Annotated in this window: 52 protein-coding genes and 3 pseudogenes (1 of these 55 running past the window's edge); 19 read left to right on the top strand and 36 right to left on the bottom strand. The window is 52.8% G+C overall.

All coding sequences use genetic code 11. From position 1 onward, the window contains the following. The 8 genes in view from traC to HX773_RS20150 are tightly spaced (at most 17 nt apart) and all read right to left on the bottom strand, a layout consistent with a single transcriptional unit that may run on beyond the window. Window positions 1-18: the 5' end (the start) of a type IV secretion system protein TraC gene (gene traC, locus HX773_RS20185; protein WP_176973013.1), read on the bottom strand. Its footprint begins 2,589 nt before the window's first position; 18 of the gene's 2,607 nt are visible here — the first part of the coding sequence; its start codon is at window positions 16-18; its stop codon lies off the left edge, out of view. Between the two features lie 7 nt (window positions 19-25). Then, window positions 26-580: a TraV family lipoprotein gene (locus HX773_RS20180; RefSeq protein WP_176973012.1), complete on the bottom strand. Its 555-nt coding sequence runs from the start codon at window positions 578-580 to the stop codon at window positions 26-28. After that, window positions 573-914, bottom strand: coding sequence for a hypothetical protein (locus HX773_RS20175; protein WP_176973011.1), 342 nt, complete (start codon window positions 912-914; stop codon window positions 573-575). The genes HX773_RS20180 and HX773_RS20175 overlap by 8 nt, the downstream gene beginning before the upstream one ends. Then, window positions 911-2,266 (bottom strand): TrbI/VirB10 family protein, encoded by a 1,356-nt coding sequence (locus HX773_RS20170; protein WP_176973010.1) that lies wholly within the window; start codon window positions 2,264-2,266, stop codon window positions 911-913. Before HX773_RS20170 ends, HX773_RS20175 begins: the two co-directional genes overlap by 4 nt. Continuing rightward, the gene (locus HX773_RS20165) at window positions 2,256-2,981 is read right to left on the bottom strand and encodes a type-F conjugative transfer system secretin TraK (protein WP_176973009.1); all 726 of its coding nucleotides are present in this window, start codon (window positions 2,979-2,981) and stop codon (window positions 2,256-2,258) included. Before HX773_RS20165 ends, HX773_RS20170 begins: the two co-directional genes overlap by 11 nt. Continuing rightward, window positions 2,974-3,546 (bottom strand): TraE/TraK family type IV conjugative transfer system protein, encoded by a 573-nt coding sequence (locus HX773_RS20160; protein ID WP_176973008.1) that lies wholly within the window; start codon window positions 3,544-3,546, stop codon window positions 2,974-2,976. The genes HX773_RS20165 and HX773_RS20160 overlap by 8 nt, the downstream gene beginning before the upstream one ends. 17 nt (window positions 3,547-3,563) lie before the next feature. Next, complete coding sequence (traL, locus tag HX773_RS20155; protein WP_176973007.1) at window positions 3,564-3,860, bottom strand: type IV conjugative transfer system protein TraL; 297 nt, start codon at window positions 3,858-3,860, stop codon at window positions 3,564-3,566. Between the two features lie 9 nt (window positions 3,861-3,869). Next, complete coding sequence (locus HX773_RS20150; protein WP_176973006.1) at window positions 3,870-4,199, bottom strand: type IV conjugative transfer system pilin TraA; 330 nt, start codon at window positions 4,197-4,199, stop codon at window positions 3,870-3,872. Between the two features lie 283 nt (window positions 4,200-4,482). On the opposite strand from HX773_RS20150, the gene HX773_RS20145 reads away from it, so the two are divergent. After that, window positions 4,483-5,814, top strand: coding sequence for a hypothetical protein (locus HX773_RS20145; RefSeq protein ID WP_176973005.1), 1,332 nt, complete (start codon window positions 4,483-4,485; stop codon window positions 5,812-5,814). Window positions 5,815-5,860: 46 nt separating this feature from the next. On the opposite strand, the gene HX773_RS20140 is transcribed toward HX773_RS20145, so the two are convergent. Beyond that, the gene (locus tag HX773_RS20140; protein ID WP_176973004.1) at window positions 5,861-6,262 is read right to left on the bottom strand and encodes a hypothetical protein; all 402 of its coding nucleotides are present in this window, start codon (window positions 6,260-6,262) and stop codon (window positions 5,861-5,863) included. Between the two features lie 396 nt (window positions 6,263-6,658). Between HX773_RS20140 and HX773_RS20135 the strand changes: the two genes are divergently transcribed. Further along, window positions 6,659-7,156, top strand: a complete 498-nt coding sequence (locus tag HX773_RS20135; RefSeq protein ID WP_176973003.1) for a lytic transglycosylase domain-containing protein — start codon at window positions 6,659-6,661, stop codon at window positions 7,154-7,156. Window positions 7,157-7,416: 260 nt separating this feature from the next. On the opposite strand, the gene HX773_RS20130 is transcribed toward HX773_RS20135, so the two are convergent. From HX773_RS20130 to HX773_RS20120, 3 genes are all read right to left on the bottom strand, one after another. Further along, entirely contained in the window at window positions 7,417-8,271 is an 855-nt protein-coding gene (locus HX773_RS20130) for an LPD29 domain-containing protein (RefSeq protein ID WP_176973002.1), read from the bottom strand. A gap of 64 nt (window positions 8,272-8,335) precedes the next feature. After that, window positions 8,336-8,926: a hypothetical protein gene (locus tag HX773_RS20125; protein WP_039390129.1), complete on the bottom strand. Its 591-nt coding sequence runs from the start codon at window positions 8,924-8,926 to the stop codon at window positions 8,336-8,338. Window positions 8,927-9,625: 699 nt separating this feature from the next. Next, window positions 9,626-10,903: a hypothetical protein gene (locus HX773_RS20120; RefSeq protein ID WP_052259259.1), complete on the bottom strand. Its 1,278-nt coding sequence runs from the start codon at window positions 10,901-10,903 to the stop codon at window positions 9,626-9,628. Between the two features lie 592 nt (window positions 10,904-11,495). Here HX773_RS20120 and HX773_RS26000 point away from each other — a divergent pair. After that, window positions 11,496-11,618 carry a hypothetical protein gene (locus tag HX773_RS26000; RefSeq protein WP_255433277.1) on the top strand — a complete coding sequence of 41 codons (123 nt, stop codon included), beginning with the start codon at window positions 11,496-11,498 and terminating at the stop codon, window positions 11,616-11,618. Window positions 11,619-11,767: 149 nt separating this feature from the next. Here HX773_RS26000 and HX773_RS20115 read toward each other — a convergent pair whose 3' ends face one another. From HX773_RS20115 to HX773_RS20080, 8 genes are all read right to left on the bottom strand, one after another. After that, on the bottom strand, window positions 11,768-11,998 hold the full coding sequence (locus HX773_RS20115) for a hypothetical protein (RefSeq protein WP_176973001.1): 231 nt from the start codon (window positions 11,996-11,998) through the stop codon (window positions 11,768-11,770). A 45-nt stretch (window positions 11,999-12,043) separates the two neighbouring features. Then, window positions 12,044-12,604 carry a hypothetical protein gene (locus HX773_RS20110; protein WP_176973000.1) on the bottom strand — a complete coding sequence of 187 codons (561 nt, stop codon included), beginning with the start codon at window positions 12,602-12,604 and terminating at the stop codon, window positions 12,044-12,046. 42 nt (window positions 12,605-12,646) lie between these two features. Continuing rightward, window positions 12,647-12,970 carry a hypothetical protein gene (locus HX773_RS20105; protein ID WP_031378066.1) on the bottom strand — a complete coding sequence of 108 codons (324 nt, stop codon included), beginning with the start codon at window positions 12,968-12,970 and terminating at the stop codon, window positions 12,647-12,649. 84 nt (window positions 12,971-13,054) lie between these two features. Next, window positions 13,055-13,558, bottom strand: coding sequence for a hypothetical protein (locus HX773_RS20100; protein WP_052259260.1), 504 nt, complete (start codon window positions 13,556-13,558; stop codon window positions 13,055-13,057). 962 nt (window positions 13,559-14,520) lie between these two features. Further along, entirely contained in the window at window positions 14,521-14,961 is a 441-nt protein-coding gene (locus HX773_RS20095) for a DUF1173 family protein (protein ID WP_176972999.1), read from the bottom strand. Next, the gene (locus tag HX773_RS20090) at window positions 14,910-15,851 is read right to left on the bottom strand and encodes a DUF1173 family protein (protein ID WP_176972998.1); all 942 of its coding nucleotides are present in this window, start codon (window positions 15,849-15,851) and stop codon (window positions 14,910-14,912) included. Before HX773_RS20090 ends, HX773_RS20095 begins: the two co-directional genes overlap by 52 nt. 536 nt (window positions 15,852-16,387) lie before the next feature. Beyond that, window positions 16,388-16,759 carry a hypothetical protein gene (locus tag HX773_RS20085; protein WP_052259261.1) on the bottom strand — a complete coding sequence of 124 codons (372 nt, stop codon included), beginning with the start codon at window positions 16,757-16,759 and terminating at the stop codon, window positions 16,388-16,390. A gap of 104 nt (window positions 16,760-16,863) precedes the next feature. Continuing rightward, window positions 16,864-18,564, bottom strand: a complete 1,701-nt coding sequence (locus HX773_RS20080) for a DUF4942 domain-containing protein (RefSeq protein WP_176972997.1) — start codon at window positions 18,562-18,564, stop codon at window positions 16,864-16,866. A gap of 642 nt (window positions 18,565-19,206) precedes the next feature. Here HX773_RS20080 and HX773_RS20075 point away from each other — a divergent pair. The 3 genes from HX773_RS20075 (at window position 19,207) to HX773_RS20065 (ending at window position 22,479) form a co-directional block, all read left to right on the top strand. Beyond that, window positions 19,207-20,097, top strand: a complete 891-nt coding sequence (locus HX773_RS20075) for a LysR family transcriptional regulator (protein WP_176972996.1) — start codon at window positions 19,207-19,209, stop codon at window positions 20,095-20,097. Window positions 20,098-20,289: 192 nt separating this feature from the next. Then, window positions 20,290-21,348 (top strand): alpha/beta hydrolase, encoded by a 1,059-nt coding sequence (locus HX773_RS20070; RefSeq protein ID WP_255433276.1) that lies wholly within the window; start codon window positions 20,290-20,292, stop codon window positions 21,346-21,348. Between the two features lie 12 nt (window positions 21,349-21,360). Continuing rightward, on the top strand, window positions 21,361-22,479 hold the full coding sequence (locus HX773_RS20065) for an NADH-dependent flavin oxidoreductase (protein WP_176972995.1): 1,119 nt from the start codon (window positions 21,361-21,363) through the stop codon (window positions 22,477-22,479). 495 nt (window positions 22,480-22,974) lie between these two features. On the opposite strand, the gene HX773_RS20060 is transcribed toward HX773_RS20065, so the two are convergent. Then, window positions 22,975-24,122 (bottom strand): IS3 family transposase gene (locus tag HX773_RS20060; RefSeq protein WP_176972994.1). Its coding sequence is split into 2 segments (ribosomal slippage): window positions 22,975-23,885 and window positions 23,885-24,122, totalling 1,149 coding nucleotides; the frame shifts between segments, so codons are not numbered across the junction. 74 nt (window positions 24,123-24,196) lie between these two features. On the opposite strand from HX773_RS20060, the gene HX773_RS20055 reads away from it, so the two are divergent. The 3 genes from HX773_RS20055 to HX773_RS20045 all read left to right on the top strand — a co-directional run bounded on the left by HX773_RS20055 (window position 24,197) and on the right by HX773_RS20045 (window position 27,148). Beyond that, the gene (locus HX773_RS20055) at window positions 24,197-25,543 is read left to right on the top strand and encodes an ISNCY family transposase (protein WP_176972993.1); all 1,347 of its coding nucleotides are present in this window, start codon (window positions 24,197-24,199) and stop codon (window positions 25,541-25,543) included. Window positions 25,544-25,592: 49 nt separating this feature from the next. Then, the gene (locus tag HX773_RS20050) at window positions 25,593-25,988 is read left to right on the top strand and encodes a helix-turn-helix domain-containing protein (RefSeq protein WP_176972992.1); all 396 of its coding nucleotides are present in this window, start codon (window positions 25,593-25,595) and stop codon (window positions 25,986-25,988) included. Between the two features lie 455 nt (window positions 25,989-26,443). Continuing rightward, a complete protein-coding gene (locus tag HX773_RS20045; protein WP_255433275.1) occupies window positions 26,444-27,148 on the top strand; it encodes a flavodoxin/nitric oxide synthase in 705 nt (234 codons plus the stop codon). A 60-nt stretch (window positions 27,149-27,208) separates the two neighbouring features. Here HX773_RS20045 and HX773_RS20040 read toward each other — a convergent pair whose 3' ends face one another. Continuing rightward, complete coding sequence (locus HX773_RS20040) at window positions 27,209-28,261, bottom strand: aldo/keto reductase (RefSeq protein ID WP_176972991.1); 1,053 nt, start codon at window positions 28,259-28,261, stop codon at window positions 27,209-27,211. A 157-nt stretch (window positions 28,262-28,418) separates the two neighbouring features. On the opposite strand from HX773_RS20040, the pseudogene HX773_RS20035 reads away from it, so the two are divergent. Then, window positions 28,419-29,792, top strand: a pseudogene (locus HX773_RS20035) (IS4 family transposase). A gap of 320 nt (window positions 29,793-30,112) precedes the next feature. Here the strand turns inward: HX773_RS20035 and HX773_RS20030 are convergent. Beyond that, a complete protein-coding gene (locus HX773_RS20030) occupies window positions 30,113-30,856 on the bottom strand; it encodes an NADPH-dependent F420 reductase (RefSeq protein WP_176972990.1) in 744 nt (247 codons plus the stop codon). 16 nt (window positions 30,857-30,872) lie between these two features. After that, a complete protein-coding gene (locus HX773_RS20025; RefSeq protein ID WP_370463624.1) occupies window positions 30,873-32,156 on the bottom strand; it encodes an NTP/NDP exchange transporter in 1,284 nt (427 codons plus the stop codon). 375 nt (window positions 32,157-32,531) lie between these two features. On the opposite strand from HX773_RS20025, the gene HX773_RS20020 reads away from it, so the two are divergent. Further along, window positions 32,532-33,368: an SDR family oxidoreductase gene (locus tag HX773_RS20020; RefSeq protein WP_176972989.1), complete on the top strand. Its 837-nt coding sequence runs from the start codon at window positions 32,532-32,534 to the stop codon at window positions 33,366-33,368. A 171-nt stretch (window positions 33,369-33,539) separates the two neighbouring features. On the opposite strand, the gene HX773_RS20015 is transcribed toward HX773_RS20020, so the two are convergent. After that, window positions 33,540-34,445 carry an alpha/beta hydrolase gene (locus tag HX773_RS20015; RefSeq protein ID WP_218168313.1) on the bottom strand — a complete coding sequence of 302 codons (906 nt, stop codon included), beginning with the start codon at window positions 34,443-34,445 and terminating at the stop codon, window positions 33,540-33,542. 673 nt (window positions 34,446-35,118) lie between these two features. Here HX773_RS20015 and tatA point away from each other — a divergent pair. From tatA to HX773_RS20000, 3 genes are all read left to right on the top strand, one after another. Continuing rightward, on the top strand, window positions 35,119-35,361 hold the full coding sequence (tatA, locus tag HX773_RS20010; RefSeq protein WP_176972987.1) for a twin-arginine translocase TatA/TatE family subunit: 243 nt from the start codon (window positions 35,119-35,121) through the stop codon (window positions 35,359-35,361). 164 nt (window positions 35,362-35,525) lie between these two features. Continuing rightward, window positions 35,526-36,101: an NTP transferase domain-containing protein gene (locus HX773_RS20005; RefSeq protein WP_176972986.1), complete on the top strand. Its 576-nt coding sequence runs from the start codon at window positions 35,526-35,528 to the stop codon at window positions 36,099-36,101. Continuing rightward, window positions 36,101-37,060, top strand: coding sequence for an XdhC family protein (locus HX773_RS20000; protein WP_176973036.1), 960 nt, complete (start codon window positions 36,101-36,103; stop codon window positions 37,058-37,060). The genes HX773_RS20005 and HX773_RS20000 overlap by 1 nt, the downstream gene beginning before the upstream one ends. Before the next feature lie 34 nt (window positions 37,061-37,094). Here the strand turns inward: HX773_RS20000 and HX773_RS19995 are convergent, their stop codons facing one another. The 6 genes from HX773_RS19995 to HX773_RS19970 all read right to left on the bottom strand — a co-directional run bounded on the left by HX773_RS19995 (window position 37,095) and on the right by HX773_RS19970 (window position 44,037). Further along, window positions 37,095-39,494, bottom strand: coding sequence for a xanthine dehydrogenase family protein molybdopterin-binding subunit (locus HX773_RS19995; RefSeq protein ID WP_176972985.1), 2,400 nt, complete (start codon window positions 39,492-39,494; stop codon window positions 37,095-37,097). Beyond that, window positions 39,491-40,489, bottom strand: a complete 999-nt coding sequence (locus HX773_RS19990; protein ID WP_176972984.1) for a xanthine dehydrogenase family protein subunit M — start codon at window positions 40,487-40,489, stop codon at window positions 39,491-39,493. The genes HX773_RS19995 and HX773_RS19990 overlap by 4 nt, the downstream gene beginning before the upstream one ends. After that, window positions 40,486-40,980, bottom strand: a complete 495-nt coding sequence (locus HX773_RS19985) for a (2Fe-2S)-binding protein (RefSeq protein ID WP_176972983.1) — start codon at window positions 40,978-40,980, stop codon at window positions 40,486-40,488. Before HX773_RS19985 ends, HX773_RS19990 begins: the two co-directional genes overlap by 4 nt. Before the next feature lie 262 nt (window positions 40,981-41,242). After that, entirely contained in the window at window positions 41,243-41,914 is a 672-nt protein-coding gene (locus HX773_RS19980; RefSeq protein ID WP_176972982.1) for a nitroreductase, read from the bottom strand. A 71-nt stretch (window positions 41,915-41,985) separates the two neighbouring features. Continuing rightward, window positions 41,986-42,720 carry an SDR family oxidoreductase gene (locus HX773_RS19975; protein ID WP_176972981.1) on the bottom strand — a complete coding sequence of 245 codons (735 nt, stop codon included), beginning with the start codon at window positions 42,718-42,720 and terminating at the stop codon, window positions 41,986-41,988. Between the two features lie 222 nt (window positions 42,721-42,942). Further along, window positions 42,943-44,037 (bottom strand): NADH:flavin oxidoreductase/NADH oxidase, encoded by a 1,095-nt coding sequence (locus HX773_RS19970; RefSeq protein ID WP_176972980.1) that lies wholly within the window; start codon window positions 44,035-44,037, stop codon window positions 42,943-42,945. A 179-nt stretch (window positions 44,038-44,216) separates the two neighbouring features. Between HX773_RS19970 and HX773_RS19965 the strand changes: the two genes are divergently transcribed. The 4 genes from HX773_RS19965 (at window position 44,217) to fliB (ending at window position 48,956) form a co-directional block, all read left to right on the top strand. Next, window positions 44,217-45,134 carry an AraC family transcriptional regulator gene (locus HX773_RS19965; protein WP_176972979.1) on the top strand — a complete coding sequence of 306 codons (918 nt, stop codon included), beginning with the start codon at window positions 44,217-44,219 and terminating at the stop codon, window positions 45,132-45,134. Between the two features lie 438 nt (window positions 45,135-45,572). After that, window positions 45,573-46,496, top strand: coding sequence for a helix-turn-helix domain-containing protein (locus HX773_RS19960; RefSeq protein ID WP_176972978.1), 924 nt, complete (start codon window positions 45,573-45,575; stop codon window positions 46,494-46,496). After that, a complete protein-coding gene (locus tag HX773_RS19955) occupies window positions 46,477-47,661 on the top strand; it encodes an MFS transporter (RefSeq protein ID WP_176972977.1) in 1,185 nt (394 codons plus the stop codon). The genes HX773_RS19960 and HX773_RS19955 overlap by 20 nt, the downstream gene beginning before the upstream one ends. A gap of 86 nt (window positions 47,662-47,747) precedes the next feature. Further along, window positions 47,748-48,956 carry a flagellin lysine-N-methylase gene (gene fliB, locus HX773_RS19950; protein ID WP_176972976.1) on the top strand — a complete coding sequence of 403 codons (1,209 nt, stop codon included), beginning with the start codon at window positions 47,748-47,750 and terminating at the stop codon, window positions 48,954-48,956. 219 nt (window positions 48,957-49,175) lie between these two features. Here fliB and HX773_RS19945 read toward each other — a convergent pair whose 3' ends face one another. Further along, window positions 49,176-49,421 carry a hypothetical protein gene (locus tag HX773_RS19945; protein WP_176972975.1) on the bottom strand — a complete coding sequence of 82 codons (246 nt, stop codon included), beginning with the start codon at window positions 49,419-49,421 and terminating at the stop codon, window positions 49,176-49,178. A gap of 3 nt (window positions 49,422-49,424) precedes the next feature. Between HX773_RS19945 and HX773_RS19940 the strand changes: the two genes are divergently transcribed. Continuing rightward, on the top strand, window positions 49,425-49,619 hold the full coding sequence (locus tag HX773_RS19940; RefSeq protein ID WP_255433273.1) for a hypothetical protein: 195 nt from the start codon (window positions 49,425-49,427) through the stop codon (window positions 49,617-49,619). Between the two features lie 169 nt (window positions 49,620-49,788). Here HX773_RS19940 and HX773_RS19935 read toward each other — a convergent pair. The 4 genes and pseudogenes from HX773_RS19935 to HX773_RS19920 all read right to left on the bottom strand — a co-directional run bounded on the left by HX773_RS19935 (window position 49,789) and on the right by HX773_RS19920 (window position 57,212). Further along, a pseudogene (locus HX773_RS19935) lies at window positions 49,789-51,026 on the bottom strand (IS110 family transposase). Between the two features lie 358 nt (window positions 51,027-51,384). Further along, window positions 51,385-53,583, bottom strand: coding sequence for a DEAD/DEAH box helicase (locus tag HX773_RS19930; protein ID WP_176972974.1), 2,199 nt, complete (start codon window positions 53,581-53,583; stop codon window positions 51,385-51,387). Next, window positions 53,580-54,896, bottom strand: a complete 1,317-nt coding sequence (locus tag HX773_RS19925; protein ID WP_176972973.1) for an ATP-binding protein — start codon at window positions 54,894-54,896, stop codon at window positions 53,580-53,582. The genes HX773_RS19930 and HX773_RS19925 overlap by 4 nt, the downstream gene beginning before the upstream one ends. Beyond that, window positions 54,897-57,212 (bottom strand): annotated as a pseudogene (locus HX773_RS19920) (TerB N-terminal domain-containing protein). Window positions 57,213-57,671: the final 459 nt, after the last annotated feature.

The following is a 57,671-nucleotide window of genomic DNA, read 5'->3' as shown; positions in this document are numbered from 1 at the left end:
GCCTTTGAAAAATTTCATGCGGACCTCACATCAGGATACCGTTCCAGTCACCGTGACTGGAAACGCTGTAAATAACTTCGCCCATGTGGACGCTGTTGTCGGGGGAGACGTAGGGTGCTATCCAGATGCGTGCCACCCCGTCCGGGCGGCGAAACGCAGCGGAGGGCTCCGGGAAGCAGTGCGCGGCGCTGCAGTACGCGGTCTGATTAGTGGTGGTGTGCAGCACGCCGTTTTCCCGCGTGAACGGCCGGACCTCACCCGAGGCACCCAGACGCAGCGGTATGCTCTCGCGGTCGCCACTACGACCGCCGGGGACTTCAGCCTGCGGGTCAAGGCGGATGGTGCCGGTATCAATCAGGCGATAGTCATCGAGGCGGATGCCTGCGCCGGTAAATCCGGCGGTACCTGACGCCGCTGCAGGCGCGTTGCCACTGCTGCCTGCGGACATGTCGTCGGCCTGAGACATCCAGACGCCGGTATCTTTTGCCGGCTTATCGAACTCAAAGTCGCTGTTCATGCCCGCGCAGCCGCCGAGCATCATGGTCAGCGCGCAGACGTACAGGGCGTGTTTCTTAGTCATGGTGATCTCCGTTAAGGTCAGAAATTTCGGTAAAGTCGATCCAGAGATCGCCTTTACTGCCGTGGGTGCCGAGACGGGACAGCATGCTCATGGCGAAGGCGTCGCCGGGAGCCACCTCCAGCAGGCGGCGCAGCGTTTCCCCGAACAGTGCGACGTAACCGTCGTCCGGAATAAGGCCGGGCTTGCAGTAGAGCTTTTTGACGCTGTAGCCCAGCGCCTGCAGCCCCGGGATGCGCGCGTCGGCGTCGCGCCCGAAGCAACTCACCGTCCGTTCGGTAAACACCATCCAGCCGCAGTGCTCGGCGTGACGAAGCCGGATTTTTGCCTCCGTCATTGCCTGACGCCCTGCGGGGTCATGTTCTTCGCCTGCCCGCCTGAAGGCGTGACGAAGTCATTCATGTTGAGCTTTGTCGCGTCGCCGAGTTTGCCCACCAGGTCCGGCGGCAGACCGCTGTTGCCTCTGGCCTGCGTCTGGGTGTCCTGCTGCTGCGTGCCGTTGCGCTTCTCTTCTTTCGCGAGCTTCGCCGCCTCTTCATCCTCAATAAACTTCGCCCGGAAGCCCTCGATGAAGACCACCTCTACGCGGTTCGCCGCACCAATCGGGATGATCGGGTGATACTGCTCGGCGCGCTCGATGTAGTAGTCGGCGAGCTTGTCCGCTGCTTTGCCTACGCCGCCGCCCACGGCGCTGCGCGCCACGTCACCGCCGCTGACCGAACTGGTGGCGCCAATGCCGGTGACCGTCTGGCCCACCTGTGAGGCGCTCTGTCCCAGTCCGCCCAGCGCACCGGCGGTAAACGCCAGCCCGAGGATCTTGCCGTTGCGCATGACCGGCACGCCCTTGATGCCGTTCTTGCCGTAGAAGGCCACGTGCCCCTTTACGGCCTGGTCAATGTGCTTGCCGTCGATGATGCAGGACAGCCGCTGGAGCTGAACGATGGCGCGCTCGCTGGAAATGTCACCGTAGGCCGCCGCCGTCACGAAGCAGTTGTCGAGGTGCACAAGCCTGTTGTTACCCGGCAGGTGCGCCCTGCCCTTGAGCTTGAACTGCATGGGGACCAGGTTGTTCTCGCCGCGCACCGAGGCGTTGGCGTCGGCTCCTTCAATGATGATGGCGTCGGAGAAGGTACCGGTCGGCACCCAGAAAGAGGTGTCCTCCGCCTTCGGCTCAAACTGCGAGTAGTCAAAGGTCTGGTTATCTATCTGCCCGGTCTGCACCGGCGCGGGTGCAAAGGTGTACTCCGTTCGCGGCGGCGTATTGCTGACCGCCCCCTGCTGCGCGGCCTGTCCGGACGGAGCGGCCTTTTGCTGATTCTTCAGCTGGTCCATCAGGTCGCTCACGTTCTGCTGCAGCGACTTGTTGTTGTTCATCACGTCCGACATCTGGTCTTTCAGTGACTTGAAGTCCTTCTGCATTGAAGAGAGCTGCTCGCGCGCTTCCTTCTCGCGGTTCTGCGCGCTCACCAGCAGCGAGCCCTGCCCGGAGCCGTCAAAGGCGTTCACCACGCCCCCGCCGGTCAGGTCCGGCTCGGCGGCAGCCTTATCCGGCTTGCTTTCCTGACTCCCGGTTTTTCCGCTGGCGCCCCGGTTGGCCAGATACAGCCCGCCGATGATGACGGCGGCCGCGGCCAGAATGATGCCAAACAGCCGGCGCTGCTTGCTGCGGACCAGGCTGTTAAGGTTCATCCGGGCCTCCCTTCGTGCGGAACACGGTGATGACAGACACCTTCGCGCCCGGCTCCAGCACGTCGAGCTGCGGGTGGAACGCCACGGCCATCACGCCCGGGCTCCAGAAGTAGCGCTCGCTCAGGCGGATGCGCTGCGAGGACAGGCTGGTGAGGTCGGTGCGCACGATGCGTACGCGGTCGCCCTGCCAGGCGGTGACCGGGCGTAACGCAAATGCGCTCTTTACTGCGTCGCTGACCGGCACATCGGTGTTTTTACTGAAAACGTAGCCGTCAGGTTTGCGGTTGGTGAGGAAGCGGCCGACCAGCGTGCTGATGAGCGCGCTGTAGGTGTCCTGCTTCTGCTCAAAAGTTCTGGCCTCCTCCGTGCCCTGCACCTCGCGGTTATCAACGGTGAGGCTCAGCCCCGCACGCTTACCGGGCATGGCCTGCACGGAAAAGGCAAAGCCTGAGGCGGTCTGCACAAACATCGTGAACGGCTTGTCGGTGATGGTGGAAAACACAATCGCGCCTTCCGGCGTGGGGGATTTGGCGCTCAGTACCCCCTGCGCCGCCTGCACGCTGAGGATGCGGTCATCACTCACGCGCAGATAGTTGGGGTTGGTGTTGCTCACCGCCGCGTTCACGCGCGCGCCTGGATTGAGGGTCAGCTGCTCGGCGCGGGCAGTCATCGCGGTCAGCAACGCCACGGCGCTGATTAGCAGGTGTTTACGCATCGGGAACCTCCAGGAATGCGTTCCAGCAGAGACGGTTGTTGCGGGTGTCGGTGCGCAGGCGGTAGTGCTTCTTCACCGGTCTGCCGTCGTGCAGCCCGTAACTCAGCTGCAGATCGCCGGTCACGTCGACGATGCCCCTGTCCGGCCAGACGCTGACGTCTTTCGGGTAGAACACCGAGCCGCCGCTGTTGCCTTTCACGCGTGAGGCCTCATCCGCCAGCACGCCCTTAATGGATTTCTCCGCGCCGTCGCAGGCGCCTGCCAGCAGCATTTCGTGGCTGGCCTCGGCGTTATTGTCGGAGATGTTGAGGCGCAGGTTGAGCCACGCCAGCGCCATCAGGCGCAGATAGCGGGCGTCGCCGCGCTCGCCGGTAAAGCTGAACGGCGTGTCCGCGCCGTAGGGAACAATGATGGTCTGACGGTTGTTAAGGAGCTGATTCACCAGCGCGCGGTTATCACCGTAAAGGCGCCAGCACAATGCCAGCGCCAGGATCGCGATAACGAGCAGCACCAGAATCGCCACGGCCATGTTGCGGTTGCCCGCCGAACGCAGCTTTAATTCCATGATGTCTCCGGAGAGGGTCAGGCGACCCAGTGCCGTTTGTAGCTGTCGGGCAGGATGCTGATGAAGAAGCGCATCACTGAGGTGGGCAGGCACCAGTACGCAAGGTTGAGAAGATACTGAGATCCGCGGCCTTTCTTGAGGTGACGTATTCCAACCACGGCGGCTAAGAGCGTGGGGCCAAAAATCCACATGTTGAGAAAGATAGCCAGCAGTGCCAGTGGCACGTACAGACAGAACTCATCAGGTGGCAGCCCCACGAACCGCTTTTGCTCGGAAAACGTAGCCGCACAGGAATACCGGTCACGTTTATCCATAAGCAGCCTTTAAGCAGGAATGACGTTGAAGGCGACGTTCACAAATACCAGCAGCGCAGCGATGCTGCCGAACAGCGCCAGGTTCTTGGTTTTGATATACGTGAAAGCGATGAAAGCAATCTCAATAACATAAAGGATATACACTACAGCGGAGTTACCGCCGAACGTATCCGTTACATCTGTTTTGGCCCCGGCGAAGTAGTCCTGAGCGTGGGCGGGCATCACAGAAACAGCCAGGACCGCCAGTGCAGAAAGCAGCGCGGTGGTACTCAGTTTTTTCCACGCTACCGCCCCTGCCTTGCGGCAGTAGGTTACAGACGAAGAGAGAGAGCCCTTCATAGGTTTTTTCCTCAGTTAGGGATATAATGATCAGTCGGTTGAACTATCGTTTGTCGTTGTCCTGATGGACTTAAGTCAAATTTTGTTCTTTTTGATTACGCCTCCTTTACATATCTGTGGGATTGAAACAGAAACTTACGGTTTCTTAACTGGCTGACGTTTTTTTACGCTCCACGATCACACACTTCAATATAAGTTATTGATCTTACTGATCAATTTCATTTATCGTTAAGGTGAGCGATTTCACTTAAGTCACTAACCGATTGAATGGAAATGAAAAATCATGGCTGAGACTGCCGATTTGGTTGTTCATATCGCCGATCCGGCGGGCGTCACGGCTGAGATTTTTAGGACAAATGATGAGGCCGACTTAAGTAACCTTCTGAACGAAGCGTTGCTGCATTACATACGCGATCCCGGCTGGTTTGAGGTCAACACGCCGAAAGGCCACTTCTACGCCTGCCAGCTCGTCACCTACCCTTTCCTGTCCGTGCTGAGTAAATATGCCTATTCCTCTCAGGTGAAAATCCTTGCTGAACGCGTAAGGAAGATTATCTATCCCTATAATTCAGACACTGTTGTGCCGGACGCCTGGATACTGATAAACCGGGATTTAGTCACCCCGTTACGCCGCCCCACGGTGAACCTCTGGCTGGCGCGTAAATTAAATAACAGCCTGAATAAATCCGTGTTCATCGAACCGGATGCAGAGGCTGAAAATAAACAGGACGCCCCTACAGTAATATCAGTGCTGCCCGCTCCGGCAGTGAAAGACACACCGCCTTCCAGGCCGAGAAAAAGAAAAGGTGGACCCGATCCCGAAAAAGTCATGGCGCGCGTCACGCTGGGCTGGCTCGTCAGGGATATCTGCGAAGAACAGAAATGTTCTGAAGGCTACGTCTATAACCTGATTAAATCCCGCAAGGGAACGTCGGCGATGGAACTGCGCTGGAAACAGTGGGAGGTAATTTCGGCCATGTATCACGCAGAGCCGAAAATAACGGTTGAGGAAATCGAAAAGACCTTCAGAATTACCCGTGCTGCGGTGTACTACGCGGTCAGAAAAATAGCAGAACGTGACGGTAAAACTTTAACCCCCCGGGAGCGTGAAAAAAAACTGACGCCCGATGATGCCAAAGAAATTAAGAGAAAATTAAGCGAGGGGGCGCTCAGAAAAGATATCCTCGCCGAATATGGTATTACCGCAGAGACGCTGATTAAGCACATCGGCACGCGCGAGGATTACCGACCCGTTCCGGAAGAATTAAAAGAACAAGTCATTCGGCTGCGCGTGCAGGGAAAAACGTTGCAGCAGACGGCGGATATTCTTGGTATTACGGTATCCACAGTGAAAGACGCCTGGAAGGAAAAGAAGCATTCGCCTGACATTCAGGAAAAGCGGGTTAAATACGATAACCGGAACCCTCTTTCTAAACGCGACCGCGATCAGGCCGTCAATGCTGTTTTAATCGACGGGCACACCCGTAAACAGATTTATACCCAGTACGGTATCAATGCGCTGACCCTGCGACGCTATATTCGGGAAGCGCAGAAGAGAGAACTCAAAGCGCTACAGGAAAATGATGTCAATTCGAAAGACAGTGATGATAGCTGATAAGACGAGTCTGGCGCCGGAGAGAAAGCACCAGACATAAAAAGGATTATTTAAAGTATTCCTGCAATTTTCCGGCAACGCGTTCGTTCACTGCCTTAACCCACTCCGGATCAAGAACCATTTCATTTTTAATAACCTTACTGGCATCGACCGTTTCCTTCTGGACGCCGAAGATAGCGTCAGTGATAAAACCGCTGACGAGAACGTTTTTAGCAATGAATTCCAGCTTCTGGTCCAGCGTTTTCTCTGAAGCATCTTTGTTGATTTTATTTTCATAAACCCGAAGGCCGAGCTTGAACATATCCATCACGAATGCCGAGCGGTTAGCCGTATCGCGCGACTCACCGTCTTCCAGCTTTTTCTCTACATGCCCGTCTATCTTTTCCAGCAGTGAAAAAGGGATTGTAAGATTAACCCGATTACGCTTACCTGAATTATCGTCATTCATATTTTTTTCTCACTCTCATTTTTATTTATGCATCAGAAGAACACATCTGACCAGTCCATCTAACAGGATTCAAGTCGGCTTCTTTGGGTAACCATCAGGTAACAAGCTACTTTAAATTGGGTAACCATATGGAAACCATCTAACCTAAAAATATTCTAACCTACTGATATATTTATAACAAACTTTCTGGTAACCTTTAAAAAACCTTCTGGATTCCAAAGGGTTACCATCTGGTAACCAATAGTTAGCCTAAATTTTCTACGATTTCATGCTAACCAACTGATCTGGACTGTGTAATTAGACAAATTTAAATTTGCGAGTGGTGTGTAAAAATCACTTTCTTATGATATTATTGAGAGCAACAACCTCCCCGACCTTTTCAAAACCGGAGCCGCGATGCGACTATTTTGGTACGCTGCTGCCCTGCTGGTTACAGGCATTATCCCGACCAGCGTGAAAGCGGACTGTTTTATTAAAGCAGGTGAATGGTATTCCATTGATCCGGATTATCTTCGGGCTATCGCCTGGCAGGAATCGCACTACAACCCGACGGCTATTAATACCAATAAATCTGATGACGGGAAGCCGGGAAGTAGTGATTATGGTATCATGCAGATTAACTCGGTAACCATGCGCAGATTACAGAAAGAATATACGGGACTGAGCAAAGAAAAGCTGCTTTCAGATCCGTGCCTCAATATTTACATCGGGGCGATGCTGCTGCGGCGCAACTTCAATCAGTACGGCACTACGTGGCTGGCGGTCGGAATGTACAACGCAGGTATGAAGAATATTCCGGTAACGATCAAGAACCGGTATAACTACGCGATGATCATCGACGGGCATTATAAAGACATTAAAGCCGGAAAGATCCCCCGCGTTCCCATCGGCTGATGCTAGTTATCTATTTATCCAGCAGGCGAGAGAATCGTTATCCATTTCTGGGCGCCGGTTAATTCTCAGACAACACTGAACATCAACGCACAGAATTGCCCGTGACGGTTCAACACCGGAACAGGGTAACCCGGGTCGCGATATAAAATTTCAAAATTCCCTATCCAAGATAATTATGTAAATCCCTTTTTTCTGTCGTGCTTAAATTTACCGACAGAAAAAGCGAGGCAAAAAAAAGGAGCCCTTCGGCTCCTCCATACTTAAGCAGTGGTTACCGCAAGTATCTTATTTATTTCGCCCTGAATGCCATGACCGTGGCCAAAGTAATCCGGACGGATACGATACAGTTCGCCAGAGTTGTAACGGGCAACAGATACCTCTTCCCCATCGAGAAGGTGATCATATTTAATTTTAAGGATCCCGATAGCCTGTTGTTTCATCGCGTCCGAGTAACCGCGGTCAACAAAAACATAGCCCACGCCGCCATAAATTTCATTGAACGGAGATGAACAGGAAACAGACATATCCTGCATGCCGTCAAAATAACTGTCGCGGTATTTTTTCGTAATCTCTTTTACCTGCTCTTCCGTCGGGCCATCTGTCCAGTTCACACTGACGCTGTCATAACTGCGCTTGCGAACCGAGAATTTTACGCCGGGAAATTTTGCCTTCAGTTCTTTGCGGATATTTCCTGTTACCTGCACCGCCCCTTTTTTATCCTGAGACAGGTCGGAATATTCCGGTGCTGTTTTTAGGCGTTCACATTCAGCACGATATTCCCTTTCCTCTGCCTCGCGTTCATCCGCCTCCCGAATCTCTTCTGCCTGCGCATGTTCAACGATGCGAATAACTTCTTCCGCCGTTTTTATTTCCGGGAATATGCTCCACTGCCTGCCGTGCAGAATACTTTCAGGCAGCCCCCGGGATATTTTCCCGCTCTCGAAAGCAATATCAAAGGTGGCATTCCCACCATACGAAACGACGCCCGAAAGCGATCCCACCGAGGCCGGCTTCTGCTTCCCGTGGATGGCAAAAACAACCCCTCGACCACGATTGTAAAGCACCGTACTGACAACCTGACCGATGACCACTGCCTGCGCATTTTGCATTTTCATTTCAGTTTTCCTTAAGTCGGTAAAGATGAAAGCGCGACCCGCTAAGGCAGGCCGCCGCACGGTTTCAGAAAGGGATCTCGTCAAGTCCGGCATCATCGCCGCTGGCAGTTTCCTGATTTTCACGCTCAGGATTCAGGGCTTTTTCAAGCGTGATAAAACCGCGCGCAACGTCACTGGCCTGGTAGTGATCCAGCCCTGCCTCCATCGCCGCATCGAAGGCCGCCAGAAACTTCTGCACTTCCTCATCCCGCACCTCAACAGCCATGCGGATATACTCCCGACGGACCTTCTGAAAAGAGTTCGTGCGATAAAAGACCTGGCCACGACTGGCAATGAGATAACGCCCGGCGGGGTTCTCTCCCATGTCGTACAGCGCCGTCATGCCGCCCTCTGAACTCGCCAGACGTGGCAGCTCCCTGTGCCCCGCATCAATCAGCGCATTCACCTCGTTTTCATCGAGCAGCAGCACATCAACGCCATAGCTGCCGTTACGCGCCGGGAAGTGCTTCCCTTCAGCAGGCGTGACATTTACGCCGCCTTCCCCTCTGGCATGCCAGCGCGTGCGCAGGTCGTTCGTGCTGACGCAGATTTTTTGGCCGTTAACCCATGTTTTGGAAGATTCTGAAGCGGCGACGTTGACGTTGTTTGTGTACATGCTGCATCTCCTGTCAGGTGGTTAATTCATGTTTCGGTGAGTTCCTCGCGGCAAAGGGCTGAGAAGTACGGGCAGGCGGCAGTGACCAGGGCGCCTCCGGCGTGCATTTCACCCTGGTGACTGACGAATGACTGTGCTTGGATTCGCCCGCCGCGTGGAACCAACCGCAACATGACCACCGCGCTGGTAATGAGCAGGCACACACCCGACCGCAACGCGGGCGTCCTTAGCGGCCACGTCTGTTTGTGGCCAGTGAACGCGCGGGCGCACGCCCGCTGCAGGGGTTGACCTTGTAGTTGCCATCAGACCCTAGCCGCCAGGCCCGAAACGCCGCTTCTGGCGGTTCGGCGGAGCTTACCGGCTTGCCGGTTAGCGCAGTCGGGCTCGACGACCCGGCCTGCCGGGGAGCCGAAGGGGGCCACCCGTTTGTTGATGCTTTTAACTTTGATCACCAGGAAACAGGAGAAGCAGCTGCTGCACACTGCAAGACTTAATCGCTACAGGAAGCAGAGAGAGAAGTAAGAGAAGTAAAAGAGATGAGCGACAACGAAAAGACAGCGCCCCACACAGAGAAAGCGCAGGCGATGGAAGATGACCGGTGCGTCAGCACCGGTGTTCTCCGGCCCGCAGGGCCGCCCGCTTTTCAGCTCGCCTGAAGCGGACAGGATCTCCCCTGCCCCGCTCCCGGCTGGCACCGTATCAGAATGGTGGTCTGTTGTGATTCAGGTGAGAGATGAGAGAACCCTTGATGCCTTTCCAGACCATTTCACCATTTTTGCCAAACTGCTCGATGACAATCTCTCTGGTCAGGAGCCAGGCACTGATCACCGCCGCCGGGATCTTTGGACGCAGCAGTGACCAGTCAGTGACAGAGCGGCTGACGTGATCGGCAATGCTCAGTGCCACGCTGTGCAGCGCTTCAAAACGATCCCGGCGGGATAGCTGCGAAGTATGGTCGCTGAGTGAAATCAGAGACGTCATATCAGCCGCCATAAATGGCGACAAGCCATGTGTATTAAGCCTTGCGCTCCAGGTCTTACGCTCAGGCCGGACAAAAGACGCGATGGCAGCAGCCACCTCAGGGTGTCCCATCCACGCGCGGTCGACAATGGCTGCGCCTAATTTTCTCGCTTTCGCCCGTAGCTGCCTTGCGGTCTCATAATTGTCCCAGCCTCCCTCGATTGCCGCTTCCGTATAGAGCGCGTCCTGCTCAGCGTTGATACGCATCAGTTCAGCAGTATCGGTAACGTGTGCATGCCATGTCATGCTGTCCACGTCACCGGTCAGCACCCGGCGTTGATTCTCGTCACAGATAATGAAGGTCTGAGGATTAAAGCGAAGCGGCCCCATATCACGACCAAAATCTCTGTCGTAATAGTCTTCACCTTCCATTCGTGGATCCCATTCATCCTTCAGCCAGGCGCTGGCGGCCAGATCCATCGCTTCCGCAACCGTCCAGGCACGCCCGAGGCAAATTGAGCCGTCCTGCCAGTAGGTGCCGAAAATCGGATCGTCTTCGGGATATTCGATTCGCCCGTCGACTTCCACGCTGAACGGTTTCATGCCTTCGGCGGCTGATGCCAGAAAACGCTCGCGATTTGCCGCCGCGCGACTAGTGAACACCGTTAACGCAGGAAGCGCGCCTGAAAAGATTTCCCGCCAGAATTCGCTATAACTCGCCAACGACTCAACCGAGCACACCATATCGAGTACTGACTGGGTGGTGATCGCACCCATGCTTTCAAGGCGCTGGACAATTTCGGGGGCAGTTTGCGGACAGAGGTACTGATCTTCGATTTGGTCACTATCCATTTCGGCTTCAATGCGGTCCAGGGCCTGATACATCAGCAATTCACCCTCTATTTTCGCCAGAGCCACCAGCAGGTCAATTTTGCGCGCAATCCAGAGGTTTTCAGGGCTTTTCACCCATGTTTTGGGAGATTCTGGCGTGGCGGTTTTGACGTTGTGTGTGTTCATGGCATTTCTCCTGTCTCTGTGAGGGTTCATGTTTCGGTCGATCCAGTCGCGGCAAAGGGCCAAGTAGCAATGACAGGCAGGCAGTACAAGGGCGCCTCCGGCGTGCATTTCACCCTTGTACTGAATGAATGGCAGTGCTACGAAAAGCCCTCCGCGCCTGGGTTGACCGGAACAGCCTCACCAAACGGGAAGAGGACATGAACACACCCCGGACGGCTTTGCCGGACCGGGCCTTAGCGGCCACGTCTGTCTGTGGCCAGTGAACGCGCTGGCATCAGCCAGCTGCAGGGGTTGACCTTGCCGTTGCCATCAGACCCCAGCCGTCAGGCCCGAAACGCATCTTTTCGCGGTTCGGCGAAGCTTACCGGCCTGCCGGTTAGCGCAGTCGGGCTGACGACCCGGCTTGCCGGGGAGCCGAAGGGGGCCATGTGTCTTGAGTTATGACTGACAATGAGACAGGAAGGCATAACCAGAACCAGGGGAATGCGCCAGCGATATCTCTTAAAACGGCGTTGAAGCGGTAATAAGGAAAAGAGAGCAAATATGAAAGAACAGGCTGCCGGGATAAGGAAGCTGCGGAGAGGGATGCGCGGTGCGTCAGCACCGCCTTTCTCTGGGCCCGAAGGCCCGCAAGATTTCAACGGCGGCGGAACATCTGCACAGCCATCAGCAGCAGGCAGACACCCAACGCCGCAAAATCGATCATAGCGGCTGAATCATACGTAACGGTTACGGCATAAGCCTAATCACCGGCCTCTGATAGCCTGTATTCATTGTCCGAAAAAGCCGCCGCTCTCCCGTTCGGATCTGGTGTGCCGGGGACAAACTCCCGAACACGCAGGCGGCAACACATAATGAGCGCCATCAACGCAAAGGCGAGCCCTCCTGTTCTTCGCTGATAAGCACAAAATAGCGGTGCCGCTGATCCAGCAGGTATTCACGCGTCTGTTCGCTTATCCATGGTCGCGCCGCTTCTGCGGTATAAAGGTTGTAAGAACGGCATTCCGCTTCGGTCATGACGTGACCGGTCCAGGTCACATAGCCTGCTTTGAGCGGATTCTTTAGCGCCTCCGCCAGTGGTTTCTGCGTAGTCATGGCTGTCTCCCGTTGCCCCCGCAGCGCACCGCGGGGGATCGCTGTTTACCCTTGCAGGCGTGAATAATGCCAGTGGCAGAACGGGCTCAGTTCATCCGCTTCAGGCAGGTTCGCCCGTGCATATTTTTCCAGGCCATCATGCTCTGACCAGAACAGCTCCAGCGCGCTCACGGTTAACACGCCGCTGACCTGATAGACATTGGTGGTCTGAAACTCGCTGTTTTCCGGGTATGCCTCCTCGCCGAGGGGATTGGCTGAATGCACGATCCGCGTTTGATAGGTATCGGGGGCGGCTCCCGCCTTGGATGCGAAAACCGTGACGGTGACCTGTAGCTGCTCCAGCGGCTTAATCAGCAGCAGATCGGTTGAGGACGCATACTTGCCCGTGTCATAAATCGCTTTGTCACGCGTAAACGTGGCGGCTGCCAGGTATTCAAGCTGCATGGCAAAATCGGTGCGCAGCGCGGCGCTGTTGACGTTAAAATCGGGCCGGTTGATAACGAAAAGATGGCGGCGCAGGCTGCGACGAATGGCATCAAAATCAACACCGCTGGGCTGAGTCTCTTTAACTGGCATAACGGGAGCTGTCATGGTGAAATCCTTCATGTGGTTTGCTCAATAAAGGGCGCAACCGCGCCCCTGCTGCGTTCAGTTCTGCTGCCAGCGATGGGTGATCATGCCGGGCATCAGTCGGTATCCCACGTCGTACTCCAGCACCGCGACGGGCCATTTATCGCGCAGGTAAATCCGCAGCCCTTCCGGCTCGTCGGTGGGTTCATGGATAACACTGCACATGCCGAGTTCTTCCCACGGCACCGCGCTGAATCCGGCAAAGGTTCCCGCTTCGCAGATGTACGCATACAGATCCGCAAACTGCGCCGCTGTCAGGTCCTGCAACGGCTCCTGCCCTGTCCCACTGGCGGACAGGTTTACATCCTGTGTCGGCTGTGCGACGATTCGGTTATCAAACATGTCGTTACTCCTTCGTGATTGATGTGACCAATAAGAGTTGCCGCTCGAACCGGTCGTTAAGAGAGCAGGCTTTCGCCTGCTTTTTTAATGCGCGATTTCCCCCGCCATCGCCAGCACGGCACCCAGCACCAGATCCGCGTGTTTTTTCCAGGCATAGTCCCGGCACTCGAAATAGCGTCCGCGAATATGCGCGAAAATGTGCGTCACCTTCCCGGAATACATTTCACAACACTTGAACGTCTCGCCTGCGGGTGAGGACTGCCAGTCCAGCGGCGTCAGCACGGTCAGCTGATCCATCCAGCGCGCTTCACTCACCTCCTCCCACGGCCTGAACAGACGTGTACAGAACAGGGCATCTGCCTCGGATTCGGTCATCAATGCCATGTCGGCGTACTGCACCTGCAACTCCTCCAGCGTTTCAAAACTGAACACGGACACGGTGCTCCCGTCATTCAGCGTGATCGCCTCACTGAAAATCGTGCCGGTATCGATGCGCACAAACACCCGCTCCTCAGCCTGTGTGCTCCTGCCCTTAACCCATGTTTTGGAAGATTCTGAAGCGGCGACGTTGATGTTTTGTGTGTGCATGCTGGTGCTCCTGTCAGGTGATTAATTCATGTTTCGGTGAGTTCCTCGCGGCAAAGGGCTGAGAAGCACGGGCAGGCGGCAGTGACCAGGGCGCCTCCGGCGTGCATTTCACCCTGGTGACTGACGAATGACTGTGCTTGGCTTCGCCCGACGCGTGGACCGACCGCAACATGACCACCGCACCTGAAATGAGCAGGCACACACCCGACCGCAAGGCGGGCGTCCCTAGCGGCCACGTCTGTTTGTGGCCAGTGAACGCGCGGGCCCATGCCCGCTGCAGGGGTTGACCTTGTTGTTGCCATCAGACCCCAGCCGCAGGCCCGAAACGCGCCTGTGCGGTTCGGCGAAGCTTACCGGCCTGCCGGTTAGCGCAGTCGGGCTGACGACCCGGCCTGCCGGGGAGCCGAAGGGGGCCATAAGACATGGCAGGTTTGATCATCGGTGTACCAGACCAGGCAACGAGTGAGAGAAGATAGATGGAAAGGAAGGTAAAAAAAGAAGCGAAGCAAGCACGCGATAAGTTTGTACTCACGATAACGGCTATACAGTCACGGGCATTACCGTCAGCAGTCTCTATAGTTAATAAAGATGATCCAACCGACATCCCATACAGAGAGAGCAAGCATGGAGCCTTCCTATTACTGCTACCTGACCCCGACCAGCTCGGGAGGTGCCATGCTTCACATGAAGGGATGCGCAAAACTCGACAATAGAGATTCCCGCATTTTCCTGGGGTCTGTGTACATATCCTACCAGGCGCTCAGCCTGGCAAGACGTTACACTCTTGATGTATCTATGTGCCCGTATTGCATGGTGAAATAGCTGCATCACCCGTCCGATACCGGCCCGAATGTGCTCAGCATGTCCGGCAGTGATACGCGCATTGTGAGCCCTGCCAACTCCGGACCGCAGCTGCAGAAAACGCTCTGAACCGCCTATACGATTCAGACGATTCAGACGATTCAGGATGACGAATTCTGTGCCGGAAAAGGCGGTATGTTGTCCTCCGCGTTTTTTACGGTAGCGTCCCATGACCACCATCCGTCGGCGCCGAACTCCTTGTTATAGATTTCGGTTTTCACCGCACGCCGCGCGCTGTACTCATCCGTGTTCATGCCAAACACTTCCATCGGCACGGACTCTTTGCCATCCACGTCCGTCAGGACAAAATCCGGCAAGGTGTCTTCCTCAGCATCAAAGCGTAGCGGCTTGATAAAGCTTCGCTCCTCTTCACACAGGCGGGCTTCGATAATCGCCTCATAACCTGAGTCCACCGGGATAAAGCGCGGCGTAACGCGCATCAGCGCGATCCCGATGACCTCCGCTTCCCTGATGGGAACATTATGGCCGTTTATCCTCTCAAAGCGCAGCGTGGGAGGCTCCGTTTCAACGATGGCAACCACCTTATGCCCCGCCTCCAGGCATTGAGTTCGGATCCGAAACTGCGCTCACAGGCTCTCAAGGTATTGGGGGACACGTTAAGCGTCGGGAACCCGATCGGACTTGAAAGGCTCAGGCGCCCCGCCTGCAGCGCGGTGTAGCCATCTTTCGCGTCCGCTTTCAGCAGGGCGATGGCCATCAGACGCTTTTTGTTCTCCGTCGCATAGCGTACCCGCTGCTGGTTGGCCTGCTTCTGGGTCCCCTCACCCGCGGCGCTGACGAGCAGCACGTCGGCAAGGGTCAGCCTGCTGACGCGGATGTTCTGCGCCATGCCGCTGATCCGGCTGGCCAGCCACAGCGCATTGCGCGGCCGGTTCTTCACGTACTGCGGCTTCCAGGTGTTGATTTCAGCCTGCTGCCAGATAAAGTGCCCCAGCCCCAGCAGGCTCATGGAGGGTTTGGATTTACCCGTGCGCGGGTGTCTTGCCGGATTCACATCAGATATGGGTTTGTCGGTACCGTTTTGCCGCGAAAGCCCGACCGGCAAAGTGATGCTGAACGTGCCGTCATCATTGACCCTGACGACGCTTGATAAATAGGCACCTGCCGACGTGTCATCGGGCCAGACCGAGTAAAAGCGACAGTCATGCCGGTGCTGGCCGCCACTGTGTTTCCAGCCTGAAAGGCTGTAGCGGTCTGAATCTTTCAGGTAGCGAACTACCAGCCTGCGAAGGGTCAGATCGTCTGGCTTGCCTTTGCAGAGGCAGGTCACTCTGGCTTCCACTTTATTCGCGTACGCATCCCCGAGCTTCTTGCGCCAGTCGCTGTCGTAATCGAGCTGCTCATGAGGCTGAAAAATCCCACCCTGAGGCAACCCGGTTATCTGCGCACTGAACGTTGTTCCTTTGCCCATCTCATCCTCCTTCAATAACGCTCTGATAAGGTTAACCTGTTTTATGTTTTAAGTGGGCCAGACGCAAACGATAATGCTCAGGCAGACCGCATGACTGCCCCACCACCGTCACGTTGCCTGTCGCCATCAGACCGCAGCCGCCAGGCCCGAAACGCAGCCCTTCGCGGTTCGGCGAAGCTTGCCGGTTTACCGGTTAGCGCAGTCGGGCTGACGACCCGGCCTGCCGGGGAGCCGAAGGGGGCCATGCACATCACGCGTCAACACGCGCTCATCGCACAATGCTCACAATAAAACACGCAGAAACCAGGTAAACAGACCTGCCGCATTACCTCAACCTCTTCAAAACCCGTGCAGCCGGTTTAGCTAATCACTGAAAAGAGCGCTTGCTATCCATAGTGGATAGTGACTCAGCAGGTTACAGGACGGCGGACGGAAACGGCTGGTGCGTCAGCACCGGGCACTCCCGGGCCCGCAGGGCCGCCCGCCTTTCCGGCGTACCCACAGGCAATGGCAGGGCCAGACCCGGTCCCGCCACCTTACAGTCCGATGTTCTCATCCAACTCGGCGAGATAGTGCATTTCCGCCATGCCCACCAGCGAGGCAAACGTCACCTCCCCGCCGGTGATTTCCTCCTGTTCACACAGGTGCATCAGGTTGGCAATCAGATCCTGAACGGCGGTAAACGCATCATCGCCCCGGCCATCAAGCCCGACGCGCCGGGCAAAGACCCAGAGCGCCTCAGCGGCAACCGTGGCCCGGTCGGTGTTGCCCCAGATTAGCGCCGGACGTTCGGTGCCTTCCGCCATCGCGGCAATCTGCTCGATGACGTCCATGCGCACCGGCTCGCGGGTATCTGTCAGGGCGGGGTTTGTCTTGTTATCCAGTGGTAAGGTTTGCGAAGCAGACATGTTGATCTTCTCCTGGTTGATCGATGTTTAGTGAGGCCCCCGGCTTCGTCGTGGAAAACAGGGGCGGAGAATGGCAGGGCTTACACCCTGCTTTTTTCTGTGCTTTATTCGGGCTTATAAGCCACCAGGCGCACCACGCTTACCCCCGTTCCCGCAAACATGTCCTTGTGAATACCCGACCAGCTACAGCTCCAGTCCTTGAGCACATCCTTAAACAGTATCCCCGCAGGCAGGATAGCGGCGAGTCGCCCACCAGGTTTCACCAGCTCAGCCGCTGCATTCAGATGCGCCAGGGCGCGGCCTTCGCTGTAGGGCGGATTCATCACCACCACGTCAAAGCGTTCGCGCGTCTCCAGCGCCCACTGCAAAAAATCCCCTTCAATTACGTTAAAGCCTTTTGCCTCCAGCACGCGGCAGTGCAGCGGCGAAATCTCCACGCAGGTGGTCTGCGCCATCGGCATCAGGTCAGCAAGCCCGCCCATGCCTGCGCTTGGCTCCAGGCACTTGTCCCCCTCCTGGATGGCCACCTCATCAAGCAGCAGTGAGGCAAGCACCTCGGGCGTCGGGTAAAACTGGTGCGTTTTCTGATCCGGCAATGCACCGCTGAGCTGAATATCCTGAATCGCCGTGGTCGGGTCGTAGTCGAACTCATACCAGGTGAGCGCATTGATGTTCTTCCTCACGCCGCCCAGGCTCATCAGCACTTTCTCAGCTTCGGCGCGTGCGGCCTTGTCTCCGTCCCGGTAACCTTTAAAGCGGCGGTTATACGGATTTGTCGTAATGGGTTCGCGCGGTTCATCCCAGCGGTTAGGCTGAAAGGGTGTGGTGCGCTCGATCTCCAGCTCGCTCAACTCCGCCAGCACGGAGAACGGCAGCAGGTTGGATTGCAGCGCAAAGCTTTTTGCCTTAGTGCGCGGCTTCTGACGGTGCTCTGCCGGGATCGCCGCCGGATGCAGGAAGGCCAGAATGTCATTGAGGCGCCAGGCCATATCCGGGTGAATTTCAAGGTGTGCCGTGCCCTTCAGGAAGGCTTTAACGCGCAGCGCTCCGCCATCGAGCGTGAGCCACTCCCCGGCGCGTTGGCGGGCGATCTGCAAAATCTTGTCCGTGGTGCGGTAGCTGGTGGGGTCGCGGCCCATGAATTTCGCAATTACCTGGCGCAGGTCATCAATGTAGCCGGTGCGCTGGTAGTTATTGCCGCCCCACTCGTCATAAACGCGCGCCATGATCATGCGCTTGCCGAAGCCTTCCGGGCGGTTGGTGACGTGCTCCCCTGACAGGTTGCGAAAGATGCCATCCACACGCTCAGAGAAAAACTTCTCACGCGAAAACAGCAGCTCGGAGAGCGTGGTGCGCACTGTTGCCTCTTCAAAGTCCGGCGCTTTCATCTCGCGGATCTGCTCGTTCCATTCATTGCGGCGATCGTTAGGCATGTACTCGTACACGTCCGTCAGATTTAGCGCCTCCTGCCAGTACGCCGCATTCAGCGACGCGACAGCGCCCGTGACGTCAAACACCTCCCCCACAGAAAAACCGTAACCGCCCCGGCGTCCGCTCAGGTTGCCGCTGATAAAATGCGCCACCGCTGGCGTGTTCTCATGGCTTGTCACTGCGCCTGCGATTTCCCCGATGATCGCGCGGGTGTGCTGGTAACGCCCCAGCAGGGAATCCACCAGATCGGACTCGACCGGGGCAAAGAACCCTTCCCCCAGCACCTCACCCGCCTGGCTTAAATCGCCCTGGCCTTTAAAAACCGATGATTCTTTAGATTCTGAAGCCGTGAAGTTGATGTTCTGCTGTGACATGTTGTTTCTCCTGTTTGCGTTTAAGTGATGTTTCTCTGAGTTCCTCGCCGTGGGGGCAGAACTGGCGCGCGGGCATCAGGCAGAACGCAGGGGAAAACGACAAAGCCGCAGCCCGCAGGGACCGGGTGCAGACGTTTAGCAAGGCGCCCCTTGCGTGAGGCCGCCCGTGTGGCAGGTTTCTGCACGGCGAAGGAGCTTAAGAGAACGAAACAGGAAGGCAGGTGATGAACAGGGCACAGCCCCGGACGGCAGCTTTATGCCGGTCCGGTCCTCAGCGGCCACGGATTTTGTGGCCAGTGAACGCGCTGGCGGTCAGCCAGCTGCAGGGGTTGATTTGGGCGTTGCCATCAGACCCTAGCCGCATGCCCGAAACGCCCCGCACGGTTCGGCGGAGATTACCGGCTAAGCTGGTTAGCGTAGTAGGGCTGACGACCCGGTATAACGGAGAGCTCGGAGGGGGCCATAGGGCTGGTAAGTGCCAAAAGCGGAAGTTGGTAAGCCTTGGTTCTATTGAGCATTAGTGAGTGCTAATGGATATTTGCCGTAGATGAGGAATGTTGGATCGTTACCAATAGACAAACCTCCACGCCAGGAATTATTTTAAATGTAAGAAATATTAATCCAAAAGAACTTGGTCAATAAATGCGCCGTAAAAATATGAAAGATTATCAAGATTTTATCGCAGTTGCCCGTGAAAAAAGTTTCACAAAAGCGGCCGCTCAGTTAGGTGTCTCTCAGTCGGCACTGAGCTACACGGTAAGGACTCTTGAAGCAGATCTTGGTCTTCGTCTTCTTACCCGTACCACGCGTAGCGTTTCTGTGACTGAAGCTGGCGAGCGGCTACTTTCCCGTATAGGACCCCATTTTGACGAAATTGAAAGTGAGATAGCTGCGCTGAGCGGATTGCGAGAAAAACCAGCCGGTACTGTGCGCATTACTACAATTGAACACGCCGGCGATACAATACTCTGGCCTAAACTAGCTCCTGTGATGCTTGAATATCCCGATATCAATATTGAAATTATCAGCGAGTACGGACTCAAAGATATTGTCGCTGAGCGTTATGATGCCGGAGTTCGGTTAGGCGAACAGGTTGATATGGATATGATTTCCCTGCCTCTTGCCAGAGACTTCCGTTTTGCAGTGGTCGGAGCTCCCTCTTATTTCATGGGGAAGACATTTCCGGGAACGCCTCGTGATTTAAACGACCATAGCTGTATCAGATTACGCCTGCCCACTCATGGCGGATTCTATACCTGGGAGTTTCGCAAGGATGATACGGAAATTAAGGTCCGTATTGATGGACGAGCGACTTTCAGCACAATAAATATGATGAGACAGGCCGCCCTTGATGGACTGGGACTTGCTTATCTGCCGCTAGATACCGTGAAGAATTATCTTGAAAACGGAATGTTAGTCCAGGTGCTGACAGACTGGTGTCCGCCCCGTCCCCCCTATCATCTTTACTACCCCAGCCGTCTACAACATTCTCCGGCATTTGCACTTGTGCTTGAAGCACTCCGCGCCCCATAACCTTTGAGCGCTGTTTGTCCTGGTCCATATGGAACTCAGTTTCTTATAACCCTATTAATAAAACCTCCTTCTAAGCCCATGCGAAATTAAGCATCTAATTTCTGAATACTAAAGAGATTAAGATGACGGCTGAAACTATCTGTGTTCTTTCAGCGGCCAGGGCCGTCATCGTGTAAATGAAGGAGTCTTGCAATGAGTAAAAAAGCAGGCGGGTTAAGCCGCCGAAATTTTATCCTGACGAGTTCAGTGGCTTCAGCAGGATTATTGATGGCGGGTCATGCTTCAGCCCTGCTCTCACCAACACCTCGTACATCTGGCACCACGACACACGTAGATGGCGTCAAAGTCAGCAGTGTCCTGTTCCGGAACAATGAAATAATGATGTCCGGAAACGTATATGTACCCCCGGACTTCAGCGAAAACCGTCAATACGCTGCTATTGTCGTTGTCCACCCTGGTGGTGGCGTTAAGGAACAGACTGCGGGACTTTATGCCCTCAAACTGGCTAAAGACGGATTTGTCACCCTGGCGTTTGATGCCTCTCATCAGGGGGCAAGTGGCGGATTACCACGCTTTATTGATGATCCCATGAAGCGAGTCGTCGATTTCTATAGCGCAGTCGATTACCTGACCACTCTTCCTTATGTCGATAATAATCGTATCGGCGCATTAGGCGTTTGTGCAGGCAGTGGTATCACGGTTAAAGCGTCGATGACGGAACGCCGAATCAAAGCGCTGGCAACAGTCAGTGCTGTGGATGTCGGAGCCGCAACCCGTAAGGGTTGGGAGGGAACAACATCAGAATCTGAACTCATTCCAACTCTGGATGCTGTTGCTAAACAGCGCACAGTCGAAGCAGCAGGCGGCGCACCGGTTTATGTCAACTATGTGCCTAAATTGGGTGATGCCAGTGCTCCAAAAGATCTTCAGGAAGCTGCGGACTACTATCTGACCGAACGCGGAAAATATCCGACTTCTACCAATCAAATGCTGATGACAAGTATCAGTACGCTGGCGTCTTTCACCGGATTTGAAGGGGCGGATGTCTTTTTAACACAACCACTTCTGATTGTAGCCGGTAGTAAAGCAGGATCGCTCTGGCACAGCCAGGAATTACACAAAACTGCTGCTTCTGTTCAAAAAACGCTGCATATCATTCCGGGTGCCACACATATGGACCTCTATGATGGTCAGGGTGCAACGGTTGCAGCGAGTAAGCTGGCTCCTTTCTTCAAGAAAAATCTCGCATAGGTATGACTTTCCATGAAACAAACCCCACTACTTGAAAGATTTCCACTTGGAAAAGGTATGACGCTGCGCAACCGTATTGTGATGGCCCCGATGACGACATGGGCGGGTAATGATGACGGCACGGTGTCACATGAGGAAGAAGCATATTATCGTCGACGCGTTCAGGACATCGGTCTGGTCATTACTGGCTGTACACATGTTCAGGAAAACGGCATTGGGTTTACGGGAGAGTTTGCTGCGTATGACGACAAATTTATTCCCGGTTTAAAGCGTCTTGCTATCGCTGCAAAAAGCGGTGGAGCACCGGCAATCTTACAAATATTCCATGCAGGTGTGAAAACCAGCCCTGAACTGGTTTCGGATATTGTAGCTGCAAGCGCTATTACCGGAGGCGCCGGTCCTTTCGCACCGTCCGTTACCCCTCGTGAACTGACATGCACTGAAGTCGAAACTGTTATTCAGGATTTCGGGGAAGCAACTCGCCGTGCGATTGAAGCAGGATTTGATGGTGTTGAGTTACATGGTGCTCATGGCTTTTTACTTCAGAACTTTTTCTCACCACATTCCAACCGTAGAGAAGATCAATGGGGTGGCTCTCTTAAAAACCGTATGCGTTTCCCTCTCAGCGTCATTGAGAGTGTGCGTAAAACGATTGCTGAGCGTGCAACCATTCCCTTCCTGATGGGATACCGGATTTCACTTGATGAGCATTACGAAGATGGGTTGCGCATTGATGAGTCGCTTCAGTTGGTTGATCGGCTGGTCGATGAGGGTATTGATTATCTTCATGTATCACTCGGTGATGCACTTGAAGCCAGACCCGTTGATGCACCGAATGGCCCCAGAGTCATCGAAATCGTGCGCGACCACCTTGCTGGACGTATACCTCTGATTGTTGCCGGGCAGTTGCGAACACCAGAGCAAGCCGAGGATGCTGTTAAAGCAGGGGTATCTTTGACGGCAGTAGGTCAGGGTATGGTTATGAACCCAGACTGGGTTAAATTCGTAGATGGCAAAGCTGAAGGAAAAATTGCTCTCAATATTGCTGCATCAGACGTAGAGCAGCTTGCTATACCCCAGAAACTGTGGCGTGTCATTGAGGATACAACTGGTTGGTTCAACATTCGTTAAATACGGCCTAACCGTAGTATGACAATTAGAATCAACTTGCCATTGATTCATTTCAGAACCTGGAAAGTTCTTACATGGCCGGATTTCGGGATTAACTGGGTTACGGCCATGTAAATTTTATCTTATTCCTTTAAGTCCTCTTCAAACTAAAGGGACATTATATCAGGCATAACTTCCGCTTCACGCTCAGAGCTGCCTGTCATGTCTGCTTAAGAAACGGCCTTAACGTAGGATATTTTCCGTTTTCCAAGCGGACTCCTTACTGGCCTCTCTGTCTCCGGACATGTGATGAATCTTTGACATGAAGTTCCCTCTTTTCTGACTAATTTTGTTTATGAGCCTTGCTGTGTGAGTGCCGGCCACAGGGAACGGAGCTGTTACTCCAAAACGCTAATGTCGTACGCAACAACTCACAGATGTCGTCTCTGAACTAGCCTTAAATCTCCACAGGCTCAGCTCAGGATGCAGACTTTATGTTGAATCGCCACGAATAATCTAGACACTTCCGAGCCGTTGATAATACTGGTTTTCATATTCTGCCGGTGACATCTGATCGCTAGAACTATGCCGACGCTTACTGTTATAAAACATTTCGATGTAATCAAAAATATCGCTGCGGGCGTCTTCCCGCGTTCCGTAGATCTTTTTCTTTATCCGTTCACGTTTCAGCAACTCGAAAAAGCTTTCTGCAACCGCATTATCGTGGCAGTTACCGCGACGGCTCATACTGACCTCCAGGCCGTGTGATTTCAGGAACGACTGCCACTCATGGCTTGTGTACTGACTGCCCTGATCCGAGTGAACCAGCACCTGTTTTTGGGGATTACGCCGCCATACAGCCATCAGCAATGCGTTCAGGACAATGTCCTTTGTCATCCGGGATTGCATTGACCAGCCGATAATTTTGCGTGAGAACAGATCAACAACTACGGCAAGATACAGCCAGCCTTCGTGGGTCCTGATGTAGGTTATGTCCGTTACCCAACGCTCATCCGGAGCATCCGGATTGAACTGTCGCTGGAGCCTGTTGGGCGACACTATACTGGCCTCGCCTTTACGTGCCCGCGGGCTCCGGTACCCGACCTGAGCCTTTATCCCGGCACGTTTCATCAGTCGCCAGACTCTGTTGACTCCGCACTGTTGCCCGCTATCCCGCAGATCCAGATGGATCTTGCGATAACCATAGACGCATCCCGATTCCAGCCAGAACTGTTTAATCTGCCCTGTCAGTCTCAGGTCTACCTGATGGCGTTGTGAATGCGGCTGCTGAAGCCAGGCGTAAAAGCCACTGGGATGAACATCCAGCACCCGACAGAGCAGGCGAACAGGCCAACAACGGCTGTTGTCACGGATAAAGGCGTACCTCAGTCGGACAGCTTTGCGAAGTACGCCGCGGCTTTTTTTAATATGTCCCGTTCGTCGGTAACCCGCTTCAGCTCTTTCTGGAGACGGCGGATCTCGGCCTGAGCATCTGACTGTTCTTTATTAGTGGAAGAATCCGGACCGTACTTCTTTATCCAGGCGTAAAGGCTGTGGGTGGTGATATCGAGACGTGTTGCAACGCTGGAAACAGAATGACCACGATCAACAACCTGTTTGACTGCTTCAATTTTAAACTCTTCGGGATAACGCTTACCGCTCATGGGCACCTCTCTTTAAGCCATCTTAAATGACTCTGAGGTGTCTGTTAAACCTGTGGCGATTCATGTTGGTGACTATGACAGATAAAGATCTATACCGGCTCGGCATCATTCAGCGCGTTCACGACCACACTCTGCTGCAGCGTGAAGCTGCCCGCCTTCTTGAACTTACCGTTCGTCAGGTGCAACGTGTTTTACAGCGTTACCGTGAACACGGCGCGGCGTCGGTTGTTTCTGCCCGCCGCGGTCGTCCCGGCAATAACCGCATTCCCGAAGATTTACGCTGCGCTGCTTTGCAACTGATCCGGCAACACTATGCGGATTTTGGTCCGACGCTGGCCACAGAGAAGCTTCTTGAACGACACGGCATTCCGGTTTCCGTTGAGACAGTCCGTAACTGGATGATCTCTGACGGACTCTGGCGGCCGCATTCACGGCGTCAGGTTCACATCTATCAGCCCCGACACCGGCGCGACTGCCTCGGCGAACTTATTCAGCTGGACGGCTCACATCATGCCTGGTTTGAGGGTCGCGCGCCGAAGTGCTGCCTGCTCGTGTACATTGACGATGCCATGGGCCGCCTGATGCACCTTCGCTTCTGTGACTCTGAGTCTGCGTTTGATTATATGACGGCTACGCGTGAATACATTGATTTACATGGAAAACCTGTCGCATTCTACAGCGATAAGCACGCAGTATTTCGGGTCAACGGCACGGACGCGCGCCGCAGCGGAACCACGCAGTTTGGACGTGCGCTGCGCGATCTGAGCATTGAACTTATCTGTGCCAACAGCAGCCAGGCCAAGGGACGCGTTGAGCGCGCCAACCAGACGTTGCAGGATCGGCTGGTCAAGGAGATGCGGCTGCATAACATCAGCTCCATTAGCGAGGCTAATCGCTGGGTTGCAGGTTTTATCGATGACTTTAACCGGCGTTTTTCGCGACCGCCGAAGTATCCGAAGGATTTGCACCGTCCGGCGGATTTAGCGCCGGAAGAACTCGATGATATCTTTGCCTGGCAGGACCTGCGCAAGCTCTCAAAAGCGCTGACATTTCAGTATGATAAAATGATATATCTCATTGATCCGACAGATGAGAACAGCCGAATCGCCGGTGAAAGAGTCACAGTTTACGAGTACCCGGACGGCAGGATCGCCTTCCGGTATGGGCACAGGCTGCTGCGCTATCAGGTCTTTGATCGTCTTGCCTGTGTGGATCAGGGAGCGATCGTTGATAACAAGCGACTGGGCGCGGTTCTGAGGCTGGCACTGGAAAAGCAGGACGAACAGGAAGCCGAAGGTCAGCGTACACGAAGTAAAAAAATGCCGCGCAGGCGGGCTCAGGAGCGTGCGCTTGAGGAGTTGCGGGCAATCAACCCCGTGCTGGTCAGCCCCGAAGACTTTGTTCCGAGCCTGAAGCGCTGACGTCTTTCCCCTGCCCGCCTAACCGCAGGCAGCGATAAGAGGTGAATGCATGAATGAATTTAAACCACCTGTCCTGCTGCGTGACCAGATGCGCGCCGACCTCATCGAAGCGTTTCTGGCACGGGATATCTCGCTGGCCGACGCCGCCGAATCGATGGAGCTGAGCCGCCGGCAATGCCGTCGCCTCGTTAAGCGGTATCGCGAAGCTGGCCCGGAAGGACTGATTAACAGGCGTCGTGGTAAACCCAGTAACTATCAGCTGAAAGACGACCTGAAAGCTCAGGTGATAAAGCTTATCCGCACCCGCTGCCGCGGCATGAGCCCGACTGGCGCATGGCGATTACTCAATGCCGGTTTTGGCCTGAGCATCTCAAAGGAAACCGTCAGAAAGTTGATGATTGCCGAAAATACGTGGGTAGCTCATCCCAGAAACACGCCCGGATAATCAGACTCTGTTCATATAAAAGATGACACTTTAACTTAGCCATGAAGGCGACATCTTAATAATGGATAGACATGGCATATAATGGCCAAGTTCTGATGTCCGCCTCGGAGAGGCGGATATTTTGTTGGACTGATTATTTTGTGACCCATTGTTAGGCCGGAAATTCTGTAGAGGCGCTTATGGCATTATTTTGGTAACTCTCCGGCCCTGAATAGCTGCACACTCTGGCCTGAGATAGGGCGCAGATTTGCCGTGACAGACCAGAAGTGGCACGGCTCCGGCGATACCTGCAAAGACCGATTGGGGTGCACTATGCCTGATGATTCAGTACGAAAACCGTTCCCGCTGAATATCCCCTTCTGCCTTCAGGCTCGGTGCTTGACCGTTGGTATACCGAACCACGTGACAGGGGCGTAAGATCTGGAATATCGCAATTTCGTGAGCTGGCGGCATCCATGTCGCTGGACGTTTCAACGTTCTGCCTTTCATTTACATGTATCAACGCAGGTGACTCGATCTTGAAAATTGTCCTGACAGTATTGGCGGGTATTTTACTTACAGCGCTGTTTGCCGGTGCGGCTTTATTTTACCTTATGAGCTACAAGGACAGTACATATGTTTCAAGCGCTCCCTACTCACCTGCCGGAAGGAGCAACCCTTCGGCAGCGGTTATCTATTATTCCCGATCAGGGCATTCTGAAGCGGTTGCCCGCGAAGTGGCGCGCAGACTTAATGCTCCGATTGCACGCATTAACGCCTCTTATCCCCTTAGTTTATCAGGGCAGAAAAAGGCCATTACGGATGCCGAAGCCGGCGATCTGCCTCACATTACTGTTGAACCGATCGATCTTCGGCCAGCCCGGCGTATTTACCTAGTTTCCCCAACCTGGATGTTTCGTCCGGCCACGCCACTCTGGGCATGGGTCGCTCAAAATGACTTGTCTGGCCGGGAGATTGTACTGATTACGACGGGAAACAGTCGTTACCGGCAAACTGAAACGGATGAGTTTGCACGCGTTGTAACGCAGCAAGGTGGCCAGTTCATTACCCATATTTTTCTGCGCAGAGGACGTATCTTCTGGCAAAAAAGCCGTGAAGAACTTCTGAACGATACACGACTGAAGATGGACCTCCTCCTTCGGGAAAAGAAGGCCCCCTGAAAAATCAGGCCATCGTGTATGCCGGTCAGCGGAAACAGAAGCGTGCCCGGTGCGCCTCCCTCAGAGTTCGCGCAGGACCTGGTCGCTGGAATCAATATATCGCTCACGCTGCAACGTACCGAAGCGGCCATAAGGATAATCGTCAGGCACCGGGGCACTTACCGTATCCAGTTCCTGGGTAAGCGCCTCTTCAAGTATGAGATCAGCTGCTTTTATATTTTCGCTGAACTGATCAAGCGTCCTGACTCCAATGATACTGGAGGCAACTGAAGGCCGATTCGTTACCCAGCTCAGGGCCACCTGCGATGGGGTGAACCCGGTATCGTCTGCAATTCGCTGAACAACCTTCAGGGTTGACCAGTTACGTTCAGCGGAAAAAATATCATTCCCTATATGCCGGAACATTGCATTATCTGAACCCAGGCGGGTCTCCGCTCCCGGACGGGTTCCCCGGGTATATTTTCCGCTGAAAAAGCCATGCGCAAGCGGGGACCACGGAAGCAGACTGATTTGATTATGCAGCGATGCCGGAATTATTTCGTATTCAGATTCGCGGCAGGCGAGACTGTATTGCTGCTGAAGCGTCACCGGTAGTGACGTGCCCAGCATCCGGGCGGTAGACAGCATAAGCTGCAGCTGCCAGCCCGTAAAATTAGACAGACCAATGTGGTGGATTTTTCCGGCCCGGACGGCATCAGCCAGAAACATCAGCGTTTGCTCAGGTGGCGTGAGGGGATCCCATCCATGCAACTGATAAAGATCGATGGCATCAACTCCCAGCGTTTTTAACGATGCGTTGAGAGAGTGCGTCAGGTGCCGCCTTGATAACCCCGCATCATTCATGTCAGGGCCGGTACCGAAGCGCGCTTTGGTCGCCACGATGACACGATCGGTCACGGAGGCGGAACGGCTGGATCGCCACCGTCCAATCACTGCTTCAGAGGCACCGCCTCCATACACATCGGCAGTGTCTATAATGTTGCCACCTGCGTCACAAAAAGCATCCAGAATGGCAAAGGCCTCTTTTTCAGGCGTTTCGGTACCAAATCCCATGGTTCCCAGCGTCAGAGTAGACACGGACAGTCCTGAATTTCCAAGTAAGCGATATTTCATAGGAAGATATTCTCCTGATATGTCTTTAAGAAGCTTTAGATACCTCTCCGTAAGCACCTGTCTCTTATACACAAATCCCTGGCATACCTGCCGGGGATTTTTTTGAACTTTCCCGGCCTCTGACGATCTTCCTTGCTATTACTTTTCGGGTTTTAGTATGGTGCTTTCCGATTGCTATTCATGGGCTGACGGCGTTTTCGGCCGTGCCGAACTGGGCGATATCCGCCGCACCCGCCGTCTCGTCACCCTGGCCACTTCGCTGGCTCAACATGCCGGACTTTCTATCGTGAAATCTTCCCATTCTGCAGCCGAAGTTGAGGGCGCTTACCGCCTGATGCGGAACCCCGAAGTCCTGCCCGAGGCCATTGCGCAAGCCGGATTCACTGCGACGGCTAAGGCCGCTCAGGCCTGCCCGCTGCTTCTCGCGCTGGAGGACACCACCACCATTACCTTCACCCATTCCACCGCGCGCGAGGAGCTCGGCAACACCTCGACCAGCCCGCATTCCCGCGGCCTGCTGGCCCATTCGGTGCTGCTTTTTGCGCCCGATACCGCCCGCATCATCGGCCTGATTGACCAGCAGCGCTGGAGCCGGGACGCTTCCGGTTATGGAAAAAAACATCAGCGCAGGCAGCGGCCGTATGAAGAAAAAGAGAGCTTCAAATGGCAGCAGGCCTCGCAGCTGATGGCGCAGCGTCTCGGGGACGTTCAGTCCCGCGTTATCTCGGTCTGCGACCGGGAAGCCGACATCGGGCAGTACCTGGATTATAAAATCAGCCACGGACAGCGCTTTGTGGTCCGGGCGGCACAAAATCGCCGTATTGAAGGCAGCACCGACCGGCTGTTCGAACTCCCCGAAACGCTGACGCAGGCGGGAAGCCACGTGCTTAACGTGGTTCAGAAAGGCGGTCGCGCCGCGCGGGAGGTGCAGATGTTCGTCAGCTACAGTCCGGTGCAGATTAAGCACTCCGACGGGTCAGGCAGGCTGCTGCCGGTGACCTATATCTGCTGTCGCGAAGAGGCGGAAAACGGTGCGTGCTGGCACCTTCTGACGTCAGAGAAGGTGGAAAATACGGCGCAGGCACGTCAGATAATCAGCTATTACGAGCGTCGCTGGCTGATAGAGGAATATCACAAGGCATGGAAAAGCGGCGGCACGCGGGTGGAAGAATCGCGTATGCAGACGCGTGATAACCTGGAGCGAATGGTGGTGGTGCTGGCGTTCATCGCGGTATGAGTGATGGCGCTACGTCAGGGCGGCCTTACTGAGAAAACGCTGAATGCGTCGTGTGAACTGGTTCTGAGCCCGGTGGAATGGAAGCTACTGTGGGTAAAACAGGAGGGCAAAGCGCTGCCGGACAGGCCGCCGAATCTGAAATGGGCCTACCTTGCGCTGGCGAAAATGGGACGATGGCACGACAGCAAACGTACGGGGCGCGCGGGCTGGGTGGTAATGTGGGATGGCTGGTTCAGACTACAGAATATCGTTGAAGGCTACCAACTGGCGAAGTCTCTTGATCAGGAGATCTGATCAAGAGACAGCCGTAAGCACGGGGAGGAATAAAAATGTCTTCCTTCCAGTATGTCCTGAAAGAAACTGCTTTTTTTGCCTTAACCCCCGGGATTGTTGCCCATAACGATTGAGTTGAAACAATTGCGTTACCCGGCGGAGTCATTCAGAAGACGGTCACCTGCGTGACCGGAAAGTGAGGTAATCAGTGCTGGGCCGTAACCGGAACGGCAGGAGTGGATAGTTCAGGGGGAGAGCAGCCAGGGCTGTATCCCTGATACTGCTAAGCAGTTCGTACAGGGTATTTCAGTCGCCGGCTGAACAGTCTTTCTCAGGCAGCGTCAGGATAACTTTAATAAACGGCGAAGTTCACGGGCTGACGTATTGGCTCTGAAACCCGCGCCGCCGGCTTCAAAACCACGGGACGTGGAGAAATCTCCGGTGATCACTGGATCGCAGCCGGCATCGGTGACCAGACGGGCGGCCACCTCAAGCGCACCCTTGTCATTGCTGGCAAGGGGGACGCCAAGCCGGATTCGGCCTCCCGAACCCGACGATTCAATAGCGGACGCGTCGGTCGAGTTGAATACCCTTACCAGACGGCTGCCAGGAAGGAGTTTCATTGATGTCACGCCAACGCCATTTTGCTTTGTCTCCCGGGTCAGAGGCGTATCTGCCCATTCTGAAGGGTTACAGGCATCCAGAACGACTTTTCCATTTATCGCACCTGCCAGCTGTTTCCCCAGCTCGGGCAGTGCGTCATAGGGGACGGCAAACAGAATCACCTGCCCGAACGTTGCCGCCTCAAGGGGCGTTTCAGCCAGAGCATTCTCGCCAAGCGGCCGGACGACAGCTTTCATATCGTCAATATTGCGGGATGAAAACATCACCTGATGTCCGGCGCTAACCCAGCGGCGGGCAACCGTTCCGCCAAGCCATCCAGCACCGACCACGCCAATTTTTAGCTTTCCTGTCCCGCCGCTGCCGTCAGCAGCAAATACAGGCCCGGGTAACGAAAGTCCTGACACCGCGGCCACACCGATGATGCCCAACTGGCTGAGCAGTACACGTCTTGATACAGGCATAACGCCTCCTTAAGGGTTACAGGGATTGTCTTGATGAGATCTCAAACTGTTTATGACGTCGTCCCAGCCAGAGGGTCAGCCCAAGCCACAGTACGGATACCGGTATCGCTATGAAGGCCAGCGCGGCAAAATTACTGCCTGCAAGCGAAGCGCCACCATAGCTCCAGCTGCCAATCTGGTCGCCGAACCGATAAATAACCGTATCAATGAAATTCTTCGACTTATAACGATCCTCAGCCGTGACGGCGGTAAATAAAATCTCCCTGCCAGGCCTTGCAAACGCGAAGTTGGTCACGCGACGAACAACCTGGAACAAAATGAAGAGCATCAGCGATGGTGCCGCCAGCAGCAGGGTAAAACCGGTAAGCGTTACGGCAGGTAATATGGCCAGCGTCACGGTCACGCCAAGCCAGCGAATTACCCCGGAAGTAAGGAAAACCTGGGCCAGCAGAGTAAATACGTTCACCCATAAGTCCACGCCGGCAAAAAAGGCGGTGCGGGCTTCGCGATCTGTAAAGCTTCTCGCCGCGATGGCGGCCTGTTCCATATACAGAAAAGTAGAGGTCACGCTATAAAGCACCATGAACAGGGCAATCCCTGCTAAATAAGGCGATTTGAAGGTATGCGTAATGCCGGCGAATATTGTTCCTCCTACCGGGCTTGCTCCGGCATCCTGACCGCGCGTATCGGCGGTGATACCTGCAGCTGCCTGACGCGCTGACCGCACGCCAGCTTCAAGCATCACCACTGCCATAAGCATCAGGCCGGCGGGTCCTGCGTGATCGACAGCCAGCAGGGTGAGCACCGAACCGGCCATTCCCCCGACGGTCGCCCCTGCCGCGAGAAAACCAAACAGCCTCCGCCCTCTGTCTGCCGAAAATACGTCAACCACGAAAGACCAGAAAACGCTCACTACAAATAGATTGAAGACGGATACCCAGATAAAAAAAGCAATGCCGGTAATGGCTCGTATACCGGAAAAAAAAGGGAGCTGGAGAAGGGAAAATACGAGCAGGTGGCCTGCAAAAAAACGGTAGCTGATGCTGATAAATATGATTCGCGTCCAGCGCTTAACAGCCCATGAGAACAGCGGACTGACTATCAGCATTGCGAGTAACGTCCCACTGAACAACCACGGTAAGTTGCTAATGCCGGCATCCAGACCTAGTGTGTCGCGTACAGGACGTAAAAGATAATAGGCAATGAAAATGCAGATAACATATGAGAGAGACCAGAGAAAAATAGACGTTTCCGACTTGTTTACTCCAGATAAAGCCAGAAGCTTATCGTATGTTTTCACTCAAAACCTCAGGGTCAGTTTATATGTTTTTATCAGGCTGGATTATCTTTTTCGTTCAGGCTTTCACTTTCTTCTAGAGTTAAACATGGCGTTATATTTTCAATAGAAAAATTGAGATTGGTTTTTTTTCCGCCCTGCAGACTAATTTACCGAGCGAGAAATTATTTAAAAACTTAATATCCATTAACAGGCTGGCGACCTCGGAGACATAGTCTAAAATTGTTACAATTGACAATCTTCGTCAACCCTAAATATTGCTAAACAGAAAAAGTCGTCGTTATAGATAAGAAAATTGTCGTTTTAAGCAGGAATTGAAAAGATTTGTAATGCAGGATGTTAGTGGTAAATGCAGCTTCATAAAATAAAGGAAATACTATGTCAGAGAAAAATGTATGGCTGGTTACTGGTGCGGGGCGCGGGCTCGGCACGGACATTACCCGCGCAGCCCTCAACGCGGGTCATCAGGTTATTGCCACAGGCCGCAATGCTGCACGCGTAACGGAAGCTGTCGGCGAGCATGCTAATCTTTTCGTAGTGGAACTGGATATAACCGATCCTGCCAGCATTAAAAAAGCGGTTGAGGCTTCTGTTCAGAAATTCGGTTCAATTGATGTACTTGTTAACAATGCGGGTAATTTCTTTGCGGGCTATTTTGAAGAGCTGAGTGCAGACGACATTCGTCAGCAGCTGGAAACCTTACTGATTGGCCCTATGAACGTGACGCGCGAGATCCTGCCTGTAATGCGTAAACAACGCGCGGGTAAAATCATCACCCTTTCTTCTTCAGCGGGTTTCATCGGTCAGGTCTTTTGTTCTGCGTACGCGGCCGCCAAATTTGGTACTGAAGGATGGATGGAGTCACTCGCGCCTGAGGTGGCACCTTTTGGGATCCAGACAATGATTGTTGAGCCCGGCTTTTTCCGCACGGAACTGCTGACAGAAGCCTCAACCCGGTATTCCAGTCATTCCATTGAGGACTATGCTGAATCATCCCAGGAAATAGTCAAAGCCTGGAAGGGTATGGATGGTAAGCAAGGCGGTGATCCGGTTAAGCTGGCAGAGGCCATTGTGTCTCTGGAAGGACTTGACGAATTACCCGCCCGTTTTGTGGCTGGAGCGGATGCCGTCGAAGGATTTGAGCAGAAGCTTAAGACGGTACAGTCTCAGATAGACGCTCATCGCAGCCTGTCGGTTTCACTGAATCTCGACTAATCCATACTGACGTTCAGCAGACTGAAAAAAGTTGCGCCATTCCCGGCGCAACTAATGCCTCTCAAGCAAAAAAACTACATACGGGACGGTTTTGAACCGGAAGCCCGGATAATTTCTGTTTATTTCCCTGCATTTAAGAGAGGAGAGTGATTACCCTCCTCGTCTGGTTCGTTACGCGATTTTAGCTTTAAAGAAAGGAGCAAGGCTCGTCATGGCCGTATCAACGCCTTTTCCATCGTAAAGATCCATATGTGTGGCCCCTTCAACGATAATCAGCTTTTTATCAGCAGACGCGGCTTTGTCGTATAGCTCGGTGCTGTGCCAGAGTGAGCCCGCTTTACTGCCGGCAATAATGACCAGCGGTTGCGTAAGCATCGTGTCAGCCATATCAAATCCGGTGAAGGAAGCCATGTAACTCAGACTGGTCATCAGTAGCTTATTGGGAGCATTTGGATGCTGACCACGCGGAGTCAGGTAATAATCAGCGGCTTCCTGGAGATCTTTAGGCGCGCTGGTATCCCCCACAGCAGGGACGTAGGGAACCGTAATTTTTGGTGCGCCCGCCGATTCCGCTGTGCGCTGTTTCGCCACACTATTCAGCATAGCCAGCTCGTCAGAGACCGGACCTTTTCCTTCCCAGCCTTTACGGGTAGCAGCCCCGACATCGACAGCACTGACGGTGCCCACTGCTCTGATACGACGGTCTGATGAAGACGCTTTAACAGCAGCACCGCTACCCGCACAGATCCCCAGAGCCCCGATACGTTCGTTGTTGACGTAAGCAAGGGTGGTAAGGTAGTCGACCGCACTGTAAATATCGCCAACACGGCGCATGGGATCGTCAAGGAACCGGGGCTCTCCGCCGCTGGCTCCCTGATGAGAAGCATCAAAGGCGAGGGTGACGAAACCTTCGCCTGCCAGGCGTTCAGCGTACACGCCCGCGGTCTGTTCTTTTACTCCGCCACCCGGATGAATGACGACAATTGATGGATACTTACGTGTCGCATCAAAGCCCTCAGGGAAATAAAGGTTGCCGGCCATCCGGATATTATTGTTCATAAAGGTCACGCCCTGCATACTGACGTTGCTACCTTTAATTTTCTGGCGAGGACTCTCAGCGGCAGTGGCCAGACCCGGCAAAATCATTGCTGCGGCAAGGGCAGCTCCGCCGACGATCAGTATGCCTCTTCGGCTGGCATTAAAGCCTGATGATAACTCAGTTAAATTTTTCATAAGAATTCTCTTGAGAGGTTATAAAAAAAAGGTGCTGAATATCGCTATTCATGTTTCATTCACGAAGGCCTCCGGTAATATGAAGATCACCACAATGAAACGGACATTCTAAATATTGACAATAAATTACATTTAATTGACTATAATGACGTTGGGTAGCGCAATTCACCATTGCTGGTCATATATCCGGCGCTGAAAAGCACTGTATATTGCCTCTTATTTCCATGTATTGCCGGAATTGATTTTTCTATTGCCTTAAACGCGTTTTTCTCAGCGTCAATGCCGGAATCATCCTGCAGAACTGAATGCTATAAAGCCTCATAATTAACCTGCTATTTATATCGTTATTTTTTCACATACCCAATCCCGGCTAGCTCTTTATAAAAGCTTGCTTAAGGCAATAAAAACGGTAAAAAAGGCAAGAATTATCAAATTCCCTGTGTGATAGTCTGCAGCTCACCTGTCCGGATATTCATTAAATATTGCGGATTTGAACTACTTCGATAGAGAGGCTCAGATGGCTGGAATTAGCATGTGGAAACTACTGATTATTGCCGGGATAGTCGTGATGGTATTCGGAACCAAAAGACTGAGCAGCCTCGGTTCGGATTTAGGCGGTGCCATCAGAGATTTTAAAAAGTCCTTTTCACCGGAGGAAAGTGTCATGGAGGTGATTAATGAGCAAAATGCATATCCTGTAGCACTTGATGCAGCTCAGAAACCTCAGGCAGATAAGGATAATTTATCCCGCCGCGACTGATCCTCTTTTGTCAGTACCTGGGTTCGATTCAGACTTTTAATAATGTTACCCACAGACAGCGGTTTGCAGGATTTATTGAGTTTTATCTGAACGCACCACGTCTGAGCTGAATAATACTTATTTAAAAACATCCCCCCGCGATAATTCATTTTTCAGGAAGGGTTATGTCTGCAGGTATCATTATCTGTGCGGCCGGTATGGGTCTGCGTTTCATCAGCGCTGGAGGTGACGGCCTGAAACTGAACGCAAAACTGCCGGATGGAATGTCCGTTTTCGAACAGTCATTAGATCATGCCCGCGCCAGCGGCTTACCCGTTCTGGTTATTACACATCCGCAGCATGAGTCTGTGATTGAGATATGTTCCGCCGCTAACGTTCCTTACGTTACGCTCTCCAGCCCTTCACTTGGCGACAGCATAGCCTGTGGCGTCCGCAGCCGTCCTGACTGGCTGGGGTGGATCATCCATCTTGCGGATATGCCTTTCATCGGCGCCGAGACGTTCCGGCAGATTGAAAACGCGCTGAGGCATTGCCCCAGCGTGCGTCCGTTTTTCAGGGAAATCCCGGGGCATCCGGTCGGTTTCAGCAAGATATGCCAGCCCGAACTTTTAAGCCTTCAGGGAGAAAACGGGGCGCGAAAAGTTTTAACCCGCTTTGCTCCTTTGCAATTGAATGTCACCACACCCGATGTGCTGAGCGACATTGACTTACCTGACCACCTTATTACAGGGCAATTATGATGCAGAGTCTGGATACGCACGTTATTGAACAGTCCGTTGAATGGCTGAATACCGGGCCAGTGTGGCTTTGCACCGTACTCAGCACTTACGGTTCGTCACCACGATCTCCCGGAGCGATGATGGTGGCCAATACCGAGGGTCACTACAGTGGTTCCCTGTCCGGAGGCTGTGTGGAAGAGGATTTTCTGCGCCGTATTGCGGAAGGCTGTTACCGTGAAAGCAGTCAGATAGTCAGATACGGCGACGGGGGGCTGACTCCCGATCGCGCTCTGCCCTGTGGAGGAGTGCTCGATATTCTGATCGAGTACCTCATGCCCGACGCGGAACAGCTGAATTATCTGAGGCTGATCGGAGAGGCTCTGAAAACGGGGCGGTCGCTTTACAAGGAAATTATTCTGCCCGGCCGCTGTTCCCGTCTGCTGCCTTCCCCGTACCGGAGCAGCACGCAGGTGACGGTGTCAGAAGAACGGATCCAGATGACCATTGCCGCGCCGCCCAGACTCCTGATTGCCGGGCTCTCAGCGGTGGCAATTTACTGCGCGAACTTTGCGGTCTCGCTGGGATTTGAAACGATTGTCTGCGAAAACAGGCCGGATGTTCTGGATAATTTTATGCATGACCTGCCCGACGGCACCGTTCTAATCAGAAAGTTTCCGGCCAACGTCATTGAAGTGGACGGTTGTCATGCAAATACGGCCATCGTGGCCTTAACCCACGATCCCCGTATGGACGACCTTACCTTAATGGAGGCGGTCAATACGGAAGCTTTTTACATCGGTGCGATGGGGTCTGAGCGAAATAGCCTCAAACGGCTGGATCGCCTGAAAGCAGTGGGGGGGCTGACCCCCGAGGAAATAAGCAGGATACATGCGCCCGTGGGGGTGATGATTGGCAGTAAAACGCCTTCAGAGATAGCGCTCGCCGTTATGGCCGATATTGTCCGGGTTAAGAACAGCTAAAAAAGAGCGCCGAGCGCTCTTCATCTTTAGCGGATCAGATCAGTTTATCCAGCGTGACGGGCAAATCGCGTACTCGCTTACCGGTTGCATGAAACACGGCATTACTGATAGCCGCGGCAACGCCAACAATTCCCAGCTCTCCGACGGCTTTACCGCCAAGCGCACTGGCCTGAAGATCCGGTATACCCACGCTGATGGCCTTAATGTCCGGCACGTCCGCATTCACCGAGACCACATAATCCGCGAAGCTGGCATTGGTAACGCGTCCATCCCGGGGATCAAGCATGCCTTCTTCCAGCAGGGCCTGGCCCAGCCCCATAACCATGCCACCAATCCACTGACTTTCAGCAAGGCGGGGATTATAGACGCGCCCGCTGTCAAAGGCGCCCACCATCCTTTTGACTCTTACCGTGCCGAAATCTTCATCAACGGCAACTTCCACAAACTGCGCGCTCCAGCTGTGTGAAGAGGTTTCAAAAGCATCCGGCATCTGGATCTGAGTAAACGTATGCGCAGCATCGTAGCGATCCTGTTCAGACGCGCCCGGCTTGTAGGTGTTCTCCTTCGCGTCAACAAAATCTCTGTCTGCTAACTCAAGCAGCCTTGCAAAAGTAATGCCGTTACCAGGCCGCCTCTGCAGGTAGACCTGACCATCACTTACAGAGACAGCGCTGCGTTCTGACTGATAAAAAGGTGAGGATGGCAGCGCTATCGCCAGGGTTATCAGCCGCTCTTTGAGTGCACTGGCGGTCTTATGAACCGCGCCTGTTAACACGTTGGCCAGCTGTGAACCGCCGGCAAGGGGAGAACGGGGAAGCGAGGTATCGCCAAGCCGGACGTTGATCTGCCGGGAGGATACGCCGAGTACTTCTGCAACCGTCTGCGCCAGAATAGTGTAAGTTCCGGTGCCAATATCGACGCCGCCACTTTCAACGTCTATCTGACCGTTGCGATAAATGATGACGCGCGCTTCAGCCGGCGAGCGGAGTATCGGGTATGTCCCGGCAGCCATTCCCCAGCCAATTAATTCACGGCCCCGGCGCATGGATCCCGGTGCGGGCGTGCGCGCGCTCCATCCGAAAGCCTCAGCGCCCGCCCTGTATGCCTCGCGGAGACGGCGTGTGCTCCAGGGCTTTTTCATTTTGTGGTCATGATCTGCCCAGTTGCGCATGCGCAGCTCCAGCGGATCCATGTTTAGCTCATAAGCGAGTTCATCCATGGCGACTTCCAGCGCGAACGTGCTGGGATTTTCACCCGGTGCGCGCATCCAGCCGGGATTCACCGTGTTGACCGGGATAATACTGTGACGCGCCCAGACGTTATCACAGGCATACATTATCGGCGTTACGCTGTTGGTCGGTTCAAGGTGAACGTCATCTATCGAAGTTTCGTTCCAGCCCTTATGAACGATGGAGACCAGGGTGCCGTCGGCACGGGCTCCCAGAGAAAGCTCCTGATGAGTACGGGGCCTGCCTCCATACCCACTGAACGTCTGCTGACGCGTAAGTGATACTTTTACTGGGCGCCCCAGTTCCCGTGAGGCAAGGCACGCAAGCGCAACGTGAGCGTGAGGAGAGACCTTCGACCCGAATCCTCCGCCGGTGAAGGGGGAAATAATCCTCACCTTTTCGATGCTGATGCCCATCCATTCGGAGACGACCTGGCGCGCGCCGCCGACCCACTGCGTAGGTTCCCAGACGGTCATCTCATCGTCTTTCCATGAGGCAATGCATGCGTGTGGTTCGATAGGCGCATTATAGTTACGTGGCGTCGTATAAGTGCTCCTGACCACCACCGCCGCCGCGTCCATTGCCTGATGAGCATTCCCCCACTCCACGTTCAGCGCATCAATGGGCTGTGGTTTTGTCCGCGTATCTTCCGGCTGCAGGATGGCTTCCGTGGGCTGGTACGTTACCCGCACGAGGCTTGCGGCATGTGTCGCCTGTTCAAAGGTTTCTGCAATAACGATAGCAATGTGTTGCCCGTTAAATTTGACCTTGTTGTCCTGAATCGGCGTAAATGCTTCGGTGGCGGCGCCGCCTTTGAGAAAAACTTTGGCGGGGTTCAGTTTTAAATTGTCCTGATGAGAATAAACGGCCAGCACGCCTGGATAATTTGACGCTTCGGTGCTGTCGATACCGGAGATGGTGCCGCTGGCTATCGTTGACTGCACGATAACACCGTAAACCATATTGTCCTGGTTATGTTCGATGGCGTAGCGCGCCCCTCCCTGAATTTTCAGCATGCCATCCGCGCGCTCGCGTCCGACGCCCAGCGCCTGATACTTTACCTCGCGGGAAAGCGGCGCAACCGGAACCGGCGGAGCGGCGCCAGCGGGCTTCAGCTTCAGCCCGGCACCGCTGATGGCACCGATTACCGCACCGGCTTTCAGTAACGCACGGCGAGAGCTGTTTGTTGGTTTTTCACTGCTCATGATATTCCCCCTGCAGTTAAAAGCGCACGCGTGGCGACGCGAGGAGCCAGTGTTATCTTAAAGTCATTATGCCCGCTTGATCTGGCACCCTGGCTCACAACCGCGGTGATGAGACGCAGCGTTTCTTCATCAAACGCTTTACCTTTGAGCTGATTTTCGACGTCTGTTGCGCGCCAGGGCACTGTCCCGATCCCCCCCATCGCAATGCGTACATCACGTACCGTTTTGCCATCCGCTTCTAGTTCCACGCCTACCGCCGCGCTGGCCGCAGCAAACTCATAAGAAGCGCGATCGCGAACTTTGAGGTAATGCGAATGGATAAGCGCAGGAACAACGGGGATTTCGACTGCGGTGATCAGCTCACCGGGCTTCAGATCATGCTCCAGATGAGGGCTTTCGCCGGGTAGCAGGTAAAATTCGCGGATGTTGACTCTGCGGATCTGCCCATCCGGATCCTGTAACACGATCCTTGCATCAAAAGCCGTAAGCGCGACCGCAAAATCACCGGGATAAATGGCTATACAACTGTCGCTGATGCCAAGGACGGCATGATTGCGGTTATTTCCGTGGATCGCAGCACATCCGGAGCCGGGGGTGCGCTTGTTGCAGGCGGAATAGGCAACGGGATCGCGAAAATACGTGCAGCGGGTGCGCTGCATCAAATTTCCGCCGATGGTAGCCATGTTTCTCAGTTGTGCTGAAGCGGCCCGCCATAAGCTTTCTGACAGGACCGGCGCCGAGCGTTTAATTCCCGGGTGAGCGGCTACCTGACTCATTTTAGCGAGCGCGCCAATACGGATGAGGTGAGGGGTGACTGTAATGTCAGACAGTCCTGGCAAAAAAGTGATGTCAATCAGCCGGGCTGGTTTTTCAACGCCACATTTCATCAGGTCAACCTGAGTTGTCCCCCCTGCCAGAAACCGCGATCCGTCCCGGGACTGTTCTCCCGAGGCATTCTGCAGGCTTTCTGCGCGAAGATATTCAAAATCATTCATGCCTGTTCCTCCGCGCTGGACAGACTTTTTGCTGCCTCCCTGACCGCGGAAACAATGTGCGGATAGGCACCGCAGCGGCAGATATTTCCGCTCATATACTCACGGATCTCATCGTCACTTCCCGCGTGCCCCTCTTTTATACAGGCCACCGCGGACATAATCTGTCCGGGCGTACAGTAGCCGCACTGAAAGGCGTCAAACTGTAAAAATGCTTTCTGAACCGCGTGCAGTGTTCCGTCTGGCTGAGCAATCCCCTCAATGGTTGTTACCGATTTTCCGCCAGCCTGAAGAGCCAGCGTCAGACAGCTGACAACACGGGCCCCTTCAACATGCACAGTACATGCGCCGCACTGGCCAAAGTCACACCCTTTTTTTGTCCCTCTCATTTCAGTCGACTCTCTCAGAACATCCAGGAGAGTCGTTCGCGGATCAACCTTGAACACACGATTCTTACCATTAATTGTGAGCTGCAATGGATACGTACGAGCCATAATATTGCTCCTGACACAGGCAGTTATTAAGGCATTCCCGGAAATTTAATAACTTAACGAGATGCCCACATTTATATTCCATACGGACGGGTGAACGGTGGGGATAATTAAATATTTGTATTATTTATTCTTATGTTTATAACGTATCTGGCTCTGCAGCCTGCCAGCGAGATTAACCATAACCAGATGATGCATGCTTATTGAAAACAGCCCTGGTTAAGCAACAAAGGCTGTCGTTTAAAAATAATGAAGATCCGGAAAGCTATTCGTGAAATACGACGCTGTCGCTTAATGCCGCCCTGCCCATTTTGTATTTGTGACTTTCACCCTCAGGATCCTCATAGCCAAATGAAATACCAAAAAGTAGACGGTTATCAGGTGCGATCCTGAGTTGATGTCTGACGGTATCAGCGAAAAAGCCCAGGATGGTCTGAGGAACGCCGGCGAGTCCATGAGCAGTCAGAGAGAGTAAAAAGTTCTGAGCATACATACCGAGATCCGATGCCACCCGCACGTTGTCACCGATGGATGGCATGAATAAAAATGCGGCATGTGGAGCCCCAAAAAAGCGCAGATTATTTTGAACTGCGACGTCCCGCCCCTGCTTATCATCCCGGGCGATACCCATTGCCTCATAATAGGTTTTACCCTGATGAGCGCGGCGCTCTCCGTACACGCCATGGAAGGCTGCTGTATCAAACGTAAAGTCCGGTGTGAAATTCTCACTATCAGCCTCCCGGATCATCGCCTGACTCAGCTCACTTTTTGCCTGCCCCGATACAATATGCACCAGCCATGGCTGCGTATTACAATTGGAGGGCGCGCACTGCGCGTCATTCAGCACGTCAGTAAGGACGGAGTCTTCAACACGTTTCGGGAGAAATGCCCGGGCAGAATGCCGTAAACGCACAGCTTCGTTAAATAACATCGTCATTCAGAAACTCCTGAATTGTATGCTGGCAGAGATAACCCGAATGGATCCGTTCAGGTTATCTCTGACGTCAGTTAATGTTTTTGAACCGTAGGACGGATAAGGATTTCATTTAACGTCATACGCGGAGGGCGGCTTATCGCGAAAGCAATCACGTCTGCGATGTCTTCCGGAAGGATTGCCCAGTCCAGCGACTCCTGCATCAGCTTTTTGCTGTCGGCATTGGTGATATGACTCGTCAGCTCCGTACGTACGGCTCCGGGCTCAATAACGGTTACCCTGATATCAGGCTGAAGCTCCAGACGTAATGCTTCTGACCATCCATTGACGGCAAATTTTGTTGCCGAATAGGCGGCAAAGCCGGCCGCTGCCACACGACCTGCAACAGACGAAATATTGATGAGGTCGCCGTGGCCACTGCTGCGCAGCTGATCGAGAAATACTTCAGTCACGGTCATAGCCCCAAGCAGGTTCGTATCAACCATTAACCTGTGCTCATCACGCTGAGTGGAATCAAACGGTCCGGTCAGCATCACCCCTGCGTTGTTGATCAGGATATCTGCCGGACCAAAAATTTCACTGACGCGTTCCGCTGCCGCAACAACACTGTCCCGATCCGTTACGTCTGCCTTTATAGCAATAGCACGATTACCCAGCTCTCTGACCAGCACTTCGGTGCGATCCGTGCGGCGGGCCAGGAGGGCTACGCGATGACCATCAGCAACAAGCGCTCTGGCGATAGCTTCACCAATGCCTGATGACGCGCCGGTGATCACGGCTACGCGGCCGGTATTGTTTTCGGTTTTCATCATGTCTCCTTTGTGGTGGATAGTGTCTGAGTCAATACTGCGGGACAGAGGCTTTGATGGCCCTGTCCAAATCATCAGGCAGTTACCAGCTGAAGATTAATTGCAATGTTAATAAAATGGGCACTCAGCGCTGCAGGGCAGATGAAGCATGCTGATAACTACCATGCGAGCACTTACCTGCTGATCACAAAACCGGTTATTCCGTTATTTGTCCTGACTTCATCAGGCTGACCAGTTCTGTAGCCAGTAAGAGTAAGGGGTCGGCAAAACGGCCTCTGGCATACTGATGCTGAGTTCGGATGCAGCTTTATAAGGCCAGTGCGGGTTAGCGAGCAGCGCCCTTGCCAGATAGACCAGATCGGTTTTTTCATCCTGAATAAACTGATCTGCTGCCCGGGCATCAGTGATCAACCAGCTTGTGCCTACCGGCAGGTTTACTTCATGCCGTAACCGTTGAGCGTAGGGCACCATAAAACCGGGTGCCCACGGCACGGTTTCTGAGGGGGTTGTTAAAGCGAGCCCAACATCAATGAGGTCTGTACCCGCTTTTTTTAACCATTCAGCTACTTTTAACCTTTCCATGAAAGATGACTCGGGATCTTTATTAAATTCAACTGCGCCGAGTCGTACAGTAAGCGGCAGATCGTCCGGCCAGACTTTTTTGACATCTTCAATAATTTCCAACATGAAGCGTGCCCGGTTTTCCAGAGGGCCTCCATACTGGTCTGAACGTAAATTTGATTCTGAGGAAAGGAAGCTCTGAACAAGAAATCCGTGAGCAAAATGCAGTTCAAGCCATTTAAATTCCGCATCGCGCGCGCGCCTGGCAGCATCAGTAAAATCCTGCCGGACACGTGTAATATCTTTCAGAGACATCTCACGTGGAACATAATCACTTGCAGGAAAAAAAGGGACCGCACTGGGGCCAACGGGTGTCCAGGAATCCAGATCATCGTTATCCAGAGGTTTTCCTCCCAGCCATGGAGGCGTACAGCCAGCTTTGCGGCCCGCATGTCCCAGCTGGATGCCAGGCACCGCCCCCGCTCTTTTGATGGATGAAGCGACAGCCGACATCCCTTCCGTATGATTATTACTCCATAGTCCCAGATCTCCGGGAGTAATCCGACCTTCCTGGGTAACTGCAGTAGCCTCGAGGATCACCAGTCCGGAACCGCCTTTAGCCAGCATGGCATAATGCGACATATGCCAGTCGTTAACATATCCATCAGTTGACTGGTACTGGCACATTGGTGATACCACAATACGATTTCTGAGCGTGACGTCTTTTAACGTAAAAGGAGAAAACAGGCCGGGCATAGATGCCTCTTGGAATTAAATTAACAGTTAACATTCATTATTGACCTGAAGCAGGGGATGTTCTTGTCCTATTTAACGCAATGATTGCCTAAAACGATTTATTTCACCGACCGTGGAATTATGAATACTTGCGTGTTAATTTTATTTAATTCGCCTCTTACGGTAATAAGGCAGTTGTTATGCAAAATCCGGCCTTAAGAACAAAAGAATCTGCCATCAAGTCCCTTTACGATTCCATACGAAACTTTGCTCAAACTGATGGAGACTTCCCGACCGTTATTCCTCAGCTGTCGCTGCACACCCGCAGTAAACCCACGGAACCTCTGCACTGTATTTATGAAATGGGCCTGGGCGTGGTAATTCAGGGAAAAAAACAGCTGATCCTTGAAGATACAACGACCCGGTATGGCGGGGGCGAAACGCTTTTAACAACGATAGATTTGCCCGTCGTTTCACACGTCACAGAAGCATCGCCATCAGAGCCGTTCGTTGGCATGATGATTAAAATTGATCCGAGGATGGTTAATCAACTGGCCGAGCAGGTCCCTGCTGCGCGTGCGCCGGGACGGATCTACGCAAATCCTATGGCGGTGATGGCCCTGGATAAAGGGCTGGCCGATACCCTGACAAAGATGGTAATGCTCCTTGACGAGCCCCAGCTTATCCCGCACGTGGCGCCGCTGATCCAGCAGGAAATTATCCTCAGACTGCTCGTGAGCGAGCACGGAAACCGGCTAAGGCAGCTTGCGGTGACCGGTTCACCCAGCCAGCAAATTTCACGCGTGGTTGCATGGCTGAAGCAGAATTTTATTCGGCCGATGAGCATGAATGAACTGGCCACAATGGCTTCGATGAGCCCCTCAACGTTCAGACAGCACTTCAGAAGCGTGACGGGAATGAGCCCACTCCAGTTTCAGAAAAAGCTTCGCCTTCAGGAGGCCCGGCAGCAGATGTTAAACCGTCATCTGGACGCAAGCAGTGCCGCTATGAGTGTGGGCTACGAAAGTGCCTCTCAGTTCAGCAGGGAATACACCCGCGAATTCGGCGATCCTCCTCTCAGAGACATAAAGAAAATGCGTATGGCACAGCATTTGTAGCAAATCCGTCGTAGAGGCACGCCGGATGCCGTTCCCCTCATTCGGAGAAGATGATATTAAATAACCGGCAGTCCGGCGCCTCAGATATTCCTCTCTGAACGGGATCAGGCAGCCAATAAAAGCGCTTTCCTGTTCAAAAGTCCTTCACGATGAAAGTTCTTTTCTCTGCATCACAATACCTGACAGGTGGAGAATTTCACTGTGTAATAACGTACAGGTTACCCTGTGATAATTTTTTAACGCTCAGCCATTCAATCAGTTTGGGCAAGAATCTCCTCACTATAGACAAAACTGTATTCTGTCTATACGGCATAATCTGTTCTGGCGCTACAGTTATTCAACCAAAAAAAAGAGTTCGCCGATCCCATAAAATGTACCCATGAAAATGCATGCCAGAACGTTTTTTTAATGCAGACAGTTGAATTCCGGAGAGGATCTGTGGACAGACTAAATATAATCCATGACCTGCAGGAATGGATTGAACATCATCTCGGGGAAAAACTCGGCATTGAGGAAGTTGCTAACAAATCGGGCTATTCAAAATTTCACCTCCAGAGGCTGTTTCGCGAATTATCCGGGTATACCATCGGCTCCTACATCCGTTTCCGGAGGCTGACAAAAGCTGCTATTGAGCTCAAGCTGACTAACCTGAGCGTGGGCGATATTGCAGAACGCTACAATTACAGCTCGCAGTCTGCTTTCACACGTACCTTTTTTTCTCACTACAGATCAACGCCGGCTGACTACCGCCGATCTGAAGAATGGGACTGCAGAGGAATGCTATCCCCAGCAAGGACGATTAAAAAGAAATTCAATATCATTTCGTTGCCTGAGAAAGTCTTTAAGGGGCGAACGGTTATTTGTGATTTTAAAGTTGGAAGCGCTGAGTTAACCAGATTAAATCATCTGGAATGTTTCAGAATGAAACTGGGAAGAAACAGGAAAATGCGCCCGCCGGTTATTTATGGCGTTCACCATTACAATTTACATCAGGCACACAACGACATCAGTAAAATACTATACACAACGGCTGTTGAGGAAAGAAAACTCCTGAATCCTAAAGCGCCCCAGAACCTCATTTATTCGTCCGAAGGGTATTTTGCACAATACAGCTTCGCTGGAACGCCTGCCAGTTTTACAAAGTTCGCAGAATCCGTTTACCAGAATGACTTTCCTGGTTCAGGACTGATACGAAGAAAGGGAAATGACATCGAGCGCTACTATACCAGTGAATCTTTCTGGGATAACCCGGCGTCGACGGTGGTTCAGTGCGACTATTTTATACCCGTCAGGCAATCCGATCTGCCATCAGCACCCGGGCCTGGTATTTTAAAGGATCAGCATGACCTCCACAGCGTCTGAAGACATAGCAGTCACCTCACAGGCAAGAAGTGCCGTTGCCGCCATGTCAATGTGCGTGGCTCTGCTGATTGCTTCCGAATTCCTTCCGGTCAGTCTGTTAACGCCGATTGCGTCCGACATGCACGCTACGCAGGGTATGGCCGGGCAGGCCATTTCAGTATCAGGACTGTTTGCTGTCATAACCAGCCTGATAATTCCTTCTTTTGCGGCACGGTTTGACCGCCGGGCGGTATTAACGAGCCTGTGTGCGGTAATGCTCTGCTCCTTGATCCTGATTGCTTCTGCATCAAACTTCCTGATCCTTATCGCGGCACGGGCGCTGTTAGGTATCACCGTTGGCGGCTTCTGGGCGCTGGCCACTGCAACCGTTATGAGGATGGTTCCTGATGAATTTGTCCCGAAAGCTCTGGGTATGCTTTACATGGGAAACGCTCTGGCTGCCGCACTTGCTGCTCCGCTGGGAAGTTATTTAGGGGGGATCATCGGTTGGAGAGGTGTCTTCTGGGCCCTTGTTCCCTTTGTCATTTTGAATCTTATCTGGCTGTGGCGAAAACTCCCGTCAATAAAGCCAGATAGCTCACGTCAGAGCACTAAAGTACTGACGCTATTAAAAAGGCGCAACATTGCCTTCGCCATGCTTGCGGTGACGCTTTCGTACATGGGGGCGTTTACCACCTTTACGTATTTAAGACCCTTTCTTGAAAACGTCACTCACGCAGATAACACCCAGCTGTCATTGCTTCTTCTGGGGCTTGGACTGGCGGGCTTTATCGGTACTTACTGTGCAAGCAGGCTGATCGGGAAACATCTGTACCTGACCTTGGCCGCGTTGCCATTAACACTCTCCGCGGTAACGCTTTTACTCTTATTTACCGGGCGCCACTTATGGCCAACCGCGCTGGTACTCCTGTTATGGGGCATTGTGAATGCCAGCATTTCCGTCGTGTGGGCATTATGGCTATCAAAGGGTGTCGCAGATAATCCCGAGGCCGGAGGGGGGCTTATGGTTGCCTTTATCCAGCTGGCAATCATGCTCGGTGCCTCACTGGGTGGCTCATTACTGGATCACTTTTCCTTAACCACCACCTGGTACGGGGGGGTGATTATATTACTGGCGGCGGCGGTGTCCGTTGGTTCCGGAAAAAGACTCCGGACAATAAAATAAAAACTGCAGTAATTAAAAAATTTCAATTTCGTATTCTTATCAGATACGTGATTTATTTTTATTGCTCTTTTCAGAGACTCTTCCTCATGAATGAAATAGTTATTGTTGAGCCGTCTTTTTTCTCCGCGTTTCGCTGTGTGGGCGGTGCGTGTCCCGATCACTGCTGTAAAGGCTGGGACATTGCACTCGATAAAGTGACCGTCGAGCGCTATCAGCAAAGCGATGAAATTGAGATCCGTAATATCGCATCAGATAATATTATCACTACGAAAGAGAGCGAAGGAAACTGGGGTAAGATTAAGTTAAATAACGATGGAAGCTGCGCCTTTCTTGACGAGGAGCGCCTGTGCAGGGTACATAAATCCCTCGGAGAAAAGGCGCTTAGCACTACCTGCGCGATCTATCCGCGCACGTATGCAAGCTATAAATATGAAATAAGATCTAACCTGACGTTATCATGTCCTGAGGCCGCAAAAATACTCCTGACCACTCCGGATGCGATGCTTTACAGTGAAAGAATCAAGCTAAGCCCTCAGCCAATTGATGCACCGGATATTATGCAGGAAGATCGCCTGCTCAATCTGATGTGTACCAACATCATGGTTCATAGCGGACGCCATATTAACGAAGGATTTTATACTGTCCTGAAGCTTCTGATGTTCCGGGAGGGAGCTAAAAAAGATGCTACCCTCACAGATAATTTATTAAGCTACTACGAAAGCATAATTTCGGATATTGAAAACGGCGGCATAAAGCACGAAATAAAGCGTGTGTCCGCGGATTATCACTTTACATCCGCCCTGCTGTCTCAGCTGCAAAACTTCCTGACAAGAAACAGTGAAGGCAGAGGAGCGTCAGTTTTACGCCGCTATACTCAACGATTATCTGCACTTCACGGTAATGACCCTAACAGCGTAGATCTACCCTCACACATGCAGCAGCTGGACATAATATGGCGTGAAAAAACGATCGTCTGGCTGGAGCAATATCCTCACATGCTGATTAATTACGTTCAGTACCGGTTTTATGAGGATTTCTTCCCGCTGAAAAATGGCAGGAGGCCTTTTGCTAATTTAGCGCTGATGCTGTCTGAGCTGTTCCTGCTGAAAAGCCTCATTTCAGCAACCGTAGAAACGCAGGGTGACCCTGAAGAGGCCGACATCGTCAATATTATTTATAGCTACCACAGCCTTATCAGACACAATAAAAATGCAGAAGACTTACTGCTGACGGAAATTGCCCCGTTATTGTCTGACGGATGTCATTCATTACTGCCGCTTTGCGTACAGTACTGATATTTGAGTTCAGCACGGCCTGATGTTTATTCACGCCTTCTGCTTTTAACATCGCGGGCCGGTTCATCCTGCAGATGTGGCATTCCGGTCTGTAAACGGTCTGACCTATCGGGCTTTACTGTCCGCCCTGCCTTATTAAACGGCGTGTATGACAAAAGTGCCGCATTTCGCGGTCTTCAGGACGTCCGGTCGCCATGGCTGCCGCCGCAGCGGATCTAATCAATCCCATCCGCAGGCGGCTGTCATGTGGTTTGCATCGATTCCGAGCTGTACAAAGAAGGCGCCCAGAAGAAAGACCTCAGCAATAAATGACGCCCTGTCCGTGGCAAAAAGCGCAACCAGCTGGGCGGAGATGACGGTGCCCATGATCACCCAGTTATACCACGCCATGTTCGTCTCAAGCGCCCCAAGGAACTGGCGGATCCCGGTGAGCTTCCAGATAGCCGCCAGAAGATTGATGTACATGAAGTGGATGATGATGAACTTAATGAGTTAAATGCTACCTTCGTTCCGGATTTAGCAATTGTTTTATCAACAGGCAGATATGAACTTGAGTGGATCTCTGCCTTAGCGACAGCATCCTGTATTGCAAGTCTTGCAGGAGGACTTGTAATTGACTATTTAACTGGTAATCAATACTTTGCTGATGATGCGGTTAAATGAGCTAAAGCTGATGTGTCGAAAATACAATAGTAGACTGATAAGGTTCAGTCTTTCGTTACCTGCTAACGCCAGTCAATTGCATCTTTTATTTGCGGCATGCCATATGGGATGTTCTTGAATTTATCAGACTAAAAAGTCCGCTTCACGCCCTGAGACATTCGACAAGCTTTTATGGCTTCAGTAAGGGCGAGTGTCGCGCTGCGAGAGCCAGCAAATACTTCGCTTCATCGTACTGGGTTCTGGTCTTCCAGCAGCGGTAAATGATCCTTATCCATTTGAAGGCAAGAGCACGGATTGCAGACTGATGAGATTTTCCTTTTTCTCGCAGTCCCTGATAATACAGCTTGGCCCAGTATGATGAGTTACCGTTTTGGCAGCCCATTCAACTAAGGTCTGCCTGACGAACCTGGCACACTGCCATCTCCAGTGAACCCAGGATTTCTGACCACTTCTTTCTGTCACCGGTGCAATACCTGCGTAGTTTTGAATTTCTTCAGCGCTATTAAACCGGTCGCGGTTATCACCAAGCGCAGCAAGCATTCGTGGGCCCATACAAGGCCCCATGCCCGGAAGTGATTTGAACAGCCCCGCATCTGGCAACGTGTCAAACAGCGTTTCGATTCGTTCGTCATAGGTTTTGATGATTTCACTCACGACTTTAATTTGTGTCGCCAGTGCTGTTGCCATCAAAGCATTAGCCTCTATAACACTCGGGTCTGTCGTCAATGGGATCGCGTTATCAATACTCAAAACACGCTGCTCGGTAAGGGCCACTGCGCGACCACCTTTGGCATTCAGAAAGTTGCGGATCGTGTCGCGCCTGGCTTGCTTCAGTTGTTGCAGACTGGGCCATCGTATAATCAGTTCACACAACAGTAAGCTCCCCCGATGTGAGAACCACTCCAGGGGCTGAGGATAATACTGTTTAAGCGTGTTGATTATACGGTTCACAAAACGGCGTTTATCTTCAACCAGTTGACGACGTTGCTCAACCAGTTGCTGAAGTAAGCGAATATCCGCATTGTCGGGTTCAATAGCTTTTATCTTTTGGGGATAACGCAGCATTAACTCTAATGCCAGCTCTGCATCCTGCGGGTCATCTTTAGCGTCGCTGGGCGAGAAGGCTTGCCGGTAACGAGCCAGGGACAAAGCGTGGACGGGGAAAACGGTGATAAAGGGATATTTTTGAAGAGCATATACCACGGGGCCCTTCTTCAGCTCGAGAGCTATGGCGATTCTGCCTTTTACTTTCTGGTGTAACCCGGTAAGCCAGACATCAAGCGCTTCTGGTGTATGTTCAATCACATGGAATACGCGTTCACCGTTTTTAAACTGAACACAGACATCGTGTTTTTTATCTGCCCAGTCCAGACCAACATGTGCAGCAAACTGATTAGTCGCGGTCATCACCAACTCCTCTTCATCGGGGATTGGTATGCATTCCACGCTCTTCGAAAGAAATATAGCCAGCAGTTTATCTGCATGCCCTGAGTATTCGTTAGCGAACGTGGAGCACCTACTGGCTCGAAAGAAAAGCGGCGATCATCGCATGATTCTCGCTCAATATTCGTAACCAGTAAGCGCATACCCTGAATCACTTCAAAGTGTAATTCTCAGGGTGCGAATGACTATACTTCGCTCAAAGCAGACCTAATTTGCAGCAACACTAATCATTCACAATCAGCCACAGTAGTCAGGCCCGAAGCGCCGCTTCTGTGAGTTCGATGAAAGCTTAACGGCTCTACTTACAGCAAACGTAAGCAGATTACTTAAGATTGTCTTGAAGCCAGCGACGAGTGCCCTCAACATCATACGCCTTTGCTCCGTAACCGCTTGCAAGCAGTGAATCTGGAAGGAATTCATCATATTTTTCCAGGTACTTCTCCGGAACGTCTGCGGCGAGTTCAGCCTCGGTGGGCAGGCCCGAGTTCATCATATGTTTAAGCGCGTGCCTGACCGATGCCACGCTTGCGTCTTCAGCCTCAATCACACCGGCAAATGAACTGACTTTAAAGCCGAATCGCACGAGCAATGCTGTGATCGTATTGACGACTTTGTCCCCCATCCAGGGGAGCACGCAACAGTGCGGTCCCAAGGTGATAAAGTGAGCATCTTGTAGTTGGTAACGCTGAAAGTAGTTAAGGCCCTCTTTAAACAGCGATCTTGCTGCGGCATCGGCATAGTCCACCCTCTGGTCACCAATCGCTATGCGGTAATCCCCTTCCATGTATATCGCAAGCATTTCCTGGCGAACAACATCGTGCACAGACATGCCTCCACCGCTGAACAGCGGTGGCTGGCCACCTTTGGTTGATTCGACGTAAATGACCTTTTTCTCTGCATCAATTTCGGTCACCTTCCAGCGAAGCCCACCAAAGATGATGTGCTGCCCTGGCAAAAGGGGTGAGTCTACCGGAAGTGTGCCAAGAATCCGGCTGCCTGTGACTATGCGAAACTCTTCCGGCGTATTGAATACGGCATAAAACGTATAGTGGTTGGTAAGTTTCTCGCCCTCAGCGCCTACAACGACCTCTCCGCTCGCCAGCTGCGTGAGCAGCCCGCACGCAACCATGTGTTTGAGCAGTATTTTGAAAGCGGATAAATCGATATTCCGGAACGGACCTTTTTGACAGAGCTGTAACCAGAGCTGATCCGCCCGAACCCCACCCCACTGCGCGGTGATAGCGAGAATTTGATGCAGCAGCGTCGAGTAGTGTTTCTGAGAAGTATCCGCTGGTTCGAACCATTGCTGCGAGATAGTGAGTCTGATCATTGCCATCGATTGAACCAGCTGCAGCCTCAGGTGGTCTATCATGCCACTTGTTGCTGTGAGTTCGCGTTCTGTAATGAGCATTCGCAGTACCGACGGAGTTCCACGCCGCCCTGAACGTCCCATGCGCTGACGCAGGCTTGAGACAGATTGAGGAGGGGTAACCTGAATAACTGACTGCACCTTACCGATGTCGATACCCAATTCCAGCGTCATGGTACAAATAGCTGTAGTGGGCAAATCTCCTCGCTGTAATCGTTTTTCCAGCGTCTCGCGAAGTTCTCTGGCGAGAGAGCCGTGGTGGGGAAAGAACTCATTGGGGACGACCTTTTCCTCGCACATGTCGCTAAGCGTGGCAGCAATGCTCTCCGTACGCTTTCGGCTGTTGGCGAAGACCAGATGAGAATCACCACGGCAGAGCCTGAAGATGTCCGCACATACGCGCTCTTCAGCCGGCGCCTTTATCTCTTCGCCCTTGATGTTAACCGGTTCCAGATAGCCTTTAACCTGCACCTGAAGCATGGCCGAACTGCTGTTGTCCGTTATCGTTATGCACTCCAGCTGCCTGTCCGGGCGCAACTGTTCAGGCACTTTCTCCAGTTCGCCAAGTGTGGCGCTCAGCGCGACCCGGGGAACCGGATTATCGTGGCGACCGAGCACATGTTCAATTCTGTTCAGCAGAGACAATAGCTGCATGCCGCGATCTGTGCCAATGAACGCGTGAAACTCGTCAATGACCACATAGGCAACGGATGAAAATGCCTGCTTAAGCCAGCCCGATGAGTTAATGAGCAAAGACTCAAGCGACTCAGGCGTAATGAGAAGGATGCCGGAAGGATTGGCCCGGGCTTTCTGTTTTTTACTCTGAGGAACATCGCCGTGCCAGGGCGTCACCTTCATACCCAGCGCCTCGCCCAGACTTTCCAGACGACGATACTGGTCGTTGATCAGGGCTTTAAGCGGGCTGATATAGACGATGCCAAACCCGCCGGTAACATCAGCCGTTGCAGAGCAGGCTGGCAGAAAAAACGCCTCTGTTTTACCCGCAGCTGTACCGGCACTGATCAGTACGTCGCGGTCACCTGCTAAGACGGCAGGAATTGAGCTCTCCTGCAGGGGTCTTAAAGCCGGCCAGCCCTGCCGGTAGACCCATTTCTGAACCCGGGGATCGAGGCTGTCATAAGCGCGACTCATAACCTGAAGCTTGCCAGGCCGTCATTATCTTCTTCGTCGTCAGAAACGGCGTCATCCATGTCGCTTGGTCTGTCATCCTCGATAGCAACGCCTGAGATTAACGACTGCCAGTTCATCGAACGGTTTTGCTCCAGAATGGCCAGCATATCCAGAAACCCCTTGATAGTATTGCGGGGGGTCCGGAAGTAAGCATCCCCGATAGTGTTACTGCAGTGGTGAAGAAAACCGGTGAGCGCATCATCCGAAACGAGATATTTATCCGTATCCCCACCAGCGTATACGTGACGGAGATTTTTTAGCAGTATGTAGAGCTCTTCAGGCGTCAGGCTTGCGAGATGCAGTGCTGGAGAGGAGTAATCGATGACACCAGAACGTTGTGCAAACCGATTTTCAGCCAGGCGAGACTGAAGCGCTTCATAACTGTAAAGGCCCTTGCGCGGGTCAAACAGGAATTCGGGTGTGCCACCGAGGATAAATCCAAGGTTTTCAGCGGAGCCCTGCAGGCAGTCATTCAGGATCCGCAGGATTTGCTCATAATTTGCCGTTCTCGCCTGCGTATTGTTCAGCTTATAGAGATTCACCATCTCATCCAGGCTGACCAGAAGTCCGGCATAGCCCGCCTGGCGGACGAAGAGACTCATCAGCTTAAGCGCATCATAGAATGAGGCGTCTGAAATAATAGTACGGACGTCCAGATCGTTTCGGGCATCTGTTTTCGTGGTGTATTCACCCCGCAGCCAGCGAATGGCATTGGATTTCAGCGCCTCATTATCCTGTTCATGCCCGCGCCAGAAAGCCTCAATGACTTTTGCAAAATCATATCCACCCACCATCTCAGTCAGCGCTTCCAGACGTCTGTGGATCACCGTAGAAACGGCAGAGCTGTCAGCATCCGCCTCTTTCCTTGCCTCCGTGACGAAACGCTCCACTACACTCAGAAGCGCGTTCCCATCCGGCTTATTCCGGGTTGACATATTTTTCATCAACTCAGAGTAAAGATTACGCGCTTGTCCCCCCGAAGAATGAATACGTCTGTCAGGGGAGAGGTCGGCACTGACAGTGACCAGTTTTTTCTCCAGTGCAATGGATCGCACAACGCTCATAAAGAAGGTTTTTCCCGAACCATATTCGCCGATGATCAGCCTGAAGCTGGCACCACCGTCGGCGACCCTCTCAATATCCTGATGGAGCGCTGTAATTTCATTCATGCGTCCAACCTGAATATGCTGGATGCCAATTCTTGGCGTCACACCTGATTTCAGTGACTGAATAATGGCATCACGCTCTCTGGTTCTTATACGTGCTCCAGACATTTACACTTCCTCTAATTCTTCGGCAATTTCAAGGTCTACCCAGATATCATCTTCTGCATCGTCCAGTACTGGCGCATCGACCATTGCAAACGACCAGTCATTAATCACTTCAAGCGCTCCGCCCAGCATCAGGCCAAACTGCCCACAGAGATCGGTCGCTTCTTTGCGGGACCACTGTTCTTTTTCTCTCAGCTTTTCGTAAAGCTGACTGTGAGCGAGGTCCAGTCCTGCCGTCTGTGGCTCTGGAGGGGTTGCGCCCTCGCGCGGCTCTAATTCGTCTTCTGTAAAAATCGTGCTGAGTAGTTTGCGCACGTCATCCGTAGCCGATTCATGTCGGGCCAGCACCCTAGCATCAAGGGTAAACTCCTGTGGAGCAGGAGTTTTATGTGTGAAGACCTGTGCTGAGGGCTGTTCGTTCGTCGAATGCTGATGGATGATGCCGGATAGCGTGGCGGGATCGAGTCCCAGCCCCGAATAAATTTTTTCCAGCTGTTTGATTTCAGCGGCCTCGATGCGTCCATCCGAACAGGCAACGCTCACGATAAACTGGCCGACGGCTGCCTTTTCAGCAGGATTCAGTAACGCCAGCCTGTTTTTCATTCCCGTCATATTAGCCGGCGTGTGAAGCTGCCAGCTCAGATAGGCATGCAGGGAGCGCCTTTCATCTTCGTTAAAGTCCCGATTATGATCGATAGCGTTTTCCAGCACGGTCCGTTCTGACTGCTCTATGTTGTTATCGATCATGGCCACAATCGCCCCCAGCCGCAGCATCATGACGGCTGAAGTGAATGCCGGTGTCGGAGAGATGCGGTGTCCGTCTCCTGCTGCATATAACACCAGCACACCGCCGACTTCAGACTTCACATGGTGATAAAACGGATCAGGTGCCATCCGATATCCCATTTTTGCGGCAAAGGCCTGCATCAGATCGATTTCTTTTTTATTTAACTTTGCTGGGATACCCGCCCCCATATGCTCCCAGAAATCGGCAACCGAGGTTAAACCTGCTTGACCCGCAATGACGCCATCAGCCCAGTTCCTGAATGCACTTAATACTTTGCCTGCGCTTTCGTTGATGATTTCTGCTGGCAGTAACATAATCGCTGCAGTGTCGTTTTCAGAAGTATCTTTCCTGCCCAGATAACGACTGTAAGCATCCAGGTCTTCTGTACACACCTCTGCCAGTGTCACAATTTTCTGAATGGGACCTTTTAAGGAACTTGGATCAGGGAGATCGGCAACCGGGAGACGTACACCGCGCAGGCTTGGGCTGGCGGGCGCGTAATCAAGCCGCAGTCGTGTTTTATTCGGCTTAACGACCATCCCGTCCCTAAATTTGAGGGTGTATCGCCGCTTGAAAAGCATCGCAAACTCTCTCGCACAACGACGGGCAGGGGTACGTATCGCGTATTCCGCATGATGTGTCACCCACGTAAGCGCCACATCGGCTGACACGGGTATTCCTGCTTCTACCGCTTGTGCAAGTGAGAGCTTAAACATCATGCCGTTACTCAATCCAGCCTCGTTGCCAGAAGCGGTAGGGAGTTCAGTCTCCGGCCGCAAGATAGACATGGCTTCCAGCAACTGCGATGAGTAGTGACGGAAGGAGCGGTTTTCAAAGAATACCGACCTAAGCCGTTCAACCTCAGAAAACAGCGAGCTAAATTCAGCATCGGATATATTTTCATCTCTGCTGTCCACAAGGGCCCTTCTCTCCAACCCATAGAGGTAGATAAACACATATCCTACAGGGCATGATGCATCACATCGGTCACTTGCCAGCCAACTGAGATATGCGCCGCGAGACTCTGGAGTAAGGGAGCAATATTGCGGCCAGTAACCCAGAGAACCGTCTTCGTAATCATAGGAAACATGCTGAGTCTTTAGCGTGGCATCAATCAGTGATGCTTCACTCCCATCATTATAATTTCCACTGAGGCTTTGCCCCGGAGGATTCATCCGTTGGCCGAAATACAGGAACCCGCCAGCAATGACGAGCCCACCTACAGAGATCTCATTACCCGGCAGTATCCACTGAGCGAGAACGCCGCTTTTCTTGGAACTAGCCTGTCGTGGAGTAGCAGAGATCCGGTACTCCACAGTCCGTCCCGTTGTCAGCGTAAATGTTGCAAGCGCATCGTCGTCACTGTCATCGTTTACCACATTATTCCCACTGTTTTTGTTACCCGTTTTCCACGTTCTGGGAGACTCTTTTTCGGCTTAATAGGAATTTGAATTGCCTGATTTGTGTTTTTTCTTTTTGAAAAACAATAAATAAATCAGATAAATTGCCGCTATGAATATCCATAATTCCATGAGCAATAACCTTTGCCTTAATTTGGTTATAAGTTATGACGCAAGTAGATTAATCTTAAAATAATACTTCTATATCCGCAGGGTTAACACTAAATTCTTCACCTATCTAAGTCACTAATATTTATGAAAAATACTTAAATACATAAGCGAAGTCAGTATGATTTACTGTAACCAAACTAATCTGGGAGCAATTATCGTTGTGAGGGGGCAAAATCTTTCTGGACTCCAGCTCCTGAGATGCAGCAGGATTTTTGGGGGTGTCACGGTGAGGAGATTCGAATTGCTATCTTCCGCCGTTCGTTCTCAGCAGAAATTAGGTTTCATGTGCTTGTTGGCTTTGTGCATGAAGAGACTTTGCCAGGTGAAGACTTCAAGAGAGTCTCTTAGCAAAAGCGCCATCTGCTAGAAAAACCTATTACGTCCGCTTTTCGCTGTGAGTTCAACCGATGGATGCAACAC

The sequence above is a fragment of the Pantoea sp. B9002 genome (assembly GCF_013385945.1).
In the GTDB taxonomy this organism is placed as follows: Bacteria; Pseudomonadota; Gammaproteobacteria; order Enterobacterales; family Enterobacteriaceae; genus Pantoea.
Note: the sequence above shows the minus strand (reverse complement) of the source record. Positions and strands in the feature narration are given on the sequence as shown.

Excerpts from the sequence above, each read along its gene's own strand:
- HX773_RS20020 (WP_176972989.1), top strand. The coding sequence starts at position 32,532 with ATGTCAGAGAAAAATGTATGGCTGGTTACTGGTGCGGGGCGCGGGCTC.
- HX773_RS20065 (WP_176972995.1), top strand. The coding sequence starts at position 21,361 with ATGAAACAAACCCCACTACTTGAAAGATTTCCACTTGGAAAAGGTATG.
- HX773_RS20080 (WP_176972997.1), bottom strand. The coding sequence starts at position 18,564 with ATGTCACAGCAGAACATCAACTTCACGGCTTCAGAATCTAAAGAATCA.
- HX773_RS20050 (WP_176972992.1), top strand. The coding sequence starts at position 25,593 with ATGAATGAATTTAAACCACCTGTCCTGCTGCGTGACCAGATGCGCGCC.
- HX773_RS19980 (WP_176972982.1), bottom strand. The coding sequence starts at position 41,914 with ATGACGATGTTATTTAACGAAGCTGTGCGTTTACGGCATTCTGCCCGG.
- HX773_RS19955 (WP_176972977.1), top strand. The coding sequence starts at position 46,477 with ATGACCTCCACAGCGTCTGAAGACATAGCAGTCACCTCACAGGCAAGA.
- HX773_RS20030 (WP_176972990.1), bottom strand. The coding sequence starts at position 30,856 with ATGCCTGTATCAAGACGTGTACTGCTCAGCCAGTTGGGCATCATCGGT.
- HX773_RS19930 (WP_176972974.1), bottom strand. The coding sequence starts at position 53,583 with ATGAGTCGCGCTTATGACAGCCTCGATCCCCGGGTTCAGAAATGGGTC.
- HX773_RS19970 (WP_176972980.1), bottom strand. The coding sequence starts at position 44,037 with ATGCCCGGCCTGTTTTCTCCTTTTACGTTAAAAGACGTCACGCTCAGA.
- HX773_RS20000 (WP_176973036.1), top strand. The coding sequence starts at position 36,101 with ATGCAGAGTCTGGATACGCACGTTATTGAACAGTCCGTTGAATGGCTG.
- HX773_RS20040 (WP_176972991.1), bottom strand. The coding sequence starts at position 28,261 with ATGAAATATCGCTTACTTGGAAATTCAGGACTGTCCGTGTCTACTCTG.
- HX773_RS20110 (WP_176973000.1), bottom strand. The coding sequence starts at position 12,604 with ATGAAGGATTTCACCATGACAGCTCCCGTTATGCCAGTTAAAGAGACT.
- HX773_RS20070 (WP_255433276.1), top strand. The coding sequence starts at position 20,290 with ATGAGTAAAAAAGCAGGCGGGTTAAGCCGCCGAAATTTTATCCTGACG.
- HX773_RS19975 (WP_176972981.1), bottom strand. The coding sequence starts at position 42,720 with ATGAAAACCGAAAACAATACCGGCCGCGTAGCCGTGATCACCGGCGCG.
- HX773_RS20125 (WP_039390129.1), bottom strand. The coding sequence starts at position 8,926 with ATGTACACAAACAACGTCAACGTCGCCGCTTCAGAATCTTCCAAAACA.
- HX773_RS20090 (WP_176972998.1), bottom strand. The coding sequence starts at position 15,851 with ATGGGCAAAGGAACAACGTTCAGTGCGCAGATAACCGGGTTGCCTCAG.
- tatA (WP_176972987.1), top strand. The coding sequence starts at position 35,119 with ATGGCTGGAATTAGCATGTGGAAACTACTGATTATTGCCGGGATAGTC.
- HX773_RS19925 (WP_176972973.1), bottom strand. The coding sequence starts at position 54,896 with ATGTCTGGAGCACGTATAAGAACCAGAGAGCGTGATGCCATTATTCAG.
- fliB (WP_176972976.1), top strand. The coding sequence starts at position 47,748 with ATGAATGAAATAGTTATTGTTGAGCCGTCTTTTTTCTCCGCGTTTCGC.
- HX773_RS20005 (WP_176972986.1), top strand. The coding sequence starts at position 35,526 with ATGTCTGCAGGTATCATTATCTGTGCGGCCGGTATGGGTCTGCGTTTC.
- HX773_RS20115 (WP_176973001.1), bottom strand. The coding sequence starts at position 11,998 with ATGACTACGCAGAAACCACTGGCGGAGGCGCTAAAGAATCCGCTCAAA.
- HX773_RS20145 (WP_176973005.1), top strand. The coding sequence starts at position 4,483 with ATGGCTGAGACTGCCGATTTGGTTGTTCATATCGCCGATCCGGCGGGC.
- HX773_RS20150 (WP_176973006.1), bottom strand. The coding sequence starts at position 4,199 with ATGAAGGGCTCTCTCTCTTCGTCTGTAACCTACTGCCGCAAGGCAGGG.
- HX773_RS20160 (WP_176973008.1), bottom strand. The coding sequence starts at position 3,546 with ATGGAATTAAAGCTGCGTTCGGCGGGCAACCGCAACATGGCCGTGGCG.
- HX773_RS20075 (WP_176972996.1), top strand. The coding sequence starts at position 19,207 with ATGCGCCGTAAAAATATGAAAGATTATCAAGATTTTATCGCAGTTGCC.
- traL (WP_176973007.1), bottom strand. The coding sequence starts at position 3,860 with ATGGATAAACGTGACCGGTATTCCTGTGCGGCTACGTTTTCCGAGCAA.
- HX773_RS20085 (WP_052259261.1), bottom strand. The coding sequence starts at position 16,759 with ATGTCTGCTTCGCAAACCTTACCACTGGATAACAAGACAAACCCCGCC.
- HX773_RS19985 (WP_176972983.1), bottom strand. The coding sequence starts at position 40,980 with ATGGCTCGTACGTATCCATTGCAGCTCACAATTAATGGTAAGAATCGT.
- HX773_RS19995 (WP_176972985.1), bottom strand. The coding sequence starts at position 39,494 with ATGAGCAGTGAAAAACCAACAAACAGCTCTCGCCGTGCGTTACTGAAA.
- HX773_RS19945 (WP_176972975.1), bottom strand. The coding sequence starts at position 49,421 with ATGTACATCAATCTTCTGGCGGCTATCTGGAAGCTCACCGGGATCCGC.
- HX773_RS20100 (WP_052259260.1), bottom strand. The coding sequence starts at position 13,558 with ATGCACACACAAAACATCAACGTCGCCGCTTCAGAATCTTCCAAAACA.
- HX773_RS20055 (WP_176972993.1), top strand. The coding sequence starts at position 24,197 with ATGACAGATAAAGATCTATACCGGCTCGGCATCATTCAGCGCGTTCAC.
- HX773_RS20130 (WP_176973002.1), bottom strand. The coding sequence starts at position 8,271 with ATGAAAATGCAAAATGCGCAGGCAGTGGTCATCGGTCAGGTTGTCAGT.
- HX773_RS20140 (WP_176973004.1), bottom strand. The coding sequence starts at position 6,262 with ATGAATGACGATAATTCAGGTAAGCGTAATCGGGTTAATCTTACAATC.
- HX773_RS20170 (WP_176973010.1), bottom strand. The coding sequence starts at position 2,266 with ATGAACCTTAACAGCCTGGTCCGCAGCAAGCAGCGCCGGCTGTTTGGC.
- HX773_RS20180 (WP_176973012.1), bottom strand. The coding sequence starts at position 580 with ATGACTAAGAAACACGCCCTGTACGTCTGCGCGCTGACCATGATGCTC.
- HX773_RS20015 (WP_218168313.1), bottom strand. The coding sequence starts at position 34,445 with ATGCAGGGCGTGACCTTTATGAACAATAATATCCGGATGGCCGGCAAC.
- HX773_RS20175 (WP_176973011.1), bottom strand. The coding sequence starts at position 914 with ATGACGGAGGCAAAAATCCGGCTTCGTCACGCCGAGCACTGCGGCTGG.
- HX773_RS20120 (WP_052259259.1), bottom strand. The coding sequence starts at position 10,903 with ATGAACACACACAACGTCAAAACCGCCACGCCAGAATCTCCCAAAACA.
- HX773_RS19965 (WP_176972979.1), top strand. The coding sequence starts at position 44,217 with ATGCAAAATCCGGCCTTAAGAACAAAAGAATCTGCCATCAAGTCCCTT.
- HX773_RS20165 (WP_176973009.1), bottom strand. The coding sequence starts at position 2,981 with ATGCGTAAACACCTGCTAATCAGCGCCGTGGCGTTGCTGACCGCGATG.
- HX773_RS20105 (WP_031378066.1), bottom strand. The coding sequence starts at position 12,970 with ATGTTTGATAACCGAATCGTCGCACAGCCGACACAGGATGTAAACCTG.
- HX773_RS19990 (WP_176972984.1), bottom strand. The coding sequence starts at position 40,489 with ATGAATGATTTTGAATATCTTCGCGCAGAAAGCCTGCAGAATGCCTCG.
- HX773_RS20045 (WP_255433275.1), top strand. The coding sequence starts at position 26,444 with ATGTCGCTGGACGTTTCAACGTTCTGCCTTTCATTTACATGTATCAAC.
- HX773_RS20135 (WP_176973003.1), top strand. The coding sequence starts at position 6,659 with ATGCGACTATTTTGGTACGCTGCTGCCCTGCTGGTTACAGGCATTATC.